This is a genomic window from Nocardioides caeni (assembly GCF_004912195.1).
Taxonomy (GTDB): domain Bacteria; phylum Actinomycetota; class Actinomycetes; order Propionibacteriales; family Nocardioidaceae; genus Nocardioides; species Nocardioides caeni.
The window spans coordinates 77837-126525 of record NZ_STGW01000004.1; the positions used below are offsets into that span (position 1 = coordinate 77837).

49 protein-coding genes, 1 tRNA gene and 1 pseudogene are annotated in these 48689 nt (G+C 71.6%); 19 read left to right on the forward strand and 32 right to left on the reverse strand.

What is annotated here, in order from left to right; translation table 11 throughout:
- Together E9934_RS07985 and E9934_RS07990 are read right to left on the reverse strand one after the other, a co-directional pair.
- Positions 1-962, reverse strand: a 962-nt coding sequence (locus E9934_RS07985; protein WP_238694861.1) for a bifunctional UDP-N-acetylglucosamine diphosphorylase/glucosamine-1-phosphate N-acetyltransferase GlmU, incomplete at its 3' end; no start/stop codon positions are given.
- 56 nt (positions 963-1018) lie between these two features.
- Entirely contained in the window at positions 1019-1624 is a 606-nt protein-coding gene (locus tag E9934_RS07990; protein ID WP_136562363.1) for a hypothetical protein, read from the reverse strand.
- Positions 1625-1654: 30 nt separating this feature from the next.
- Here E9934_RS07990 and E9934_RS07995 point away from each other — a divergent pair, with 30 nt between their 5' ends.
- On the forward strand, positions 1655-2680 hold the full coding sequence (locus E9934_RS07995; RefSeq protein ID WP_136562364.1) for a hypothetical protein: 1026 nt from the start codon (positions 1655-1657) through the stop codon (positions 2678-2680).
- Positions 2681-2687: 7 nt separating this feature from the next.
- On the opposite strand, the gene E9934_RS08000 is transcribed toward E9934_RS07995, so the two are convergent.
- Complete coding sequence (locus E9934_RS08000) at positions 2688-3914, reverse strand: oxygenase MpaB family protein (protein WP_202977237.1); 1227 nt, start codon at positions 3912-3914, stop codon at positions 2688-2690.
- A gap of 75 nt (positions 3915-3989) precedes the next feature.
- Positions 3990-5078 (reverse strand): saccharopine dehydrogenase family protein, encoded by a 1089-nt coding sequence (locus E9934_RS08005; RefSeq protein WP_136562365.1) that lies wholly within the window; start codon positions 5076-5078, stop codon positions 3990-3992.
- A gap of 51 nt (positions 5079-5129) precedes the next feature.
- Between E9934_RS08005 and E9934_RS08010 the strand changes: the two genes are divergently transcribed.
- A complete protein-coding gene (locus tag E9934_RS08010; protein WP_136562366.1) occupies positions 5130-6038 on the forward strand; it encodes an NAD(P)H-binding protein in 909 nt (302 codons plus the stop codon).
- Here the strand turns inward: E9934_RS08010 and E9934_RS08015 are convergent.
- Positions 6035-6730, reverse strand: a complete 696-nt coding sequence (locus E9934_RS08015; protein WP_202977238.1) for a CPBP family intramembrane glutamic endopeptidase — start codon at positions 6728-6730, stop codon at positions 6035-6037. The genes E9934_RS08010 and E9934_RS08015 overlap by 4 nt on opposite strands.
- 153 nt (positions 6731-6883) lie before the next feature.
- On the opposite strand from E9934_RS08015, the gene E9934_RS08020 reads away from it, so the two are divergent.
- The 4 genes and pseudogenes from E9934_RS08020 to E9934_RS20225 all read left to right on the forward strand — a co-directional run bounded on the left by E9934_RS08020 (position 6884) and on the right by E9934_RS20225 (position 8268).
- Positions 6884-7444, forward strand: a complete 561-nt coding sequence (locus E9934_RS08020) for an SRPBCC family protein (RefSeq protein ID WP_136562368.1) — start codon at positions 6884-6886, stop codon at positions 7442-7444.
- Between the two features lie 62 nt (positions 7445-7506).
- Positions 7507-7749, forward strand: a complete 243-nt coding sequence (locus E9934_RS20215) for a 1-acyl-sn-glycerol-3-phosphate acyltransferase (protein WP_238694837.1) — start codon at positions 7507-7509, stop codon at positions 7747-7749.
- A pseudogene (locus tag E9934_RS20220) lies at positions 7701-7892 on the forward strand (lysophospholipid acyltransferase family protein); the annotation flags it as partial. The gene E9934_RS20215 and the pseudogene E9934_RS20220, both read left to right, overlap by 49 nt.
- 100 nt (positions 7893-7992) lie before the next feature.
- Positions 7993-8268: a hypothetical protein gene (locus tag E9934_RS20225; protein WP_238694838.1), complete on the forward strand. Its 276-nt coding sequence runs from the start codon at positions 7993-7995 to the stop codon at positions 8266-8268.
- A gap of 35 nt (positions 8269-8303) precedes the next feature.
- On the opposite strand, the gene E9934_RS08030 is transcribed toward E9934_RS20225, so the two are convergent.
- Positions 8304-8381 (reverse strand) — tRNA-Gln (locus E9934_RS08030).
- A gap of 98 nt (positions 8382-8479) precedes the next feature.
- On the opposite strand from E9934_RS08030, the gene E9934_RS08035 reads away from it, so the two are divergent.
- Positions 8480-8689: a DUF5999 family protein gene (locus tag E9934_RS08035; protein ID WP_238694839.1), complete on the forward strand. Its 210-nt coding sequence runs from the start codon at positions 8480-8482 to the stop codon at positions 8687-8689.
- Positions 8690-8704: 15 nt separating this feature from the next.
- On the opposite strand, the gene E9934_RS08040 is transcribed toward E9934_RS08035, so the two are convergent.
- From E9934_RS08040 to E9934_RS08075, 8 genes are all read right to left on the reverse strand, one after another.
- Entirely contained in the window at positions 8705-9571 is an 867-nt protein-coding gene (locus E9934_RS08040) for an oxidoreductase (protein ID WP_136562369.1), read from the reverse strand.
- 24 nt (positions 9572-9595) lie between these two features.
- Positions 9596-10096, reverse strand: coding sequence for a hypothetical protein (locus tag E9934_RS08045; protein WP_136562370.1), 501 nt, complete (start codon positions 10094-10096; stop codon positions 9596-9598).
- A 34-nt stretch (positions 10097-10130) separates the two neighbouring features.
- A complete protein-coding gene (locus tag E9934_RS08050; RefSeq protein WP_136562371.1) occupies positions 10131-10688 on the reverse strand; it encodes a cysteine hydrolase family protein in 558 nt (185 codons plus the stop codon).
- A gap of 46 nt (positions 10689-10734) precedes the next feature.
- Positions 10735-12246, reverse strand: coding sequence for a metallophosphoesterase (locus E9934_RS08055; protein ID WP_136562372.1), 1512 nt, complete (start codon positions 12244-12246; stop codon positions 10735-10737).
- On the reverse strand, positions 12246-13223 hold the full coding sequence (rlmB, locus tag E9934_RS08060) for a 23S rRNA (guanosine(2251)-2'-O)-methyltransferase RlmB (protein ID WP_136562373.1): 978 nt from the start codon (positions 13221-13223) through the stop codon (positions 12246-12248). Before rlmB ends, E9934_RS08055 begins: the two co-directional genes overlap by 1 nt.
- 140 nt (positions 13224-13363) lie before the next feature.
- The gene (gene cysS, locus E9934_RS08065) at positions 13364-14767 is read right to left on the reverse strand and encodes a cysteine--tRNA ligase (RefSeq protein ID WP_136562374.1); all 1404 of its coding nucleotides are present in this window, start codon (positions 14765-14767) and stop codon (positions 13364-13366) included.
- 56 nt (positions 14768-14823) lie between these two features.
- A complete protein-coding gene (locus E9934_RS08070; protein WP_136562375.1) occupies positions 14824-15573 on the reverse strand; it encodes an SDR family NAD(P)-dependent oxidoreductase in 750 nt (249 codons plus the stop codon).
- 5 nt (positions 15574-15578) lie between these two features.
- The gene (locus E9934_RS08075; RefSeq protein ID WP_136562376.1) at positions 15579-17117 is read right to left on the reverse strand and encodes a molybdopterin-dependent oxidoreductase; all 1539 of its coding nucleotides are present in this window, start codon (positions 17115-17117) and stop codon (positions 15579-15581) included.
- A 94-nt stretch (positions 17118-17211) separates the two neighbouring features.
- On the opposite strand from E9934_RS08075, the gene ispF reads away from it, so the two are divergent.
- Positions 17212-17703 (forward strand): 2-C-methyl-D-erythritol 2,4-cyclodiphosphate synthase, encoded by a 492-nt coding sequence (gene ispF, locus E9934_RS08080; RefSeq protein ID WP_136562377.1) that lies wholly within the window; start codon positions 17212-17214, stop codon positions 17701-17703.
- A gap of 27 nt (positions 17704-17730) precedes the next feature.
- Here the strand turns inward: ispF and hrpA are convergent, their stop codons facing one another.
- From hrpA to E9934_RS08095, 3 genes are read right to left on the reverse strand one after another with little or no spacing between them, the layout of a single operon-like run.
- On the reverse strand, positions 17731-21576 hold the full coding sequence (hrpA, locus tag E9934_RS08085) for an ATP-dependent RNA helicase HrpA (protein ID WP_136562378.1): 3846 nt from the start codon (positions 21574-21576) through the stop codon (positions 17731-17733).
- 33 nt (positions 21577-21609) lie between these two features.
- Complete coding sequence (locus E9934_RS08090; protein WP_136562379.1) at positions 21610-22248, reverse strand: hypothetical protein; 639 nt, start codon at positions 22246-22248, stop codon at positions 21610-21612.
- Positions 22245-22757 (reverse strand): SigE family RNA polymerase sigma factor, encoded by a 513-nt coding sequence (locus E9934_RS08095; RefSeq protein WP_238694840.1) that lies wholly within the window; start codon positions 22755-22757, stop codon positions 22245-22247. Before E9934_RS08095 ends, E9934_RS08090 begins: the two co-directional genes overlap by 4 nt.
- Positions 22758-23052: 295 nt before the next feature.
- Here E9934_RS08095 and E9934_RS08100 point away from each other — a divergent pair, with 295 nt between their 5' ends.
- From E9934_RS08100 to hglS, 3 genes are read left to right on the forward strand one after another with little or no spacing between them, the layout of a single operon-like run.
- The gene (locus E9934_RS08100) at positions 23053-24171 is read left to right on the forward strand and encodes a saccharopine dehydrogenase C-terminal domain-containing protein (RefSeq protein ID WP_136562380.1); all 1119 of its coding nucleotides are present in this window, start codon (positions 23053-23055) and stop codon (positions 24169-24171) included.
- Positions 24171-25688: an L-piperidine-6-carboxylate dehydrogenase gene (gene amaB, locus E9934_RS08105; RefSeq protein WP_136562381.1), complete on the forward strand. Its 1518-nt coding sequence runs from the start codon at positions 24171-24173 to the stop codon at positions 25686-25688. The genes E9934_RS08100 and amaB overlap by 1 nt, the downstream gene beginning before the upstream one ends.
- Positions 25685-26896: a 2-oxoadipate dioxygenase/decarboxylase gene (gene hglS / locus E9934_RS08110; RefSeq protein WP_202977239.1), complete on the forward strand. Its 1212-nt coding sequence runs from the start codon at positions 25685-25687 to the stop codon at positions 26894-26896. Before amaB ends, hglS begins: the two co-directional genes overlap by 4 nt.
- Before the next feature lie 179 nt (positions 26897-27075).
- Here the strand turns inward: hglS and E9934_RS08115 are convergent, their stop codons facing one another.
- From E9934_RS08115 to E9934_RS08130, 4 genes are read right to left on the reverse strand one after another with little or no spacing between them, the layout of a single operon-like run.
- Positions 27076-27516, reverse strand: a complete 441-nt coding sequence (locus E9934_RS08115; RefSeq protein WP_136562382.1) for an SRPBCC family protein — start codon at positions 27514-27516, stop codon at positions 27076-27078.
- 57 nt (positions 27517-27573) lie between these two features.
- Entirely contained in the window at positions 27574-28671 is a 1098-nt protein-coding gene (locus E9934_RS08120) for an FUSC family protein (protein ID WP_136562383.1), read from the reverse strand.
- Positions 28672-28705: 34 nt separating this feature from the next.
- The gene (locus tag E9934_RS08125; RefSeq protein ID WP_136562384.1) at positions 28706-29542 is read right to left on the reverse strand and encodes an SDR family NAD(P)-dependent oxidoreductase; all 837 of its coding nucleotides are present in this window, start codon (positions 29540-29542) and stop codon (positions 28706-28708) included.
- Positions 29539-31068 carry a flavin-containing monooxygenase gene (locus tag E9934_RS08130; protein ID WP_136562385.1) on the reverse strand — a complete coding sequence of 510 codons (1530 nt, stop codon included), beginning with the start codon at positions 31066-31068 and terminating at the stop codon, positions 29539-29541. The genes E9934_RS08125 and E9934_RS08130 overlap by 4 nt, the downstream gene beginning before the upstream one ends.
- Positions 31069-31109: 41 nt before the next feature.
- Between E9934_RS08130 and E9934_RS08135 the strand changes: the two genes are divergently transcribed.
- A complete protein-coding gene (locus tag E9934_RS08135) occupies positions 31110-31718 on the forward strand; it encodes a TetR/AcrR family transcriptional regulator (protein WP_136562386.1) in 609 nt (202 codons plus the stop codon).
- Between the two features lie 87 nt (positions 31719-31805).
- Here E9934_RS08135 and E9934_RS08140 read toward each other — a convergent pair whose 3' ends face one another.
- On the reverse strand, positions 31806-32858 hold the full coding sequence (locus E9934_RS08140) for a hypothetical protein (RefSeq protein ID WP_136562387.1): 1053 nt from the start codon (positions 32856-32858) through the stop codon (positions 31806-31808).
- Positions 32859-33007: 149 nt separating this feature from the next.
- Here E9934_RS08140 and E9934_RS08145 point away from each other — a divergent pair, with 149 nt between their 5' ends.
- Positions 33008-34135 (forward strand): glutamate--cysteine ligase, encoded by a 1128-nt coding sequence (locus E9934_RS08145; protein WP_136562388.1) that lies wholly within the window; start codon positions 33008-33010, stop codon positions 34133-34135.
- Between the two features lie 16 nt (positions 34136-34151).
- On the opposite strand, the gene E9934_RS08150 is transcribed toward E9934_RS08145, so the two are convergent.
- Positions 34152-35729: a DUF2510 domain-containing protein gene (locus E9934_RS08150; protein WP_136562389.1), complete on the reverse strand. Its 1578-nt coding sequence runs from the start codon at positions 35727-35729 to the stop codon at positions 34152-34154.
- Between the two features lie 131 nt (positions 35730-35860).
- On the opposite strand from E9934_RS08150, the gene E9934_RS08155 reads away from it, so the two are divergent.
- Positions 35861-37303 carry a WS/DGAT/MGAT family O-acyltransferase gene (locus tag E9934_RS08155; RefSeq protein WP_136562390.1) on the forward strand — a complete coding sequence of 481 codons (1443 nt, stop codon included), beginning with the start codon at positions 35861-35863 and terminating at the stop codon, positions 37301-37303.
- Here E9934_RS08155 and E9934_RS08160 read toward each other — a convergent pair.
- Positions 37296-38492: a site-specific DNA-methyltransferase gene (locus E9934_RS08160; RefSeq protein WP_136562391.1), complete on the reverse strand. Its 1197-nt coding sequence runs from the start codon at positions 38490-38492 to the stop codon at positions 37296-37298. The two genes, E9934_RS08155 and E9934_RS08160, sit on opposite strands and share 8 nt — an antisense overlap.
- A 30-nt stretch (positions 38493-38522) precedes the next feature.
- Between E9934_RS08160 and E9934_RS08165 the strand changes: the two genes are divergently transcribed.
- The gene (locus tag E9934_RS08165; RefSeq protein ID WP_136562392.1) at positions 38523-39119 is read left to right on the forward strand and encodes a mismatch-specific DNA-glycosylase; all 597 of its coding nucleotides are present in this window, start codon (positions 38523-38525) and stop codon (positions 39117-39119) included.
- Between the two features lie 17 nt (positions 39120-39136).
- On the opposite strand, the gene E9934_RS08170 is transcribed toward E9934_RS08165, so the two are convergent.
- From E9934_RS08170 to E9934_RS08185, 4 genes are read right to left on the reverse strand one after another with little or no spacing between them, the layout of a single operon-like run.
- Positions 39137-39688 (reverse strand): hemerythrin domain-containing protein, encoded by a 552-nt coding sequence (locus tag E9934_RS08170; RefSeq protein WP_136562393.1) that lies wholly within the window; start codon positions 39686-39688, stop codon positions 39137-39139.
- Positions 39685-41391: an NAD(P)/FAD-dependent oxidoreductase gene (locus E9934_RS08175; RefSeq protein ID WP_193556883.1), complete on the reverse strand. Its 1707-nt coding sequence runs from the start codon at positions 41389-41391 to the stop codon at positions 39685-39687. The genes E9934_RS08170 and E9934_RS08175 overlap by 4 nt, the downstream gene beginning before the upstream one ends.
- 49 nt (positions 41392-41440) lie before the next feature.
- Complete coding sequence (locus tag E9934_RS08180) at positions 41441-42817, reverse strand: GntT/GntP/DsdX family permease (protein WP_136562395.1); 1377 nt, start codon at positions 42815-42817, stop codon at positions 41441-41443.
- A complete protein-coding gene (locus E9934_RS08185; RefSeq protein WP_202977240.1) occupies positions 42814-43335 on the reverse strand; it encodes a gluconokinase in 522 nt (173 codons plus the stop codon). The genes E9934_RS08180 and E9934_RS08185 overlap by 4 nt, the downstream gene beginning before the upstream one ends.
- A 130-nt stretch (positions 43336-43465) precedes the next feature.
- On the opposite strand from E9934_RS08185, the gene E9934_RS08190 reads away from it, so the two are divergent.
- From E9934_RS08190 to E9934_RS19565, 3 genes are read left to right on the forward strand one after another with little or no spacing between them, the layout of a single operon-like run.
- Positions 43466-44155 (forward strand): FadR/GntR family transcriptional regulator, encoded by a 690-nt coding sequence (locus tag E9934_RS08190; RefSeq protein WP_136562396.1) that lies wholly within the window; start codon positions 43466-43468, stop codon positions 44153-44155.
- An 11-nt stretch (positions 44156-44166) separates the two neighbouring features.
- Complete coding sequence (locus E9934_RS08195) at positions 44167-44829, forward strand: hypothetical protein (protein WP_136562397.1); 663 nt, start codon at positions 44167-44169, stop codon at positions 44827-44829.
- The gene (locus tag E9934_RS19565) at positions 44822-45961 is read left to right on the forward strand and encodes an ABC transporter permease (RefSeq protein WP_158294963.1); all 1140 of its coding nucleotides are present in this window, start codon (positions 44822-44824) and stop codon (positions 45959-45961) included. Before E9934_RS08195 ends, E9934_RS19565 begins: the two co-directional genes overlap by 8 nt.
- On the opposite strand, the gene E9934_RS08200 is transcribed toward E9934_RS19565, so the two are convergent.
- From E9934_RS08200 to E9934_RS08210, 3 genes are all read right to left on the reverse strand, one after another.
- A complete protein-coding gene (locus E9934_RS08200) occupies positions 45947-46387 on the reverse strand; it encodes a hypothetical protein (protein WP_136562398.1) in 441 nt (146 codons plus the stop codon). The two genes, E9934_RS19565 and E9934_RS08200, sit on opposite strands and share 15 nt — an antisense overlap.
- An 81-nt stretch (positions 46388-46468) precedes the next feature.
- Positions 46469-46792, reverse strand: coding sequence for a pyrimidine/purine nucleoside phosphorylase (gene ppnP, locus E9934_RS08205; protein ID WP_136562399.1), 324 nt, complete (start codon positions 46790-46792; stop codon positions 46469-46471).
- A gap of 21 nt (positions 46793-46813) precedes the next feature.
- Positions 46814-47386 carry a dihydrofolate reductase family protein gene (locus tag E9934_RS08210; protein ID WP_136562400.1) on the reverse strand — a complete coding sequence of 191 codons (573 nt, stop codon included), beginning with the start codon at positions 47384-47386 and terminating at the stop codon, positions 46814-46816.
- Between the two features lie 77 nt (positions 47387-47463).
- Here E9934_RS08210 and E9934_RS08215 point away from each other — a divergent pair, with 77 nt between their 5' ends.
- Positions 47464-48048 (forward strand): TetR/AcrR family transcriptional regulator, encoded by a 585-nt coding sequence (locus E9934_RS08215; protein WP_136562401.1) that lies wholly within the window; start codon positions 47464-47466, stop codon positions 48046-48048.
- A 10-nt stretch (positions 48049-48058) separates the two neighbouring features.
- Here E9934_RS08215 and E9934_RS08220 read toward each other — a convergent pair whose 3' ends face one another.
- On the reverse strand, positions 48059-48622 hold the full coding sequence (locus tag E9934_RS08220) for a DNA-3-methyladenine glycosylase (protein WP_136562606.1): 564 nt from the start codon (positions 48620-48622) through the stop codon (positions 48059-48061).
- Positions 48623-48689: the final 67 nt, after the last annotated feature.

Consider the following 48689-nt stretch of genomic DNA (forward strand, 5'->3'; position numbering starts at 1 on the left):
CCGTGGGTGCGGACCACCCGGGCGCCGCGGCCGATCTCGCAGTCCTCCAGGGTGGTGTCGGGTCCGACGACGGCGTCCTCGCGGATCACGGTCGCGCCCAGCAGCTGGGTGCCGGGGAGGATCGTCGCGTCCGCCTCGAGTACGACGCCCGCCTCGATCCACGTGGTGGCGGGGTCCATCACCGTGACCCCGGCGCGCATCCACCGCTCGACGATGCGACGGTTCATCTCGCGACCGAGCTCGGCCAGCTGGGCGCGGTCGTTGGCGCCCTCGGTCTGGAGGGCGTCGTCGACCGGGTGGGCGGCGACGGAGAGGCCGGCGGAGCGCGCGATGGCGATCGCGTCGGTCAGGTAGTACTCGCCGTTGGCGTTGTCGTTGCCGATCCGGTTGATCGCGTCGGCGAGGAAGGCGGCGTCGAAGGCGAGGATGCCGGAGTTGATCTCGCTGATCGTGCGCTGCTCGTCGGTGGCGTCCTTCTCCTCGACGATCGCCTCGACCACACCGTCGACGTTCCGCACGATCCGGCCGTAGCCGTGCGGGTCCTCGACGATCCCGCTGAGGATGGAGACGGCTGCACCGGCGGCCTGGTGGGCGTCGGTGAAGTCACGCAGGGTGGCTCCCTCGAGGAGGGGCGTGTCGCCGTAGGCGATGAGGACGGTGCCGTCCCCCAGCGGCTCGGTCAGGGCCTCGAGCGCGATCCGGACGGCGTGCCCGGTGCCCAGCTGCTCCTCCTGGACCGCGATCACCGCGTCGGCGCGGCACTCGCCGATGTGCGGGCCGACGAGTTCGCGCTGGTGACCGATGACGGCGACGACACGGCCGGGCTCGAGCTCGCCGACCGCGGCGAAGACGTGGCCGACCATGCTGCGGCCGCCGATGCGGTGGAGGACCTTGGGGGTCTTGGACTTCATCCGGGTGCCACCACCGGCGGCGAGGACGATGACGGTCAGCTGCTCGGTCACGACAGCCACCCTAGGAGGTTCCGCGAAGGCAACCGGATCTGGCGTCGGCGGGACCGTCAGTAGGGACTGTCGTGGATCGGCGCCGAGATCCGTCCGGAGAGCGACTTCTCGGCGTCGTCGTAATCCAACTCGACACAGATCGAGCTGTCGTCCACGGCCACGACGGTGAGCTCGCCGGTGGCGTCCGTCGCCGACTGGGCCGCCGTCCCGCCCGCGTAGAGGATCGTGGAGAAGGTGAGGACGTCGAGCTCGTCGGTGACCTCCACGGTCGTGCCCGGCGCGATCTCCTCGAGCGGACTCGTGGCGTTGAACGCGGTCAGGAACACCACGGCCAGCCGGGAGCCCTCCGGCGGCAGGACGGTGTCGACGCCGATGCCCTCGTCGGGGATCTCGTAGTCGCCGACATAGAAGGTGTAGGCCGTCCCGTCGCCCAGCTCGGCGGCCTGAGCAGTCGTGTCGAGCACGGCCTCGGTGCCGTCGGGGTAGGTCGCGGTCAACGACGTCGCGCACTCCCCCGCCTCGGCTCCCTTCGTGGTGTCGGTCGAGCCGCCGGACGCGGCGCTCGAGCTGTCCTCGTGGGGCTCCGCGTCGTCCCCCGAGCCGCAACCGGCGAGCAGCGACGTGGCGAGAAGCACGCCGGTGGCGAGGGCGATCGTGCGCATGAGCTGCAAACTAACCCCTAGCCTCGGCCCATGACTGCTGATCCCCGCGCCCAGCGCCTCCTCGACGCCCAGGTGGCGTGGCTGCTGTCGCAGCTCGACGGCGCGACCCTGGCCGCGAACGTCGACGCCGACCTCGACGCGCTGCTGGCGATCGGTGCCGAGATGTCGGTCGACGCGCTGGTCTCGCCCGCGCTCGCGAAGGAAGTGGTGCACCTGCTCCTGGAGCGCCTGCCGGCGAGCGCGACGGCGAGCACCCTGGCCGACCTGGTCGCGCGCACGGCGTACGACGGCCCGGCGGAGGCCTTCACCGTGGGCGACGTCGTGGACCGCGACCACCTGGAGGCCCTGCTCGACGAGGTGCTCCTGCGGGCCGACCTCGTGGGCGCGGTCCTCGACCGGGTCGCCGAGAGCCCGCTGGCAGCGGGACTCGCCTCCCGGCTGGTGGCCCGGCTGGTGGGCGACGTCATTGCCACCAACCGTGCCGTCGCGGACAAGATTCCCGGTCTCGGGTCACTGGTCTCGCTCGGCGGCAGCGTCGCCGGCGCCGCCGGCAGTCTGGCCGGCAAGCAGCTCGAGTCGCTGATGGGCGACACCGCCGGCAAGGGCACGACGCTCGCCATGCGACGGCTCAACCGGATGATCGTGGAGACCATGAAGGACCCGGCGGCGAAGGAGGCCGCGCTCCAGGTCTTCGACCTCTACGCCGCCGAGCCGGTCGGTCAGGTCCACCGGACGGGATCGCAGGACGACACCGTCCGCCTCGCCGGACTGGTCCAGGACATCGTGATCGGCGGCGGCACCGCCGCACCGGTGCTGGCGTTCGTCGACGCGCTGGTCGACGGCTTCTTCGCTGTCTACGGCGCCCACCCGGCCTCGACGCTCGTCACGGACCTGGGGCTCGAGCCGACCGACCTGGCCGACGTCGCGCGGCGCGCGCTGCCGCCGCTGCTGGCCGCCGCGGTGCAGACCGGCGAGGTCGAGCGCCTGCTGCGGGCCCGGCTGGAGCCGTTCTTCACCTCCCCCGAGGTCGCGGCGATCCTCGAGGGTTCCGACTGAGCGTGCCCTACGGCTGGTCCGTCCCGCCGACCGCGCCGGGCACGGCGTCGACGAGGTCGTGCCCCATCCCGTGCTCGGCCTTGAGACGCGCGAGCTCGCGGTCACGGGCGACGTAGCCGCTGCGGCTCACCCGGTCGCGGCCCAGGATGCCGAGGCGGGCCTGGTCGAGGGCGAGCAGCCCCGGGCGCAGGCCGCGCAGGACGTGCTTGGTGCGGCCGTCGGGGATATGGAGCGCGTCGGCCGCCGTGTCGCCGAGGAAGATGCGGGACATCCCGTACATCACCCGCACCGCGGTCGCCTCGCGGAAGGACGCGGGCCCGGGCAGCATGGTCGCGAGCTGTGGGGCGAGGTAGTCCTCGGTGAGTGCCTTGACGAAGTCCCGGCTGTAGTCGTCGGGCCCGGGACCGGTGAGGGAGTAGAGCTCCTCGATCCGCACGTGGTCGGCCTCGTCGACCGGGTTGAGCGCGTCGTCGACGCCGATCACGTGCCCGACGTAGCGCCACAGGTGGTAGATGTCCGCGAGCTCGTCGTCACGCAGCCGGACGCCGAGGTGCTCCATCGCGGCGAGCGAGATGTGACCGAACTCGGCGAGCGTGAAGGCCATGTAGGGCTGCGGGATCGGCACGCCCCACGCGGGGGTGTCCCACTCGTCGACGGTGCGGCCGATGAAGCTCCGCACGTGGGCGTGGATCATCCGCACCCGGACGGTGTGCTGGAAGCCGGGAGCGTCGATCGCCATCCCGCCGGGTCGCACGACACGCGAGAGCCACTCCCCCACCTCGATCGAGCGGACGGCGGGCTGGTGGCCGTAGCGACCGGTCAGCAGCAGCGGCTTGGCCGCGATCCAGTTCTCCGCACCCCGCAGCAGCGACGCTGCGCCGAGCACGAGCCCCCACTGGGCGCTGTAGCGCACGAGTACGTCGCTGGCCCGGTCGAGGCGGTCGCGATCGAGCCACGCGGGCTCCGCGGTCAGCTGGTCCAGCAGCGCCCGCACGGACGGCAACGGGTCGGAGACTGCGCCCAGTCCCTCGGTCATCAGGGTGCGCACGGCCTTGGCGGCGACGCGCCCGGCCGGGTCGGCGACGACGGCGTCGCCCAGCGGGTCGGCCTGCCACATCCCGGCGACCCAGGCCTCACCGAAGGAACCGTAGCGGCGCACGGCCTCGTCGATGTTCGGCAGCGCGGTCGGCGCGATCGGCGCGGAAGCGACGGGAGAGACGTCGTGGGCGGTCACCCCGGCATTGAAGCACCCGGGACACCGTGACAGGAAGACTGTGACAGTGAAACTGTCACAATTTCTGGTGAGGGCTCAGGCGCGGCGGAAGCCCGCCTCCGCGCAGCCGACGGTCAGCCGCTCGAGGCCGAAGGCACCGACCGGGCCGAGGCCACCGACGCCGTCCAGGCCGTCCTCCTGGGCCGTGCGGGCACCCCAGCTGAGGATGTCGGCCGTGAAGTCGTAGGGGTCGGCGCCGTCGAGGGTGACCGAGGACAGCTCCCTCCCGGCCGCGTCGCGCGCGATGCCGACGGCGAACGACCGGCCACGGGCCCGCTGCTCGGCGGACGGACCGCCGGTGGATCCCTTGACGACCAGGCCGACGGCTCCGCCGACGAGCGCCTTGGCGGGTCCGAACCTGCGCGCCGGCCAGGATGCGACACCCGCAACCGACATTGCTCGCGCGACCGCCGGCGGTGCGCCGAGGAAGACGCCCACGTCCTGCAGCTGCGGATAGGAGGCCGGCAGTGCGAGGTGCTCCGCGCCCGGGATGGACACGCCGGTCAGCGATCGCCCGTGCACGTCGAACTGCTCGATCCGGCGACCGGCCCGCTCCGCGCTGATCGTGCCGCCGGTGAGAGCGAAGGCGTCCTCGACCATCATCCCGCCGATGGACGCCCGGGTGCCGCCACTGGTGCCGACGTCCTTGACGAAGTAGGCGACGTCGACCGCGGTGGCCGCCGGACCGGCCTCCTCGAGGGCCAGCGCGCCGACGAGGCTGCCGGGCACGAAGTCGAAGCCGAAGGCCGACAGCAGCGCACCGCCGTTGGCGGCGGCGACCGGTCCCCAGCGCTCGAAGACCTCACGGATGAACGGCCCCTCCCCCGTCGAGTCGAAGTACGTCGCGCCGCACTCGGCAGCGACCCGGACCGCCGCCTCGCCGTACTTCAGGAAGGGACCGACCGTGCTGACGAGCACGTCGTTGCGACCGACGACGGCCGCGAGAGCGGAGGCGTCGCCGGCGTCCGCGACGGCGATGTCGAGGCCGCCGAGCTCCTCGGCGAGGGCGGCGACGCGGTCACGGCTGCGGGCGACGAGGAGCGGTGCGGCACCACTGCGGACGAGGCTGCGGGTGACCAGCTCACCGGTGTAGCCGGTGGCGCCGAAGACGATGATGCGGCTCATGGCGGACCAACCTACGGGTTCGGCTCACGACCAGCGGACTACGGTGGCGAGATGGACCAGCCGAACGTGCTCGTCACCGGAGCCACCGGATTCGTCGGGCGGAGGCTCGTGCCCGCGCTGGTCGAGCGGGGTCTGCGTCCGCGCGCGATGACCCGTCGTCCCGAGGCCTACGACGGCCCGGGCGACCCGGTGGGTGCGGACGTGGGCGATCCGGACACCCTGACGGCGGCCCTCGCGGGCATCGATGTCGCCGTCTATCTCGTGCACTCGCTGGACCAGGCCGACTTCGAGGAGCGCGACGCCGAGGCGGCACGCTCCTTCGGCAGGGCTGCCGCCGAGGCCGGGGTGCGCCAGATCGTCTATCTCGGTGGGCTCGGCACGGACGACGAGGAGCTCTCACCGCACCTGCGGTCGCGGCGCGAGGTCGAGCGCCTGCTGGGCGAGGCCGGCGTCCCCGTGACGGTGCTGCGGGCGGCGATCATCGTCGGTCACGGCGGCATCTCGTGGGAGCTCACCCGCCAGCTCGTGAAGAACCTGCCGGCGATGGTCGTGCCGAAGTGGACGACGACCCGCACCCAGCCGATCGCACTGGACGACGTCGTCCGCTACCTGTCCGGTGTGATCGGCGACGAGCGCACCCTGGGCGAGGTCTATGAGGTCGGTGGCCCCGAGACGATGACCTATCTCGACATGCTCCAGATCGCCGCCGACGTCGCGTCGGGGAGGTCGGTGCCGATCGTGCGGGTGCCGGTGCTCACACCGCGACTGTCGTCGTACTGGCTGGCGCTGGTGACCGACGTGGACGTCACCACGGGTCGCAACCTGATCGACTCGATGGGCACCGAGGTCGTCGTCACCGACCACCGCATCCGCGACCTGCTCCCCGGCGAGGTCCTCAGCTATCGCGAGGCCGTCCAGCGCGCCCTGGGCGAGCGGCTCGCCGAGGGCGACGACATCTAGCCGAACAGCAGCGGCAGCGCGAAGAGCATCGCCGTCGACCACGTGCAGTGCGTGAGGATCGGCGCGAGGATGCCGCCGGAGGCGCGCCGCTGGAGACCCACCACCGCGCCCAGCAAGATCGCGGCGAAGGCCAGCATCACGTTGCCCGTCGCCAGGGTCGCCACCACGTAGGCGAGAGTCGACCAGATCACGGGATGACGCGTGACCGCCGCATAGACGGCGCCCCGGAAGAACAGTTCCTCCGCGATCCCGTTGACCACGGTGATGAGGAGCAGCAACGGCACCGAACCCTGGTCGGCGAAGTCGAGCACCGAGCGCACCTGCCGGTCCAGCCACGGGATCTCGCGGACGACGAGTCCGCCGACGACGAACAGGGCCGCCAGCAGCAGGCCGAGCAGGACCGGAGCGACGACTGGCCGCACCAGGGTGGTGTCGTGGGCACCGGCAGCGATCCGGCCCAGGTGCAGCGGCCCCGACAGCAGGGCACCCACCGCCCACACCGCGGCCATCGCGAGTGCGGCGGGATAGAACCAGACGTTGCCGGGTTCGATCCGCAGCGAGATCGCCAGCATCACCGCACCCAGCAGCACGACGCCGACGGTGACCCACTGGCGGCGCCGCAGGACCTCGACGGTGTCGCGCTGGTCACGGGGCACGACGTCCCACAGTGACCTGCTGACCCAGCGACGCACGGCGCCCCCTTCCCTACGCGCGAGGCTACGGGGTGACCGAGCAGGGAGTCCGGACGCCATCTGTCAACGCTCGTAGACAGACCGCTATTCTCCCAGTCGCCCTTCACGTGGCACCCGACCTCCCGACACCCCGCTCAACCGCAAGGACCTGACATGCTGCGACGCCTCCTGTCCCTCCTGATCCTGCTCGGCATGCTCCTGCCGGCAGCGCCGGCCGGAGCAACGACGTCCGCCCCGGATGCCGACAGTGTGGAGTTGATCAGGATCGAGCGGAGCGTGGTCATCAACGTCCCGGCGCGCGAGGCGTTCGCCTACGCCGCCGACTTCCTCAACGACCCCCAGTGGCGTGCGGAGGTCACCACGATGACGGTCGACGGTCCGCGCCGCATCGGGGCGGTCTACACCGAGGACTCCCGGCTCGGCCTCCGCCCGCACTGGGTGACCCTCACCCGCCTGACGGTCTGGGAGCCCGACCGCCACGTGGTCGCGGAGACACTGCCGACCAGCCCCTACTACCTGCGCTCCGAGCGCACCTTCGAGGAGCTCGCCCCCGGCCGGACCCGGATGACCTACCTGCTCGAGTACGACGCCGCGATGGCCGACGCCGTGTTCGGGTTCCCGGTGCCGCCCATCCTGGTCGAGCTGGGTTACGCGACGATCATGCAGGCCTACCTCGGCAAGCTCCGCCTCCTGCTGGAGAGCGGCAGCGTGTGATCCCCCACCCGCCATGACCCTCGTGCTGGACCAGGTCCCTGCCTGCATGCTGGGGTGATCCCGTGGACCTCACCTATCCCGTCGTCGTCGCTGCCGCGAAGTCCTGGTTCCGGCTGTCCGCCATGGACATCCACATGACCGGGCTCGAGCACATCCCCGAGACCGGTGGCGCGCTGGTCGCCGTCAACCACGTCTCCTACGTCGACTACCTGATGGGTGGCCTGCCGGGCGTCGAGCGGGTCGCTACACCCGCTTCATGGCGAAGAAGGAGATCTTCGACCACCCGGTCGGCGGCCCGTTCATGAAGACCTTCGGGCACATCAGCGTCGACCGTGCCGCCGGCCTGGAGTCGATGGCTCGCGCGGAGGCCGCCCTGCGGGCCGGCGAGGTCGTCGGCATCTTCCCGGAGGCGACGATCTCCCAGAGCTTCCTGATCAAGGAGCTGAAGACCGGGGCGGTGCGGATCGCGGCGAAGGCCGACGTACCGCTCGTCCCGATCGTCGTGTGGGGCACCCCAACGGATCCTCGCCAAGGGCCGCAAGCTCGACATGTCGCGCCACCACCGCATCGACATCGAGGTCGGCGAGCCGATGCATCCCACCGGCGCCGACCCGACGGCGGAGACCGCCGAGCTGAAGGCGCGGATGGAGGCGATGCTGGAGCGTTGCATCCTCGCCAGCCCGCCCGACGAGCGCCCGGAGGGCGCCTGGTGGCTGCCGCAGCAGTACGGCGGCAGTGCCCCCACGACCGAGGAGGCGGCCGCCCAGTACGCCGAGGAGCGCCGGCGGCGGGCCGAGGCGAGAGCCGCGAAGCGGCGGCGCTGACCTCCTCGAGGTTTCATCTCGATGGTCGTCGAGGCTGGCTCCCCGGGTTGGAATCGAACCAACGAAAACTGGATTCAAAGTCCAGCCGCCCGTGCCAGCAGAGCAACCGGGGATCGCGCGACCCAGCCTAGTGCCGCCAGTCATCGCTCCCGGCATCGGTCCTTTTCCGCGAAGGCCGCCGTCGAACCTGCCGATGGGGGGAGCACTGAAAGTGACCCGACCGACCGAAGGGAGCACGACGATGTGCGACCACTCACCGCAGTGCCCGACCGCGGGCGATGACGCCTGCTGCTCCGCCCACGTCACCGCCGACCACAGCGAGCAGGGTTGGTGCCGGCTCTGCAACGGCGTCATCGTCTTCGACGACGGCTTCTACCTCACGCCGGACGGACACAGCGTGGTCCTGCCGCGCTCGGCGTGACGTCTCCGAGTCGGATCAGCCCAACGGCCAGGTGACCCCGGTCCGCTCCTCCGAGACGGTCCACAGCCGCCGGGCGGCGTCGGCGTCCTGGGCCTGCTGCGAGCGCTGGTTGGGGCCGGGCGCGCCGCGGAGTCCGCGGAAGCCGGAGGGTCCGATGTAGCTGTCGGGCGGCAGGTCGGCCGTGATGGCGTGGAAGGTCGGCCGAGCGCCGAACTCCGCACTGGTCGCGATGACCTTGTTGCCGACCCACATCAGCTTGTTCATCAGCGGGTTGGCGTGGTGACTCTGCAGGTTGGTGGCGGAGTAGCCGGGGTGACAGCCGTGGGCCACCACGGACGAGCCGGCGGCCGTCAGGCGCCGTTGCAGCTCGGTGGTGAAGAGCAGGTTGGCGAGCTTGGACTGCTGGTAGGCCCGGGTGGGACCGTAGTCCCCCACCAGGTCGAGGTTGTCGAAGTCGACCTGCCTGCCGCGGTGCAGGTCGGAGGAGACCGAGACGACCCGGTCCTCGATCTGCGGCAGCAGCAGGTTGGTGAGGGCGAAGTGACCGAGGTGGTTGGTGCCGAGCTGCAGCTCGAACCCGTCGGCCGTGCGGCCCTCGGCGACCATCATGATCCCGGCGTTGTTGACCAGCGTCGTGATCGGTGCGTCCCAGCCGGCAGCGAAGGCACGCACCGAGGCGAGGTCGCCGAGGTCGAGCTCACGGACCTCCCAGGTGCCCGGGCCGGGCAGGGCGGCCGCTGCGGCCTCCCCCTTCGCGACGTCGCGTACGGCGAGGACGACATGGCCGCCCGCGGCCGTCAGCTTCTTCGCGGTCTCCAGGCCCAGGCCCGAGTTGGCGCCCGTCACCACGTAGGTCGTGCCGGTGAGGTCAGGTGAGGTCATACCGGCAGTATGTCCCAGCCGTGGTCAGGCGGTGGGCTCCACCAGGCAGAGCAATGACCCCCTGGTCGCGTTGAGCCGCGGCAACCCGCCGTTGGCGCAGGACTCGCCGGCCTTGCCGACCCGATCGACGCGCTGGACTGCCGGATCGCCCACGTGCTCGGCGCAGTCGACCTTCATCGCCGGCTCGGTACGGTTGCCGGGCAGGAAGCAGTCGCCCTCGCTGGCGTTCCAGTCGAGGCACAGCCCGTCCTGCTCCACCTCCGCGCGATCGCATCCGTCGCTCGCCTCCGCCTCCACGCGGTACGACGCCGACAGCTTGTCGCAGGCGACGGCCGTCGCGTCGCCGGGGGCCGCTACGCAGCCACCGACCTCGGTCGGAGACGACGACGGGCCTGCCTGGTCGTCGCCTCCGCCCAGGAGCACCCACAGCACCACGACGAGGGCGACGATGCCCACCAATCCACTGACCAGCGCGACGCGGCGCCTGCTGTCGGGTCCGGTCAACCAGTCCACCGAGGGTCGCATGCGGTCCAGCGTAGGAGCAGTCGACGGATCGTCGTCACTGACCCGCGAAGTCGACCTCGGCCGCCGTGACGACGGCCGCGGTCCGCCCCGGTGCCCGCTGCCCCGCCCAGTAGAGGTTGGTGTGCGCGATCACCTGCTCCGGCGGCGGCGCGCCCCACTCGCTGAGGTCCTCGGTGGTGTGGGCGTCGCCGACCAGCGTGACGTCGTAGCCGCGGACGAGGGCACCGTGCAGGGTCGAGCGCACGCAGAAGTCGGTCTGTGCGCCGGCGACGACGAGGTGGCCGACGCGGGCCCCGGCGAGCACCTCCGCGAGCTCGGTGTCCTCGAAGGAGTCGCGATAGGTCTTGTGGACCAGCGGCTCGCTCTCCAGCCGGACGAGCTCGGGGACGTACTGCCAGCCGTCGCTGCCCTGCGCCAGCCCGGCGTCCGAATGCTGCACCCACACCACGGGCGTGGCTCCGGCGCGGGCGCGCTCGACCAGACCAGCGATGGCGCCGACGACCTCGTCACGGCGCGGGGCGCCGGCGACGACGTCGTTCTGCACGTCGATGACGAGCAGTGCGGTCCCGGGGCGGTCGGCGAAGGTGCTCATGCTCGCGACCCTAGTCGAGTGGGTTCGCGCCACCGACGACGAACGATCAGTAGGTCAGCTCGACCCACTCGTGCACGTCGAAGCGTCCGTTGGACTGCAGCTCGATCGACTGCAGGCCGACGGGCCGGCCCTCGCGGTAGGTCAGCAGCCCGATGCTCGCGGCGCGGCGCAGCTTGCTGCCGATCGCGATCGCGTAGGCCGCACCGCCGGTGGTGCCGAGCGTGTAGGTGTAGCCGGTCTCGCCGCCCTCGCCCTCGACCGGCGTCGGGCCGCTCTGCACGTGGACGTGGCCACCGAGCACCAGGTCGACGCACCCGCGCTCGAGGGCCGCATCGCCGAAGTCGGCGTCGTGGAGCAGGACGGTGGAGACCCGGTCGCCCTCCTCGTCGGCCCGGCAGACCTCCTCGGTGAGCGCCTCGGCGACCTCGGCGCTCGTCAGGCCGGTCTCGTCGCGCCAGTTGCCCAGACCGCTCGAGCGGGGGTCGTCGACGCCGATGATCCGCGAGTCGCCGGGGCCGTCGACGACCTCGCCGTCGAAGTACGTCCAGCCCAGGTCCTCCAGGTGGGAGCGGACGAAGCCGCCATGGTCGTGGTTGCCCGCGACGCCCCAGTGCCCGTCGTAGTCGTCGAAGGCAGCCGCCACCGAGTCCAGGGAGAAGGCCTCCCACCGCTCGCCGGTCGACGTGTCGTCGCCCAGGTCGAAGAGGGCACTCGCCTCGGCCCGGTCGCCGATCGCCCGCGCGACCTTGTCCATGCCGACGTTGAGGTGACGGTCGGACACGATGACGACGACCGTCTCGTCCTCCTCGGGGGTGCGCAGCTCGAGCTCGCCGGCCCGGTCCGCCGCGTCGGAGTAGAAGGTCAGGCTGCGCTGGTAGGTGCTGACGGCGCTCGTGATCAGCCGCTGGGTCTCCTCGGTCGTGACGTCGTCCATGATCTCGACGTCGCGTGCCTCGTCGGGCAGCGGCACGTCCTCGCCGACGAAGGCCTGCAGTGGCTCCCAGGTCTCCTCCGGGGACTCCGCCCTCCCCCAGGTCAGCGGTACGACGGCCAGGCCGACCACCAGCGCGATCGCGACGAGTCCCGCCACACCCCCGCGGGTGCGCAGCCGGGCGAGGAGCTCGCGGCGCCGGGTCGGACCCACCACCACCCAGAGCACGAGCGGAAGGGCTGCGAGCGCAGCACCCTGCAGGAGGGCGGCGATGGCCATCGATCGCACGGCCCGGCCCACGGCCGCGACCTGTCCCTCGGGCTGGGAGGCGATGGCGGCGTAGCGCGTCGTCAGCTCCTCCAGCGAGGTGGTGTCGCTCTTGCCGAGGCGGATCTCCAGGCCGAGCCGCGAGTCCGACGGCGCCCGGAGGTCCGGCAGCACCGGACCGGTGCGGAGCACGATCTGTCCGGAGTAGTCCGGACTGACGGTCGCGTCGTGGCTGGCGAGGTCGATCGACCGCTCGCTCCCGGCGAAGATGAAGCCGGCGAGCACGATCGACAGCACCAGCCACACGCCCGCTCCGAGCAGCAGCCGGAGCAGGACGCGGACGTCCACCGCGATCCGCATCAGGCGCGCGCCCGGGCCTCCGCCACCGCGTAGAGCGCGACCGACGCGGCGACACCGGCGTTGAGCGACTCCAGGACCCCGGCCATCGGGATCGACAGCAGCCGGTCGCAGGTCTCGGCGACCAGGCGCGAGAGACCGTCACCCTCGGACCCGACCACGAGGACCAGCGGGCCCCGGGCCAGGTCGTCGTCGGCGACGAGCTCGGGCAGCGACAGGTCGCCGTCGGCGGCGAGGCCGACCACGAAACACCCCTCGTCCTGGAAGGCCTTGAGCTGGCGGGTCAGGTTGACCGTCTGCGCCACCGGGCACCGGGCGGCCGCACCGGCGGACGTCTTCCACGCCGCGGCGGTCATCGACGCCGCACGGCGCTCGGGGATGACGACACCGTGCGCGCCGAACCCGGCGGCACTGCGGACGATCGCGCCGAGGTTGCGCGGATCGGTGATCGAGTCGAGGACCACGATCAACGGCGCCTCGTCGGCGTCGGCCGCCGCATCGATCAGGTCGTCGGGGTGGGCGTACTCGTAGGCCGGGATCTTCGCCGCCAGGCCTTGGTGCACCGCACCGTCGGTGAGGCGGTCGAGCTCGCCGCGGCTGACCTCGAGGAGCCCGACACCCTGCTCGGCAGCGATCCGGAAGACCTCGCGCAGCCGGCCGTCGCGCTCGGCGCCCTCGGCGACGTAGACGGACGTGACGGGCACCCGCTCGCGCAGCGCCTCGAGGACGGAGTTGCGTCCGGCGATCCACTCGTCGCCGCCGCTCCTGCGGCCGCGGCCACCCGGACCGCTGCGCCCGGCCCGTTTGTCGGCGCGCTTCTTGGCCTCGGCGATCTTGTGGGCCTTGTGGTACTCCCGGTCGGTCGCCTTGGGCGTCGGGCCGCGGCCCTCGAGCCCGCGGCGGACCTGACCGCCGGAGCCGCCGGCGTTCTTCTTGCTCTGCTTGCGGATCGCGCCCTTGCGCGAAGAGTTTCCAGCCATGTCAGTCGTCCTTCCGGTGGTCGAGGAGGTCGCGCAGCGACCGTCTCGAGACCTGGTGGGCCGGTGCCGGAACCCGGCACGGGCAGGTCCCGGCACCATGGCCAGGGGTTTCGAGGCTCGTCGCTGGCGCTCCTCGCACCTCAACCAACGACCGTCCAGGTGGGTCCGTCGGGGGTGTCGGTGACCTCGATGCCGGCCGCCTTGATCCGGTCGCGGATCGCATCGGCACGGGCCCAGTCCTTGTCGACGCGCGCCTGCGTGCGCTCGTCGAGCAGACCGGCCACCAGCGCGTCGACCGCGACTGTGAGCCGCTCCTCGTTGTCCGAGCTGCCGGCACAGGCCCAGGCCGGATCGGCCGGGTGCACGCCGAGCACGTCGAGCATGGCAGCGACGGCGGTCGCCGTGGCGGTGGCGTCCTCGCCGGCGGCCAGCTGGCGATTGCCCTCGCGCACGGTGTCATAGAGGACGGCGACCGCTGCCGGCGTACCGAGGTCGTCGTCCATCGCCGCGGCGAAGGCGTCGGGCAGGGCGTCGGGGTCAGCGGCGACGACTCCGGCGCGCTCGAGGAAGGCCTCGATCCGCCGGTAGCCGACCGCGGCCTCGTCGAGCGCGTCGAAGGAGAACTCGACGTGCGAGCGGTAGTGCGCGGCCACGACGTAGAAGCGCAGCTCGGCGCCGCGGTAGCGCTCGAGGATCGCCGGGATCGAGAGCGTGTTGCCGAGCGACTTGCTCATCTTCTCGCCAGCGGTGGTGATCCACGCGTTGTGCATCCAGTACGACGCGAAGGCGCCGCCCGCGGCGCGCGACTGGGCCTGCTCGTTCTCGTGGTGCGGGAAGCGCAGGTCGACGCCGCCGCCGTGGATGTCGAAAGCGTCGCCGAGGTACTTACCGGCCATCGCCGAGCACTCGATGTGCCAGCCGGGGCGGCCCGGTCCCCACGGGCTGGGCCAGGACGCGGTCTCGGGCTCGGAGTCCTTGCGACCCTTCCAGAGCGCGAAGTCGCGCGGATCGCGCTTGCCGCGGGGATCCGCGTCGGCCGCCGGCTCCATGTCGTCGACGCCCTGGTGGGTCAGCTCGCCGTAGGACGCCCAGGACCGCACGTCGAAGTAGACGTCGCCCGATCCGTCCGCCGCCGGGTAGGCGTGGCCGCGCTCGATGAGCCGCTCGATGAGCACGATCATCTCCGGGATGTGCCCGGTGGCTGCCGGCTCGTAGGTCGGCGGCGCGACGTTGAGCGCGGCGTAGGCCCGGTCGAGCTCGATCTTCATCGCGTAGGCGAGGTTGTACCAGGGGCGGCCCTGCTCGGCCGACTTGATGAGGATCTTGTCGTCGATGTCGGTGATGTTGCGGATGAACGTGACGTCGTAGCCGCGGTGGCGCAGCCAGCGCTGCAGCACGTCGAAGTTCACCGCCGACCGCACATGGCCCACGTGCGGCTCGCTCTGCACCGTCAGACCGCAGACATAGAGACTCGCCCTGCCCTGGACCAGGGGGACGAAGTCACGCACGTCGCGTGTCGCGGTGTCGTAGAGCCTGATGGTCACCCGGCCAGTCTAGGGATCGGGCGGGGGCACCCGCGCATCGTCGGCGGTGCCTGCGTTCAGACGCCGTAGCCCCCGTCGACGTCCAGCTTCTGGCCGGTGATGAACCCGGCGCGCGGCGAGGCGAGGAAGCAGACGGCCTCGGCGATGTCGACGGCGGAGCCGAAGCGGCGCAACGGGATGTTGCCGCGGGTGACGTCGAGGGCGCGCTCGTCGAGCTCGCCGCTGTCGATCAGGCGCTCGGCCATGCCGTCGGTGAGCATGCCGGGGCCGACCGCGTTGACCCGCACCCCGAAGCGTCCCTCCTCCGCCGCCAGGCCGCGCACCATCGCCTCGACCGCCGCCTTCGGGGCCGACGACAGACCGTCACGGACGGGGAAGCGGGCCGTCGCGGCCGTGGTGACGGCGGTCAACGAACCGTGCGCCTCGCGCAGGAACGGGAGCGCCGCGTGGGCGACGGCGAAGAAACCGGCCGCGTCGATCGCCAGCTGCTCGGCCATGTCCCCGGTGTCGATACGGGAGAGGTGGCGCATCGGGACGTGCGGACCGGCGGCGTGGACGACGGTGTGGAGGCCGTCGAGCTCCGCCGCCGCGTGGTCGACGACGCGTCGTACCTCCGCGCGGTCACCCAGGTCGAGGCCGTACGACGCCACGCCGATCTCGGCCGGACGGGACCGGTGCGTGACCGCGACCCGAGCACCCCGGTCGACGAGCAGGGCGGCGATCGCGCGCCCCAGACCGCCGGAACCTCCGACGACGAGGGCACCGCCCGGGAGCGCGGCGAAGTCAGCAGGGGCGGCAGGAGACATGCAGATCAGGCCTTCGCGGTGATGTCGACGGTGTGCCAGCCGGTCGCGCCATCGGGCAGGACGTCGGCGACGACGCCGGTCTGGGTCGAGCCGTCCTCGCCGACGGCGCGGACACGCAGCTGGTGGTCGCCCTCGTCGAGGTCGAGCATGACCTGCCACTGGACCCAGGTGTCGACGTTGGGGGTCGTGGCGATCTCCGCCTGCTGCCAGGGTCCGCCGTCGACCTGCACCTCGACGGCGCCGATGCCGGTGTGCTGGAACCAGGCGTAGCCGGCGCAGAGGACCTCGCCCGCGGGGACGTCGTCGCCGCTGCCGGGGACCTCGATCTTGGACGCGATCTTCACCGGACCGAGCTCCGACCAGCCCTTGTCGGTCCAGAACGCGGTGATCTCGTCGAAGCGGGTGACCTCGAGGTCGACGACCCACTTGGTGGCCGAGACATAGCCGTAGAGGCCGGGCACGATCGTGCGCACCGGGAAGCCGTGCTCGATCGGGAGCGGCTCGCCGTTCATCGCGACGGCGAGCATCGCGTTGCGGTCGTCCATCAGCGCGCCGAGCGGGGTGCCGCAGGTCCAGCCGTCCTGCGAGGTCTGCAGCACGGCGTCGGCATCCGGGTGCGGGCCGGCCTCGGCGAGGATCGCGGCGAGCCGGTAGCCGCTCCACCAGGCGTTGCCGATCAGGTCGCCGCCGACGTTGTTGGAGACGCAGTTGAGGGTGATCCAGTCCTCGGTGATCTCACGGGAGACGAGGTCGTTGTAGGACAGGCGGAGCTCCCGATCGACCATCCCGTGGATCCGCAGCTCCCAGTCGACGGGCTCGATGGTCGGCTTGATGTAGGCCGTGTCGATCAGGTAGAAGTCCGAGTTCGGCGTCTGCCACGGCCCGACGCCCTCGACGCCGAGCGCGGCACCGGGCGGCACCTCCGGGGCGGTGACGCCCTCGATGCGCAGCAGCCGCCGCGCGGCCTCGACGTTGCGGCGCGAGCTGCCGGCGACCCGGCCGATCAGGCCACCGAAGGCCGCGACCCCCGTGGTGATCCCGGCGACGATGAAGAAGTGGCGGCGGGTGTGCATCGGCTCGGCGGCGGGGTCCTCACTCTCCGCGACCAGCTCCCAGCGACGGAGCCACTCGGCGAGCACCGCCATGGCGACCACCCAGCCGAGCAGGCCCACGACCACCGGTGCGAACTCGATGATGCCCGGGTTGGGCTTGCTCGCGACCGCGACACCGGCGACACCGGCAAGCGCGGCGTAGCCCAGCATCGCCGCCCACCAACGGCGGCGGGCGAGCTGGCCGAGGACGGCGAAGAGGACGAACAGGATGAGCAGCATCCCGATGACGAGGACCTTCTTGTCGTCGCGATCGAACGTCTCGATGGCCCACTTCACGACGGATCCGGGGGTGAGCCCGGTGACACCCTCGGCGACGGCGACGACCGGCGACTCGCGGACGTTGAGCAGCGAGGCGACGGCGTAGCTGACGGCGAGACCGGCCAGGCCCGCCAGTACGCCGGCCAGTGCCCACCAGCCTCGGGAGTTCCTCACGGGGGTGATTGTCCCTCAGCCCGGACCCGCCGGTCCACGGCGGGGCGCGCGGCGCGCCGTCACCGGCGGCTCCGGGCTCGGGCATGATCGCCTCGTGAACCCACCGCGCCTGCGCACCGGAATCGGCACCGACGTCCACCGCCTGGTCCCCCGCACCGACGGTGACCGTCCGCTGGCACTCGGCGGCCTGCTGTGGCCGGACGAGGACGTGCGCCTCGAGGGTCACTCGGACGCCGACGTCGCCGCGCACGCCGCCTGCGACGCACTCCTGTCCGCGGCCGGGCTGGGTGACCTGGGCAGCAACTTCGGCACCGCGGAGCCGGAGTGGTCGGGCGCCAGCGGCGCCGCCCTGCTCGGCGAGACGCGGCGCCGGGTCGAGGCAGCCGGCTGGTCGATCGTCAACGTCGCCGTGCAGGTGATCGGCAACCGGCCCCGCCTCGGACCGCGCCGCGCCGAGGCGGAGGCCGCGCTCTCGGAGGTCGTCGGCGCACCGGTCTCGATCTCGGCCACGACCACCGACGGCCTGGGACTCACCGGCCGCGGTGAGGGCGTGGCCGCGATCGCCACCGCACTGCTCGCCGGCTGACGCTCCGGCCAACGCCGACGGCCGGCGTCAGAGCGCGTCGATGGCCTTGCGGATCCGGACGTCGGAGACCGGGCCGTCGGTGCCGAGCTGCTGCGCCCACTGCGAGACCCGGTACTCCTCCAGCATCCAGCGCACTGCTCGCAGACCGGCCCCCGGCGGGCGACCCTCGGGCAGCGCCGCGAACCGCGCGAGCACGGCGTCCTGCAGCGGCTGCACCACGTCCATCCGCTGCCGGTCCCTGCCGAGCGCCGCCGGCCCACCCTCGGCGAGCGCCACCCGGCGCTCCCTCATCGCCTGCAACCACACCCGCAGGCGGCGCAGCCGCGCGACGCCGAGCTCACCGATGAAGCCGTCGTGCACCAGGCGGCCCAGCTGACCCTGCAGGTCGGTGAGCGCCGGCAGCAGCGGCAGGTCGGCGCGGCCGCTCAGCAGCCGCTCCACCTCGCGCCACACCTCGAGCACCCGCAGCAGCTCGGCCAGCACCGTCCGGACGTCGGCCGCAGCAGTGCTGCGCAGCCGGGCCAGCAGGTCGTCGTACTCCTGGACGGTGCGGACCGCTGGGCGCGCGTCGACCGCGTCGACGACGACGGCGCGCAGGCAGTCGGCCAGCAGGGTCTGGATCGAGCGGTAGGGCGTACCCGACAGGCCCAGCTTCTCGGCGTTCGAGAGCCCGTCGACGACGCCCGCGACCGGCTTGTCGCCCAGTGCGAGCAGCAGCAGCCGCGTGACGCCATCGCGATGACGGGCGTCGCGCTCGTCCTCCGAGCCGAACACCTGGAGGCCGACGGTGCTGCCCTCGTCGACCAGCCCCGGATGGGCCTCGACCTCGTGACCCGCCCGGGTCCACGTCGCCGAGGCGGGGATCTCGTCGAAGACCCACGTCGTCTCACCGGTCCGGGCGACCCCGGAGTCGCTGGCGACCGCCTGCATCGCGCGGGCGAATTGCGGCTGCAGCGGCTCCTTCAGCTCGGTCAGCGATTTGCCCCTGCCCTGGACCTTTCCGCGCTCGTCCACCACCCGGTACGACGGACGCAGGTGCGTCGGCAGCGACGACACCGCCCACACGTCGGCCGGCACGTGCACGCCGGTCGTCGATCGCAGGTAGCGGCCGAGGGCCGTCAGCAGTGGCTCCTCCCCGGCCGGCACGGAGGCGAGGAACGCCTTGGCAGTGTTGGGCGCGGGGACGAAGTTGACCCGCAGCTGCTTGGGCAGGCCACGGATCAGCTCGGTGACCAGCTCCTCACGCAACCCCGGGACGAGCCAGGAGAAGTCGTCGTCGTCGACCCGGTTGAGCGTGGCGACGGGGACGTCGATGGTGAGCCCGTCGTCCTTCGCGCCCGGCTCGAAGTGATAGCTGATCGGGAAGGTCAGCCCACCGGTGAGCGACCATTCCTCGGGGTAGTCGGCGTCGCTCACCTCGTCGGCCGCGTCGTGGGTGAGCATCGCCGGGTCGAAGGTCAGCAGGCGCGGCTGCTTGCGGCGCTCGTCGCGCCACCACCGGTCGAAGTGCGCACCGCTCACGACGGTGTCGGGCACGCGGGCGTCGTAGAAGTCGTAGAGGGTGTGCTCGTCGACGACCAGGTCGCGGCGCCGGGCCCGGTGCTCGAGCTCCTCGGCCTCCTCCATCAGGCGCTTGTTGTCGCGCAGGAAGTGGTGCCGGGTGTCCCACTCCCCATGGACGAGGGCATGCCGGATGAACAGCTCGCGCGACAGCTCGGGATCGATCCGGCCGTAGTTGACGGGACGGTCGGCGGCGAGTGGCACGCCATAGAGCGTGACCCGCTCACGGGCGACAACCGACTGACGCTTCCTGGACCAGTGCGGCTCCGCATAGGTCCGCTTGACCAGGTGCTCGCCGAGTCGCTCGGCCCACTCTGGCTTGATCTCGGCGTTCTGCCGGGCCCAGAGCCGACCGGTCTCGACGAGCTCGCCGGCCATCAGGAACTGCGGGTTCTTCCGGGCCAGGCCACTGCCGGGAAAGATCGCGAACTTCGTGCCGCGGGCGCCGAGGTACTCCCGCGGCCCCGGCCGGCGACTGTCCTGGCGAGCACCCTGCCTGGGCTTCTCCCGCTCCTCGAGCAGGCCGATGTGCGAGAGCAGGCCGGACAGCAGGGCCTGGTGGATGCCGTCGGCGTCCGGCCTGTCCGTAGGGGCCTCCAACCGGACGCCCATCTCCTTGGTGACCTGACGCAGCTGGGCGACGAACTCCTGCCACTCGCGCACCCGCAGGTAGTTGAGGAACTCCCGCTTGCACATCCGGCGGAACGCACTGCCGGACAGCTCCCGCTGCTGCTCGCGCAGGTGGTTCCAGAGGTTGAGCAGGGTGAGGAAGTCCGAGCCCTCGGCCTTGAAGCGGGCATGCAGCTGGTCGGCCTGCGCCTGCTCCTTGGGGTGGTCGGCGCCGGGACGCTCGCGCGGGTCCTGCAGCGACAGCGCCGCGACGATGACGAGGACGTCGCGCACGCAGCCGAGCCGCTCGGCCTCGAGCAGCATCCGCCCGAGGCGGGGGTCGATCGGGAGCCGGGCGAGGCGTCGTCCGACCTTGGTGAGCTCGCCCGGCCTCCCACTGGTCGAGCCCGTCGACACCGCACCGAGCTCCTCGAGGAGCTGGACACCGGCCTGCACGTTGCGCCGGTCGGGCGGCTCCACGAACGGGAAGCGCCCGATGTCACCGAGCCCGAGCGAGGTCATCTGCAAGATGACCGAGGCGAGGTTGGTGCGCAGGATCTCCGGGTCGGTGAACTCCGGCCGGGCCTCGAAGTCCTCCTCGGCGTACAGGCGGATGGCGATGCCCGCAGCGACGCGGCCGCAGCGCCCCGAACGCTGGTTGGCCGAGGCCTGGCTGATCGGCTCGATGGGCAGCCGCTGGACCTTGGTCCGCGCGGAGTAGCGGGAGATCCGCGCGACGCCGGTGTCGATGACGTAGCGGATGCCCGGCACCGTCAGCGAGGTCTCGGCGACGTTCGTGGCCAGGACGACGCGGCGGCGCGAGTCCTTCGCGGGGGCGAAGACCCGGTGCTGCTCGGCCGCGGAGAGGCGGGAGTAGAGGGGCAGTACGTCGACGGCGCGGGCTGGACCACGTTGATCGAGCCTGTCGAGATCCGCCAGGGCCTCGGCCGTGTCGCGGATCTCCCGCTCCCCGGGTAGGAAGACGAGGATGTCGCCGGGCCCTTCGGCGGAGAGCTCCTTCACCGCGTCCACGATCGCCTCGGTGGGGTCCCGGGTGACCAGCTCGGCCTCGGTGTCCTCGTCCGGCAGCTCCATCAGCGGGCGGTAGCGGATCTCGACCGGGTAGGTCCGGCCCGAGACCTCGACGACCGGGGCGTCGAAGTGCTTCGCGAACCGATCGACGTCGATCGTCGCGGAGGTGATGATGAGCTTGAGGTCCGGCCGTTTCGGCAGCAGCTGACGCAGGTAGCCGAGCAGGAAGTCGATGTTGAGGCTGCGCTCGTGCGCCTCGTCGATGATGATCGTGTCGTAGCGCCGCAGCATCCGGTCACGCTGCAGCTCCGCGAGCAGGATGCCGTCGGTCATCAGCTTGATGCGGCTCTGCTTCGACGTCTTGTCGGTGAACCGGACCTGGTAGCCGACCACGTCGCCCAGCTCGGTGCCGAGCTCCTCGGCGATCCGCTCGGCCACGGAGCGCGCCGCGATCCGGCGCGGCTGGGTGTGGCCGATCATCCGCGGTCGGCCGTCGGGGTTGTCCGGACCCGGCAGTCCGCGGCCGAGCTCGAGGCAGATCTTCGGCAGCTGGGTGGTCTTCCCCGAGCCTGTCTCGCCGGCGACGATGACGACCTGGTGGTCGCGGATCGCGGCGGCGATGTCGTCGCGGCGGGCGCTGACCGGGAGGTCGGGCGGGTAGGAGATCTTCACAACGCGGACATTCTCCCACCCGCGCGCCAGTGGTCAGGAGCGGTCGTCCCAGGCCACGGCCGACGGGCGCTGGTCCTCGCTGTCGAGCGTGAAGACGTGGACGTTGCCGTCCACCTCCACCGCGAGCTGGTGCACGGTGCCGGCCTCGGCCCACCGCGCCCGGTCGGCGCCGCGGACCCTGGCGTCCTCGCAGGCCCACCCCTGGGGACAGGTGTCGGCGCCGCTCGCACGCCAGCCGTCGGAGACGCTGACCGAGAGCCAGCCCACCGGCCCCTGGACCCGGCTCATCAGCACGTCGGCGATGTCCTGCAGCTGGCGCACCGTGATCGCCGGCAGCTGCTCCTCCCGGGTCCGGGGCCGCACGGCGAGGTCCTGGATCCGCGCGTCGAGGTCGGCAGGGACATCAGCGGGCAGGTCGGCGGGCAGGTCGGCAGGCGCCGCCGGAGCCCGGTCCTGACTGGTCACCGGCGGGGTGCCCGTGCCGTCGCCGACGACCGCGGTCCAGGCCGCTCCGCCGGCCACCGCCAGGGCGAGAGCACCGCCCGCGAGCGTCGTACGACGGCGGCGCAGCCGCGCCCGCCCCCTGGCCAGGTCGCCGGCCACTCCCCACGGAGGGGCAGGGAGCTCCTCGGCGAGCTGGTGGATCCGCTCGGTCAGCTGGGTCTCGGTCATCGGTTCTCTCCTGTCACATCGGCGGGGACGAGTGCCCCGCGCAGTCGGGTGAGAGCGGCGGCGGTCTGACTCTTGACCGTTCCCGTGCTGATCCCGAGGTCGGCTGCCGTCTCCTCGACCGACAGGCCCCAGTAGTGGCGCAGGACGACCACCCGGCGCTGACCGGGCGGCAGCTCGCGCAGGGCGTCCCACAGCGCGTCGGCGTCCTCGTGGCTCAGCCGGTCGGGCTGCGCGCGATCCTCGATCTCGGCGGCCACCTCGCGGCGCGAGCTGCGGGCGCCGTCGTCGAGGAAGGCGTTGAGCACGCTGCGGCGGGCGTACGCGTCGACGGACTCGGCGCGTCGTACCCGCGGCCAGGAGACATACAGCTTCGCCAGCGCCTGCTGGACGATGTCCTCCGCCCGGTGCGGGTCGCCACACATCAGGTACGCCGTGCGGTGGAGCCGCACCCGTCGCGACACCACGAACTCCGTGAACTCAGCATCTCGCCGTCGAGTGCCCACTGCCACCTCCGTCGTCTCTCACCCTGAAGGACCGGAGCCGGCGCGGATCGGTTGGCTCGCCGGGACGGCTTTCTCGACATGCCGGCGGTGGCGACACCTCGGGCCCCGCGGCGCCGGTTCTGCCCCAGGGGTCTCGCGCCGGCGTTGTGGCGTGGGTTACAGTGAAGGAAGATTGTCGGACAAAATGCGTTCTTGCCACAGATTTTCCTGTCGTGCCCGTGTCGACCTTGCGATCAGCCCGATGTGAGCGATGGGCAGACCACCCGCACGCGGGACCTGACCGCCTCGAGGAGGCCCTGCGATGACCACCACCGACGCACGCAAGCGCACCATCAACCAGGTCGGCGTGATCGGGCTCGGCAAGGTCGGCGAGCTCGTCGCCGGCCTGCTCACCGACGCCGGCTTCAAGGTCAGCGGCTACGACGCCGCGGCCCGTCCGGGTCTGCGGTTCGAGACCGCCGAGCTCGACGTCGCCGACGCCGACGCCTTGCGCGAGGCCCTGCGCGGGGTCGACGCGGTCGTCTCCTGCCTGCCCTACGACCGCAACATCGACGTGGCCGAGGCGGCCGCCGCCGTCGGCTGCCACTACTTCGACCTCACCGAGGACGTGCCGACCACGCAGCGGGTCATCGAGCTCGCCTCCTCGACGCCGGACGTGGCGTTCGTGCCGCAGTGCGGCCTGGCCCCCGGCCTCATCGGCATCGTCGGCGCCTCGCTGGCCCAGGGCTTCGACACGATCCGCTCCATCGAGCTGAAGGTCGGCGCGCTGCCGCAGAACCCGACCGGCCTGCTGGGCTATGCGTTCAACTGGTCGGCCGAAGGCGTCGTCAACGAGTACCTCAACGACTGCGAGGTGCTGCGCTCGGGCCGGCGCCAGATGGTGCCGGCCATGGAGGAGAAGGAGCGCGTCGTCATCGGCGGCATCGAGCTGGAGGCGGCGCTGACCTCCGGCGGCCTGGGCACGATGTGCCAGACCTACGAGGGCCGGGTGCAGCGCCTCGACTACAAGACACTGCGCTACCCCGGCCACTTCGACCAGATGCACTTCCTCTTCGACGAGCTGGGCCTGCGCGACTGTCGTGACGAGGTCGGCCGGATCCTGGTCAAGGCCAAGCCTCCCGTCAACGACGACATCGTCTACCTCCACGCCGCCGTCGAGGGCGTCAAGGACGGTCAGCCCTTCCGCGAGAACCACGTGCGGGGCTACCTCCCGATCACGCTCCCCGACGGCGAGGGCACCGACCGCAGATGGCGCGCCATCTCGTGGACCACCGCCTCCTCCGCGGTCGCCGTGGTCGAGCTGGTCGCCGACGGCCGCCTCCCGCAGGAGGGCTTCGTCCGCCAGGAGGACATCGCCCTCGAGGACCTCTGTGCGACCCACGCCGGTCGCCGTTTCGCCGACTACGGAAAGATCGCCTGATGACCGACCTGAGCACCCGCGCCCGCCAGATCCTCGCCGAGCTCGGCGCCGGCGACCCGTTCGCAGAGGACGGAGGGCTGGTCGCCACCTCCCCCGTCGACGGGTCGGAGCTGGGCCGCCTGGTCGCGCACACCCCCGCCGCGGTCGACGCCACCATCGGCGGCGCCCACGCCGCGTTCGAGGAGTGGCGATCGGTCCCCGCGCCGGTCCGTGGCCACCTGGTCCGCGAGCTCGGCGAGCTGCTGCGCGAGCACAAGGAGGTCCTCGGCGAGCTGGTCTCGATCGAGGCCGGCAAGATCCGCTCCGAGGGCCTCGGCGAGGTCCAGGAGATGATCGACATCTGCGAGTTCGCGGTCGGCCTCTCCCGCCAGCTGCACGGCCTGACCATCGCCTCCGAGCGCCCGGGGCACCGGATGATGGAGCAGTGGCACCCCCTGGGGGTCGTCGGCGTCATCTCCGCCTTCAACTTCCCCGTCGCCGTCTGGTCGTGGAACGCCGCCCTCGCCCTCGTCGCCGGTGACGCGGTGGTGTGGAAGCCGTCGGAGAAGACGCTGCTCACCGCCCTCGCCTGCCAGGCCCTCGCCGCGGAGGCATGTCGCCGCGTCGGCGCTCCGCAGGCGCTGTCCCAGGTCGTGCTGGGCGACCGGGAGGTCGGCGAGGTCCTCGTCGACGACCCGCGGGTGCCGCTGGTCTCGGCCACCGGCTCGACCCGGATGGGCAAGCAGGTCGCGCCGCGCGTGGCCGCCCGGCTGGGTCGCTGCCTGCTCGAGCTCGGCGGCAACAACGCCGCGGTGGTCGCTCCCTCGGCCGACCTCGACCTCGCCGTGCGCGGCATCGTCTTCTCCGCCGTCGGCACCGCCGGCCAGCGCTGCACCTCGTTGCGCCGGGTGATCGTCCACGAGTCGATCCACGACGAGCTCGTCGCGCGACTCTCGAAGGCCTACGGCACCCTGTCGATCGGCTCGCCGCTCGAGCCGTCGACGCTGGTGGGGCCGCTGGTCGACACCCCCGCCACCGAGGCCTTCCTCGGCGCGGTGGAGCAGGCGCAGGCCGACGGTGGCCGGCTCGTCACCGGCGGCACGCGAGCCGATCAGATGTCCGGGGCCGTGACCGGCGGGCAGTACGTCGTACCCGCCATCGTGGACATGCCGGCCCAGACCGACGTCGTGAAGCGGGAGACCTTCGCTCCCCTGCTCTACGTCCTGACGTACGCCGAGCTCGACGAGGCGATCGCGCTCCACAACGAGGTCGCCCAGGGCCTGTCGTCGGCGATCTTCACCCTCGACGTCCGCGAAGCCGAGACCTTCCTGTCCGCGGCCGGCTCCGACTGCGGCATCGCCAACGTCAACATCGGCACCTCCGGGGCCGAGATCGGCGGCGCGTTCGGCGGCGAGAAGGAGACCGGCGGCGGGCGCGAGTCCGGATCGGACGCGTGGAAGGCCTACATGCGGCGCACCACCAACACGATCAACTACTCCACCGAGCTGCCGCTGGCCCAGGGAGTCGAATTCCAGTGAGCGTGGTCGAGCCGACCGAGCTGCGCGCCCGCTTCGCCCGATCGCTCTCGGCGCTCTACGGCACGGAGGTGCCGGCGTACACGACGCTCGTGGAGGTCTGCGAGCAGATCAACGCCGAGGTGCTCGACCGCCTGGGCGCCGAGGCGGAGCGGCACGGCAGCATCGCCCGGGTCACCGCCGAGCGGCACGGCGCGATCCGGGTCGGGACGGCGGACGAGCTCGCCCAGGTCGCCCGCATCCTCGGCGCCTGCGGCATGCATCCCGTCGGCTTCTACGACCTGCGGGAGGCGAGTCCCCCCGTCCCGGTCGTGTCGACGGCCTTCCGGCCGACCGACAGTGACGAGCTGGCTGCCAACCCGTTCCGGGTGTTCACCTCGCTGCTGGTCGTCGACGACCGGCGTTTCTTCGACGCGGCCACACAGAGCCAGCTGGAGGAGTTCCTGGGTGCCCGCCGGCTCTTCCCCGACGAGCTGCTGGAGCTCGCCGACCGCGCGGAGACCTGCAACGGCCTGGAGATCGGCGACGCCGAGCGCTTCCTCGAGCTCGCCACGGCTTCGTTCGCCCTCTCGGCAGAGCCGGTCGACCACGCCTGGTACGACCATCTCGAGGCGATCTCGTCGGTCGCCGCCGACATCGGCGGCGTCACCTCGACCCACATCAACCACCTCACGCCGCGGGTGCTCGACATCGACGAGCTCTATCGCCGGATGGAGGCGCGCGGGATCACGATGATCGACCGGATCCAGGGCCCGCCGCTGACCACGAAGCCGGCCGTCCTGCTGCGCCAGACGTCGTTCCGCGCCCTCGCCGAGCCCCGCACCTTCCGCGAGCCCGACGGCTCCCTGGCGCCCGGCGAGCTGCGGGTGCGCTTCGGAGAGGTCGAGGCGCGGGGGGTCGCGCTGACGCCCGCCGGGCGGGCCCTCTACGACGACCGCGGCATCGACGCCTTCCCCGACACCGCGCAGGAGCTGCACGCCGCCGGCCTGGCCTACTACCGCCGTGATCCCGATGCGCCGGGCGGCCTCAGCCCGATCGTCTACGAGGACTTCCTCCCGAAGTCGGCAGCCGGCATCTTCGCCTCCAACCTCACCTCCGACGGCTCCGTGGACGCCGCCCAGCGCGCCTCCGCCCGCGACGCCGCCTGGCTCCAGGATGCGCTCGGCCGGCCCCTGCACGACCCGTACGAGCTCTACGCCGCCCAGGTCTGACGAAGGGCATCTCGACGTCAGGCCCGGATCCGCAGGTAAGCGGCGTGGCGAGCGACACCAAACGGGTGTGATGGGTGTGCCGGCCCCGCGACGGCATCCTGGTTGGCTGTTGAGCGGGTCCGGTGCGCCCAGCGCGCCCGTTTCGTGGCGCTCGGTCGTCGCTTACCTGCGGATCCGGGTCAGAGAGCCTCGACGTTCTTGACCAGCGTCTCGCTGGTGTGGCGGATGGCGATCCCGATGACCGGCTTGACCGCCTTCTCGATGGCGCGGCCGGCGGGGCCGCCGGGGAGGACGTACTCGATCCACGCGTCGACGCGGGTGCGGCCCTCACCGAGGTCGGTGAAGGTCCAGCGCTGGGTGTTCTGGATGCCCTTGACCGACGTGATCTCGATCAGCCGGTCCTGCTCCCAGGCCGTGCACTTGATGCGCGACTTGAGCGGGACGCCGACCTTCATCACGCCGTCGTACTCGGCGCCGACTCCGCGCAGCTGCTCGCCGACAGGGTCGATCTTGCTGAGGCCGTACATCCAGTCCTTGGTCTTGGTGAAGTCGTCGACATAGGCGAAAACCACCTCGATCGGCTTGTTGATCTCGACGAACTGCTCCACCACGTTGGCCATGGGCCGGGATTCTGTCACAAGCCGTTGACAGATCGTGGGCCTGCTCTCAGCTTGGATTCAGCGCGGCGGCGGCAGCGCGTCGGTCGCCTCCAGCTGCCCCATCCCGGTGACCATGAGCAGGTCGCTGACGATCGCCCGGAGCTGGGCCAGGATTGCCGCGGCGGTCAGGACGTCGCTGTGCTCGACCTGCCCGGTCGCGGCGCCCACGGCGAGCAGCACGTCCCGGGCCTCGGTCGCCATCCGGTCGGCGGCGAGCTCCTCCGCCATCGCGTCCGCAGCCGCGGCCAGGTCGGCCGTCAACAAGGCGTACGACGGCGGGATCTCGCGCCGCCGATAGGCCGCCACCGACGTCTGGCGCACCAGCACGCGCGTGCTCCGCAGCGCGCGGTCGAGCGGGTCGACGAGCTCGATCATCCGGCGCAGCGGCTCGCGATGACGGACCCGGAAGGGCGAGGAGCTCACCACCGACATGCCCTCGTCCGCCGCCGACTGGAGCTCGCGGATCAAGCGGTCGGTGGACCTGGCGTCGGCGAGCAGCTCGAGCGCGGGCGTGACCTCGCCGTCGACCATCAGGTCGGAGGCCGCGCGCAGCAACTCGGCCATCTTGCGGGCGACCGCGGCTGCCTGCTCCCGTGGGCGGCGCAGGGGTGCGGCCGGCACGACCATCGCCGCCACCAGCGCCACCGCTCCGCCAATCAGCGCGTCCGTCCATCGCAGGAACGCGCCCTGGGCACCGGGGACGAGCGCCGCGACCACGATCGACTGCACCGCCGCCTGGGTGACGAAGATGGTGCCGGCGTCGAGCAGCAGCGCGGTCGACATCGCCAGCAGCACGATGAGCGACAGCTGCCACGGGCCGGAGCCGATCCCGGCGAGCAGCAGGTCGGCGACCAGGACGCCGATCGCGACGCCGAGGGTCACCTCGACCACCCGCCGCAGGCGCTGGCCGTACGACGTACCGAGGGACACCACGGCCGCGATCGGCGCGAAGAAGGGCGACTCGTGACCGATCAGGTCGGCGGCGATCCACCAGGCGATGCCCGCGGCGACGGCGCACTGGCAGACCACCCAGGCCTTGCCGCGCCAACGCTCGATGCGGCCGCGCAGCGACAGGCGGCTGCGCGACCACATCCGATCGAGCGAGGGTGCCTCCACAGAGGGGAGGCTAGTGCGTGACCCGGAGAGTGGCTCAGACGACCTTGGTCGGGAGCACCCGCTTCGAGACCACCGCGATGATGTCCTCGTAGCGCGAACCGGTGAACTTCTGGAAGTTGTGCAGCGCGTGGGCGTCGAGGCCGACCAGGACGCGCGCCTGGTTCTTAGTGATGCCCTTCACGATGATCTCGGCGGCCCGCTCGGGGGTCATCTTGGCGAGCTTCTCGTCGAACAGCTTGGCCGTCGCGGCCTTGTCCTCCTTGTCGGAGACCCGGGCGCTGCGGGCGATGGCGGTCTTGATGCCACCGGGGTGCACGGAGGTCACGCCGACCTTGTGACCGGCGATCAGCATCTCCTCGCGCACCGCCTCGGTGAAGCCGCGCACGGCGAACTTCGTCGCGTTGTAGGCGCTCTGGCCCGGCATCGCGAGCAGGCCGAAGAGGGAGGACAGGTTGACGACGTGGCCGTCGCCGGAGGCGATCAGGTGCGGCAGGAACTCCTTGGTGCCATAGACGACACCCCAGAAGTTGATGCCGACGATCCACTCCATGTCCTCGTAGGTCAGGTCGACCGCGTCGCCGGCCAGCGCCACTCCGGCGTTGTTGATGACGACGTTGACCTGGCCGAAGTGCTCGGCCACCTCGGTGGCGTACGACGAGAAGGCGGCCTTGTCCGCGACGTCGAGCCGCGCCGTGTGCACGTCCGGCGACCCGGCCTTCACCGCGAGCTCGACGGTCTCGCTGAGGCCCGCCTCGTTGACGTCGGAGAGCGCCAGGCGGGCGCCCTTGCCGGCGAGGTTGACCGCCAGCGCACGGCCGATGCCGGAGCCGGCACCGGTGATGACGACGACCTTGTCCTTGAGGTTCTTCATGCGGATTCCTTGATCTTCGTGGGAGCCGGGCTGGTGCGGAGGGCCTCGACGGCGTACTTCTCGACGTCGAACTGTGACAGGTGGCCGCGGAAGGTGAAGGTCTGCCCCGGCCAGAGCGTGGTGTTGTTGCCGAACTTGTCGAGGTACCAGCTCGCGCAGCCGCCGGTCTGCCACACGGTGGGCTTCATCTTGCGGCGGATGTCGGCGACCCAGTCGTCCTGGGCGGCGCGGGTCGGCTCGACTGCGCCGAGCCCCCGCCTGCGGAGGGTGCGGACGGCATCGACGACGTACTTCACCTGGGACTCGATGATGAAGATGATGCTCGAGTGGCCCAGCGCGGTGTTGGGGCCGACGAGGAAGAACAGGTTGGGGAAGCCGTTGACCGTCGTCCCCTTGTAGGCCGCCATGCCCTCGGTGTCCCAGACGTCGGCGAGCGTGCGGCCCTCCCGGCCGGTCACGTGGGCCGCGATCGGCGGGTCGGTGACGTAGAAGCCGGTGGCGATCACCAGCACGTCGATCGGGCGCTCGACGCCGTCGCTGGTGACGATGCCGCTCTCGGTGATCGAGGCGATCGGGTCGGTGACCAGGTCGACGTTGTCGGCGTCGAGGGCGGGATACCACTTGTTGGAGATGAGGATCCGCTTGCAGCCGGCGCGGTAGTCGGGCGTGACCTTCGCGCGCAGCTCCGGGTCCTCGATCCCCTTGGCGATGTTCTTCTTGCCCTGCATCTCGACGGCGCGCATCAGCTGCGGGAAGCGCGCGAACGCCGGCACGCGGGCCTCGAGGGTGCCGTAGACGGCGCTGCGGACCAGCCGCTGGGCGCCGGGGACGTGGCGGAACACGGCCTTCTCGAGGGCGGTGAACGCGCGCTCGTTGCGCGGGATGATCCAGTTGGGGGTGCGCTGGTAGACGTCGAGGTGGCCGACCACCTTCTGCAGCTCGGGGACGATCTGGACGGCCGAGGCGCCGGTGCCGATGACAGCCACCCGCTTGCCCTTCAGGTCCACGTCGTGGTTCCAGCGGGCCGAGTGGAAGACCTCGCCGGCGAACGACTCGATGCCGGCGATCTCGGGCAGCTTCGGCTCGGACAGGCCGCCGGCGGCGGAGGTGACCGTGCGGGCGGCGTACTCCCGGAGGCCCTGGGGGCCCTCGACCGTGACGTTCCAGCGCTGCGCGCCGGCGTCCCAGACGGCGTCGCGGACGGCGGTGTCGAAGACGAAGCGGTCGAGCGTGCCCGACTCCTCGGCGACGCGGCGGGTGTATTCCCAGATCTCCTGCTGCGGCGAGTAGACCTTGGTCCAGTCGGGGTTGAGCGCGAACGAGTAGGAGTAGAGCTGGCTCGGGACGTCGCACTCGGCACCCGGGTAGGTGTTGATGTGCCACGTGCCGCCGACGTCGCTGTCCTTCTCGATGACGACGAAGTCCGTCTCGCCTGCCTCGTCGAGCTTGATGGCGGTGGCGAGCCCACCGAAGCCGGCGCCGATGACGAGGTGGTCGACGAGCGTCGGGGTCTGCGTTGCGGTCATGGGAAGGACGCTATTGCCACTATTGAATATCTGTCAATAGGATGGGCGGCGTGACGACCACCACCTCCTCACGCACCCGGCTCAGCCCGGACGAGCGCCGCACCCAGCTGCTCGACCTCGGCGTCCGGCTGCTCGCGACCACCTCACTCGAGGAGCTGTCGATCGACGTGCTCGCCGAGGAGGCCGGCATCTCGCGCGGGCTGCTCTATCACTACTTCGGCACCAAGCTGGGCTTCTTCGAGGCCGTGGTGCAGCACGCCGCCGACGACCTCTACCGCCAGACCGCTCCCCCGGCCGAGGGCGAGCCGCTCGAGCGACTGATGGGCTCCATCACCGGCTACGTCGACTACGTCGTGGCCAACCAGCCCGGCTACCGCTCCCTGGTCCGCGCGGCCTCGGGCGGCAACGACACCCTGCGCCGCATCTACGACGACACCTTCCGCGCCCTCGCCGACCGCTTCTTCGCCGTCGACACCGGCACGATCGACCTCCCCGACACCCCTGCCGTCCGCCTCGTCCTCCATGCCTGGCAGGCCATGACCGAGGCACTGGTCCTGCGCTGGTGCGACGACCCCGCCGGCCTCACCCGCGACGACCTCCTCCGCGTCATCGTCGACTCCCTCCTCCCCCTCCTCGCCGCCCTCCCCTGACCCACGAGGTGGGAGGACTCGCGGCGCGAAGAGGGAGGAAAGGCGGCGCGAGGTGGGAGGACTGGCGACGCGGGGTGGCACGACTGGTCATCTCCGGCGCCGGGGCCCACGCGGCACGTAGAGGTCAGGGCCGCGTGCAAAGATGCGCTTGCTGTGAGCGGCGGGCTTGCGCAGGTCGATCTCCTGGTCGAGCTGGCTCAGCCAGGTCGTGCGCGCCGACGCCGACAGATCGGCCTTGCGTACGACGATGACGACCCACCCGATCGCAGCCAGGGCCTCCCGCCGAAGTCGGTCGCGCTCACGGTCGTCCTCCGATGTGTGGAACTCCTCGCCGTCGTACTCCACGGCGATGCGCAGGTGCTCATAGGCGTTCTCCATACGCACCCACCCCCATCCCGGGACCTGCACCCACACCTGGTCCGCGGGGATCGGCAGGCCGACGTCGTGGATCATCAGCCGCACCCACGACTCGGGTTGGGAGTCGACTCCGTCCTTGGACAGCGCCACCATCTGCCGCAGCTGGATCACGCCGCGCCGACCGCGAAAGCGCGCGACGTACGCCGCCAGCTCGGCCTGGCTGATCGCGAACTCGCGGCGGAAGGCATCGAGAGCGGCCAGCGCCCGGTAGCGCTCCCTGAGGCACGCGATGTCACACGCCGTGCGGATGGGGGTTGTCACACAGATGCCGCGGACCTGGGTGATCTCGTCCGGCGCCAGGCACCGCTTGCCACCGAACACGTCCTGGCGATGCGAGCCGTCCTTGCCGCCGAACGACACCACGTCCAGACGCGGAGGGAGATCGAGCTCGGCGAAGTCGAGCAAGTCGATGCCCCACAGCCACGCGGCACTGCGGTCGCACACGACCGCATGGGGCGGCATCACGAGCGAGGCTGCACGAGCACGCAGACCGAGGTCGTCGGGCACCGCCGCCGCCACATAGACGTCGCGCAGCACCGGCCTCACCTGCCCGGTGTCGACGAGCGACCGCGCCGCACTGCGTCTCACGCCGCCGTCGACAGCACCGGCGATCGTGAACAGTCGCCCATCGAGAAGGTCCGAGATCTCCATGCGCTCGAGGATCGTGCTGCCGCCGTACTGCGCACAGCGGGTCGTCCCCGGCCTGTGGACGACACCGCTCATCCACAGGCTGAGGTCGGCTTCAAGGTCAGCTCGACCTCTTCGACGACCGCGATCTCCCACCTCGCGCCGCCTGAACTCCCACCTCGCGCCGCCTGAACTCCCACCTCGCGGGGCGAGAGCTCCCACTTCGTGGGCCTAGGCTGAGCACCGTGCGCATCGACTTCCACGGATCGGAGAAGCCGACTCTCGGGGTGGAGTGGGAGTTCGCGCTGGTGGACCGGCGGACGCGGGACCTGCGCAACGAGGCCGCGCACCTGTTCGCGCGGGCCAAGCCGCGGATGCCGGAGCCGGAGAAGCTGCACAAGGAGCTCCTCAAGAACACCGTCGAGGTCGTCACGGGCGTCTGCGACACGGTCGGCGAGGCGATGGCGGACCTGCGCCGCACACTCCAGCCGGTGGTCGCGGCGGCCGACGAGCTCGACCTCGACCTCTACGGCGCCGGCACGCACCCCTTCGCGTCGTGGACCGCGCAGCAGCTGACCGAGGGCAACCGCTACGAGGAGCTGATCAACCGCACCCAGTGGTGGGGACGCCAGATGCTCATCTGGGGTGTCCACGTCCACGTCGGCCTGCCGGAGCAGAGCCGGGTGATGCCGGTGCTGTCGGCGCTGCTGACCTACTACCCGCACCTGCAGGCGCTCTCGGCGTCCTCGCCGATCTGGGCCGGCGTCGACACCGGCTATGCCTCCAACCGGGCGCTGATGTTCCAGCAGCTGCCGACGGCCGGGCTGCCCTTCCAGTTCCAGCAGTGGTCGGAGTTCGAGTCCTTCGCGCACGACCAGATCACCACCGGCGTGATCGACGACCTCAGCGAGATCCGCTGGGACCTGCGGCCCGCCGTCAAGCACGGAACGCTCGAGAACCGCGTCTGCGACGGCGTCTCCACGCTGAGCGACATGTCCGCACTGGTGGCGCTCATGCACTGCCTGGTCATCTGGCTCGACGACCGGGCCGCCGCCGGCGAGACCCTGCCGACGATGCCGCCGTGGCACGTCCAGGAGAACAAGTGGCGCGCCGCCCGCTACGGCGTCGACGCCATCGTCATCCTCGACGCCGCCTCCCACGAACGCCTCGTCACCGACGACCTCACCGACCTGGTGGCTCAGCTGCTGCCGACGGCCGAGCGGCTCGGCTGCGCCGAGGAGCTCACGTCCGTGCTCGACATCCCGGTCCGCGGGCCGTCGTACGTCCGCCAGCGGAGGGTGGCCGCAGCGACCGGCAACGACCTCGTCGCCGTCGTCGACTCGGTCGTCACCGAGCTCCGCGAGCAGCTGTGACGCCGGGCCCCACCGGTCAGTTGTAGTAGCGCAGGTCCCCGACGAACTCGATCCCGCAACGGTCGTCGTCGCAGACGGGCGTCTCGGCCCACATCGTGGCGGCGTCGAAGACGGCGCCGGTCGACTTCATCACCTGGATGCCGGTGAACTCGCGGTCCTCGTAGCCCTTGACCGCGAAGGCGATGTCGGCCTTGCCGTCGCCGTCCACGTCGGTCAGCGCGGCACTCTCGAGCTGGCGGTCGCCGATGTCGGCGGTGCCGGTGAACCCGGCGATCTCCTCGAGCGTCCCCTTCGAGACGTCGAACACCGTCACGGTGAGCTCCTCCTCGTAGCCGTTGGCGTCGACGCCGACGATCGAGGTCGTGCCGTCACCGGTGACGTCACCGACGAGGAAGGTCTCCTGATAGACGTCGGTCTCGGTGATCTGGCCGTAGTCGAACGCGTCGCCGGTCGACTTCAGCAACGCGTAGCCGCGGTCACCGCTGTAGTAGCTGGTGTAGTCCTCGTTGGTCAGACGGTCCGCCGGCAGCTGTGCCCAGATGTCGGCGGTGCCATCGCCGTCGAAGTCCCCGCCCCAGATCTGGGTGACGTCCATGATCGCGTTGGGGACCGACAGCCACAGGGCCGGCTCCGAGAAGGTGCCGTCGCCCTCGTTGAGGAGGACCGAGATGTCGACGTTCTTGTCGTTCTGGCCGGCCACGGCCAGGTCGAGGTCGCCGTCGCCGTCATAGTCGCCGGGGACGACGTCGAGCTCCAGGTTGCCGTATTCGGACAGCGTCGACAGGGTCAACGTGAAGCGCTGGTCGCCGGGGAACGCGTCGTCGGACGAGCTGAGCGTGAGCTGCTTGCCCGAGGAGACGAAGTCCCAGGCGAGCTGGTCGGTCACACCGTCGCCGTCCCAGTCGAAGAACAGCAGATCGGGCTGACTCGAGGCCTCGATCGCGACCTCGGTGAGCTCGAAGGCGGACCCGTCGCTGATCGCCGTGACCTCGGTGATGTCGCTGTAGTCGCGCGCGAAGTAGTAGATCGCGTCGCCCAGCCCGTCGCCGTCGACGTCGCCCTGGACGGCCGTGCTCTCGGGCTCGGCGGTCTTGTCGCCGTCCTTGCCCTTGTCGTCGCCGTCGCTCTTCCACGGGGCGAGCACGGCGAGGGTGACACCGGCGCCGATCAGCAGGACCAGCGCGAGTCCGAGTCCGATCCACAGACCGGTCCGCCGGCGCCGGGGCGCGCCCGACGGCGGGGCGCCGAACGGCGGCGGCGCGATGCCGGGGCCGCCGGGCACACCACTCGGCACGTGTCCGTACGACGAGGGCGGCGCCACCGGCGGCGTGGCAGCAGGCGGGCTGAACGCCGGCGGGGTGAAGGCCGGCGGCGCGCCGACCGGCGGCGGGGCCGTGGGCGGGCTCGCGGGCGGGCTCGACGGCGGGCTCGACGGCGGGCTCGACGGCGGCGGACCGGTCGGGGCGACCGCGGGACGCACCTGCGTCGGCTCCGCCATCCGGCGTCGCTCCTCCGACCAGCCACTGCCGTCCCAGCGGCGCTCCCATCCGTCGCCGTCGGGATACCAGCCGGGAGGGGTCGAGAAGTCACTCACGGACCGCATCGTGCCCCGCGCCGACCGCCGCCGAAACGTCGGGGTTGCCCCGGCGATGACCACGGTGGGTTCCTTGTGACCGGAGCCACAACACGCAAGGATCGCCAGACCAGCGACGAAAGGTGCTCCTCGTGCCAAGTTTCCGCCCGATCGACCCCACCTCGGCGGCGTTCCTCCTGACGGAGAGCCGCAACACACCGATGCACGTCGGCGGGCTGCAGCTGTTCGAGAACCCGCCGGACGCCGGCCCCGAGTTCAACCAGCAGATGTACCAGTCGATGCTGGACACCCCCGACGTCGCGCCGCTCTTCCGCAAGCACCCGCATCGCTCGGTCAAGACCGGCGGCACGCTCACCTGGCGCGACGACGACCACATCGACCTCGAATACCACGTGCGCCACAGCGCGCTGCCCAAGCCGGGCCGGATCCGCGAGCTGCTGGAGCTGGTCGGCCGGCTGCACTCGACCCGGATGGCGTGGGAGCGACCGCTGTGGGAGATGCACATCATCGAGGGCCTGGCGGACGGCCGCGTCGCGGCGTACGCGAAGGTCCACCACTCACTGGTCGACGGGGTCTCCGCGATGCGCCTGCTCGCCAGCACTCTGTCGACGGATCCGCACCGCACGGGGATGCCAGCCCTCTTCGCGGAGGGTGCGTCCCGCAAGGCGAGGCCGGCGGAGAAGTCCGAGGGCACCGTCGAGAGCCCGGAGCTGACCGCGGCCCGCACCCTGGCCGAGCTGCCGGGCGACGCCCTGCGCACCGCGCTCGGCCTGAGCGCGGAGGCAGCTGGCATGCCTCTCGCGCTGGTCAAGACACTGCGCAAGGGCATCCGCAACGAGACCTCGGCGGTGTCCCTCGCCGCGCCGCGCACGATCTTCAACCAGTCGATCACCGGCGCTCGGCGGTTCGCCGCCCAGGACTGGCCGACCGAGCGCATTCGCGGCGTGGGCAAGGCGACCGGCACGACCATCAACGACGTGGTCCTCGCGATGTGCAGCGGCGCCATGCGGCGCTACCTGACCGAGCTCGACGCCCTGCCCGAGCAGTCGATGGTCTCGATGGTCCCGGTCGGGCTGAAGGCGCAGCAGGCCGGCATCGCCTCCGCCGAGGGCGGCAACGCGATCGGGTCGGTGATGGTGCGTCTGGCGACGGACCTCGAGGATCCCGCCGACCGCCTCAAGGCCATCAGCCGGTCGATGAAGGACGGCAAGGAGGCGCTCAGCTCGATGACCCAGGCCCAGATCGTCGCGATGAGCGCGATCGGCATGGCGCCGTCCCTGGTCATCCCCGCCCTGAAGATGCAGGGGCTGGTCCGGCCGCCGTTCAACCTGATCATCAGCAACGTGCCCGGCCCGCGGGTGCCCCACTACTGGAACGGCGCGCAGCTGGTCGGCAACTACCCCGTCTCCATCCCGATGAACGGCATGGCGCTCAACATCACCTGCGCGTCGTACGCCGGCAACATGGGCTTCGGACTGACCGGCTGCCGGCGCACCGTCCCCCACCTGCAGCGGCTGCTGACCCACCTCGAGGACGAGCTGACGGCGCTGGAGGTGGCCGCCGGGGTCAGCTGAGCTCGGCGAAGCCGCCCCCGAGCCGCTCGGCCACGGCGCGCAGACGGGCCCGGGTGATCGCGGCGACGGTGTCGTAGCCGGCGAGGGCGGCGTTGGAGCCGGGACGGGTGGCCTCGGGCAGGTTGACCGACAGGCACGTACGGCGACCGCCGTCGGCCGCGTTGGCGAGCGCGACCGCGTGCCCGGTGGTGCCGCTGCCGGCGAAGTAGTCGAGCACGCGCGCGTCGTCGGGCATCGTGTCGAGGATCCGCAGCAGGAGACCGGTCGGCTTGGGCGACTCGAAGACGGGCCCGAGGAGGTCCTTGAGCTCCGCGACCGCGGTGTCGGTGCTGCCGATCTCCTCGGCGAGCCAGATGGTCCGCAGCTTCTTGCGCCGCCCGCCCACGGGGTGACGCCAGTCGCGCTGGAAGACGTCGACCCGCTCCCCCGCGCCGCCACGGACCACGCGGCACTCGAGGTCGTCGGGCCGCTCCTCGATCCGCGGTCGCGACCACCGCCACACCGCGGGCGTCAGGTCACCGAAGATCGGGGTGATCTCGTGGGCGCCGGCGAAGGGCTCCGTCGCGACCCGTCCGCTCGCGGGGTCGCCCCAGACCGGGAAGTGCAGGGTCGGCGCGGTGACCGGGTTGAACTTCTTGTTGGTGTTGCGCAGCGGCAGTCGCCGGTAGCGGCGTCCGTCCGGCGCCGTCAGCGGGAAGTCCGCCTCGACGACCGTGTGGCTCGACGAGGCGTCGAGGACACAGGCAGCGGCGTCGCGGGCATAGACGAGGACGTATTCGTGGCAGGTCGCGAAGCCGCCCCCGAGCTGCCGGCCCTTGGCGTTGAGGTTCACGACGACCTGGGCGATGAAATGCGCCTCGCCGAAGACGTCGTCCATCAACAGGCGCAGGTGGGCGACCTCGTGGTCGTCGATGCTGACGAAGATCGCCCCGGTCGTGGCCAGCACGCGGCGCCCGGCCTCCAGGCGGGGGCGCAGATAGGTGGTCCACGCCTCGTGACGCCCGGCCGCGCCACTGCCTCGCTCGCCGCGGAAGTCGTCGCGATAGGCGAAGTCGTTGCCCGTGTTGTAGGGCGGGTCCAGGTAGATCAGGTCGAAGGACTCGGCAGGCAGGCCGGTGAGTACGTCGAGGTTGTCGCCCTCGACGAAGGTGTTCCACGGTGCTCCCGGCTCGGCCCCCACGGGGTCCATCGTGGCAGGCTGCCCGCCTAGATTGGGGCCATGGCCCGCCGTACCTTCACCCGAGCCGAGCTCGAGTCCTTCCGGGATGCCGAGGTCCCCGACCTGCTGCCCGGTCCGGGCCAGCAGCTCCGGCTGCTGTTCGTCGGCATCAACCCCGGCCTGTGGACCGCGGCGACGCGGACCCACTTCGCCCACCCCGGCAACCGCTTCTATCCGGCGCTGCTCCGCGCCGGCGTGATCACCGAGCCGATCGATCCGGCCGACGGGATGGACGACGCCCAGCGCGACGTGCTCCGAGAGCGCGGGATCGGGATCAGCAACGTGGTCCGCCGCGCCACCGCGAAGGCCTCGGAGCTGAGCGACGCGGAGCTCAAGGCCGGCGGGGTCCGGCTCACCGAGCTGGTCGCGCGGGAGCGCCCGCGGGTGGTGGCGATCGCCGGCATCACGGCCTATCGCGCGGCCTTCGGGCTGCCGAAGGCGAAGCCGGGCCAGCAGCCGGAGACGATCGACGACCTGTGGTCGGGCGCCGAGCTGTGGGTGGTCCCGAACCCGAGCGGGCTCAACGCCCACGAGACGGTCGAGTCGCTGGCCGCGGCCTACCGCGAGGTGGGCGTGGCCGCCGGGATCGTCACCTGACGCATCACTCGTCCCCGTCACTCATCGTCGTCGAGCAGGCCCTGCTTCTCCGCCTCCGCGACGATCCGGCGGACGTTGTCGACCGCGCCGCAGTCCTGGTCGATCAGCGCGTTGCGGCGCGCGGCCCACTTCTCGCCGAGCTCGAGACGCACCCGGTCGGAGACCTCGGTGCGGGCGGGCTGGAGGATGCTCAGCTCCTCCTCCGCGATGTGGTGCGCGACGAGATTGCTGAGCTCCTCGGCCGCGTCGGTGAACGCCTGCGTGTCCGTGCCCTTGAGCTCGAGCAGGGCCAGCAGCGCCTCGTTGCCCTCGGCGTGCTCCTCCTCGCCGTGCTCGATGTCGTGGGCGTCGACGTCACTCGCCTTGCGGCGCAGCACGGGATAGACCAACTCCTCCTCGGCCTCGCCGTGCGCGATGAGGACGTTGGCGAACGCGCGGCGCACCTCGTCCCGGTCGGCGGTGGCGAGCCGCAGCTGTGACAGCAGCTGCTCGAAGCGTCGGTGGTCGTCGGTGATCAGGTCGATGACATCGCCCGAGGTGGGCCGGCCCAGGTCGATTCCGCTCGTCATGTCGCGGACGTTACCCGCATTCCTTCGAGATAGCCGTGGACCAGCGAGACCGCCGAGGCACCCTCGCCGCTGGCCGCGGCGACGCGCTTCATCGAGCCCGACCGGATGTCGCCGGCGGCGAAGACGCCGGGCACGCACGTCGTGAGGCTCTCGGGCGGCAGCCCGTCGATCCAGCACTCGGTGGGGACGTCGCGACCGGTCAGCACGAAGCCGTGCTCGTCGCGCCGCACCTCGTCGCCGAGCCAGTCGCAGTGAGGGGCGGCACCGATCAGCAGGAAGAGCCCGCCGGCCGGGACGCGCTCCTCCTCACGCGTGCGGACGTCGCAGAGCTGCAGCCAGCCGAGCTGGCCGCTCTCGTCGGGGCCGCCGTCGATGATCTCGGTGCAGGCCCGGACCTGGATCCGCGGGTTCCACTCCAGCTCGTCGATGAGGTACGTCGACATGGTGGCCGCCAGGTCCTCGCGACGGATCAGGATCGTGACCGAGCGGGCGAACCGGGCCAGGTGCACGGCCGCCTGCCCGGCGGAGTTGCCGCCGCCGACGACGTAGACGTCGCGGTCCTCCATCTCGCGGGCGGCCGTCATCGCGGCGCCGTAGTTGACGCCCGCGCCCACCAGGTCCTCCAGCGGCTCCACGCCGAGCCGCCGGTAGGCGACGCCGGACGCGACGATGACCGCGCGGGCGTGCACCTTGCCGCCCTCGGTGATCAGCGTGTGCGGGGCGCCGTCGACACCGGGGCGCAGCTCCACGACGGGCCAGCCGGTGAAGAAGCGGGCGCCGAACCGGATCGCCTGGGTGCGCGCACGCTGCCCCAGCCGCATGCCGGAGATGCCGCGCGGGAAGCCGAGGTAGTTGCGGATCATCGAGCTGGTGCCGGCCTGACCGCCGATCACCTCCTGCTCGAGCACGACCGTGTTCAAGCCCTCGGAGGCGCCGTAGACGGCGGCCGCCAGCCCGGCCGGCCCGGCGCCGACGACGGCGAGGTCGACGACGGCGGCGCAGTCGATGTCCGAGGGCCGGCCATACATCAGCGCCGACAGCTCACGCACCGAGCGCGGGGCGATGACCGGTCGGTCGGCGAAGGGCCGGGAGGACAGGTGCACCAGCGGGTACGACAGCTCGGAGTCGTGCTCGCGCGCATACAGCTGGCGGGCCTGCTCGCCCTGAGGCGAGTCGGGCGGATAGGTCCGGTGCGGGAAGCCGATCCGGTCGAGGAAGTCGCGCACGGCGAGCGCCAGCGGGGTCGCCGCAGGACTGATGATCCGGACGCTGTCGATCTCGGATGCGGCCACGGTCGCCCCCCAGTCGCTGAGCAGCTCGACCACCGCGTAGTGGAACTCCTCGTCGCGACGACCCTGCGGCAGCACGAGGTAGGTGTCGAACTTGCCCTTGGCGAGATAGGGCCGCAGCGCCTCGGTGTCCTCGGCGAAGCGGCTGATCGGGATCGCCACGATCCGGCGCGCGGTCGGCACCAGGCTGCGCCAGTCGTGCAGCGCCTGGAGCACGTTCTCGTCCGGCAGCTGGGAGTCGGTGACGAGGAGGGCGACGGGCTGCCCGGCCGACCGCGCCCGTTGCAGGATCGCGGTGGCCTCGGCGGCGCTGGCGGCCGGGCGCACGTCGTAGTCGTCGCGGTAGCGCCGGAACTGCTGCTCGAGGACGGGGAGCTCGCTCGCCGAGACGAGGACGATGACGGGATCAGCCACGTGTTCCAGCGTGTCAGATCGCCCGTCGGATCGCCCGTCAGATCGCCCGTCAGATCACGAGGTTGAGGACCAGGACGAACACCAGGCCTGAGACCGAGAGCAGGGTCTCCATCGCCGACCAGGTCTTGAGGGTCTGGCCGACCGTCATCCCGAAGTACTCCTTCACCAACCAGAAGCCGGCGTCGTTGACGTGGGAGAAGAAGACCGAGCCGGCGCCGATCGCCAGCACCATCAACGACACCTCGCCGCTCGAGAGCTGCTCGGTGAGCGGTGCCAGCAGGCCGGAGGCCGTGACCGTGGCGACCGTGGCGGAGCCGGTCGCGAGGCGGATCAGCACGGCGACGAACCAGGCCAGCACGAGGATCGAGATGTTGGAGTCGGCGACCCGCTCGGCCACGATCGTGCCGATGCCGGTGTCGACGAGGGCCTGCTTGAACCCGCCACCGGCGGCGACGATGAGCAGGATGCCGGCCACGCCGGGCAGCGACGACTCGATCGACGTGGCCAGGCCCTCGCGACCCATGCCCGAGCCCAGTCCCAGGGTGAACATGGCCACCACGACGGCGATCAGCAGCGCGATGAGCGGAGTGCCGAGCACGTCGAGCGTACGGCGCAGCGGGTCGGTCGCGTCGTCGATGAAGATGTCGGCCAGGGCCTTGCCCATCATCAGAACCACGGGCAGCAGCACGGAGGCGATGGTGATCGCGAACGACGGCCGGTCGGCCGGGTCCTCGTCGCCGGCGCCGTCGAACCGCTCCGGCACCGCCACGTCGACGTACCGCCCGACGAGGCCGAAGACGGGGCCGGCGATGATCACGGTCGGGATCGCGACCGCGACGCCGAGCGCGAGGGTGGTGCCGAGGTCGGCGCCGAGGTAGTCGATCGCCGTGAGGGGGCCGGGGTGCGGCGGCACGAGACCGTGCATGGCGGAGAGACCGGCCAGGGCGGGGATGCCGATCGTGACGAGCGACTGACCCGAGCGCCGTGCGACCAGGTAGATCACCGGCATCAGCAGGACCAGGCCGATCTCGAAGAACATCGGCAGACCGATGATCGCGCCGACCAGCGCCATCGCCCACGGCAGGGCGCGGGGCGAGGCGTGGCCGATGATCGTGTCGACGATCTGATCGGCGCCTCCGCTGTCGGCGAGGAGCTTGCCGAACATGGCGCCGAGGGCGATGAGGATGCCGACGCCGGCGGCAGTCGAGCCGAACCCTGCGGTGAAGCTGGCGATGGACGTCTCGACGCCGACGCCGGCGATGACGCCGACGGTGAGCGCGCCGGCGGTGAGCGCCAGGAACGGGTGCACCTTGGCGGCGATGATCAGCGCGACGATGACGCCGATGCCGACCAGTGCGGCGAGGACGAGGCGTCCCTCGGAGGCGACGGGCTCGATCAGCGGGGTGGTGGTGGCGAGAGCGGTCATCGGACGGTTCCTTCGGTGGTGCCGGAGTGCTGGGTGAACTGACGGACGAACGCCTCGACGATGTCGTCGACGGGCTGGTCGACGTCGACGGTGAGCCCGGACTCGTCGGCCTCGAGCGGCTCGAGGGTGTCGAACTGGGAGGCCAGGAGCGAGGGCGGCATGAAGTGGCCGGGGCGGCTGGCCTGGCGCCGCGCGATGACCTCGTGGGATCCGTCGAGGTGGAGCAGGGTGGCGCTCGGGGCGTGGCTGCGCAGCTTGTCGCGGTACCAGCGCTTGAGGGCCGAGCAGCTGACGACGCCGCCGGTGCCGCGGCGTGCCTCGAGCCAGGCACCGATGGCGTCGAGCCAGGGCTCGCGGTCGGTGTCGTCGAGCGCGACGCCGGCGGTCATCTTGGCGATGTTGGCCGCCGGGTGGAAGTCGTCGGCGTCGCCGAAGGGCACCCCCAGCCGCTGGGCGAGGGCCGCGCCGACGGTCGACTTGCCCGACCCCGACACACCCATGACGATGACGAGATTCATGAGGTCTCCTGACTCTCCTGCGGCTGATGCCCGGCGTGTTGCCCGAATGTGCGTGCCGTCACAGTCTGCAAGCATTAATCTGATTTTTACAAGACCCTGGTCGCAATAAATCTGTTTTTTGGAGGTGGGCATGGCAGCGCTCCACGACGACGTGCTGGATCGGGTCGGGCAACGGATCGTGAGCGGCGAGCTCCCCGCCGGCACGGTGCTGACGCTCGACGGTCTCGACCGGGACTACGGCGTGAGCAGGTCGGTCTCCCGCGAGGCCGTGCGTGTGCTCGCCGCGCTCGGCCTGCTCGCGACGAAGCGGCGGGTCGGGCTGACGGTGCAGGACCGCAGCGGCTGGCAGGTGTTCGACCCGCGCGTGATCCGTTGGCGTCTCGACGTCGGCGACCGCACCGACCAGCTCCGCTCCCTGGGCGAGCTGCGCAGCGGCTTCGAACCGGTCGCCGCGTCGCTGGCCGCACTGCGGGCCACACCGGAGCAGTGCGGCGCGCTCAGCAGCGCAGCGGAGGACATGGTGATCCACGGTCGGGCCGGCGATCTCGCGGCCTACCTCGACGCCGACGTCCGCTTCCACTCGACGCTGCTCGAGGCATCCGGCAACGAGATGCTGGCCGCCCTCGGCGGCGTGGTGACCGAGGTGCTGACCGGTCGCACCCATCACCACCTGATGCCGTCGGCCCCCCTCGAGGAGGCCATCGACCTGCACGGCCGGGTGGCCCGCGCCGTCCGCGCCGGCGAGCCCGATGTGGCGCGCGTCGCCATGGAGGCGATCATCACCGAAGCGACTGCGGCCATGACGGAGGACATGGCCTAGTCTCGGTGCTGATGGACGAGACTGCGCACACCCCGGACGACACCGGCGATCACGCCACGGACCTGGCCGAGGTGATCGACTTCCTGCAGGCCGAGCAGTACGACGTCAGCGAGCCGCTGCCCGGCGTGCTCCACGTGACGGGGCGCTTCTCCAATCCCGAGCGCATCGCGCTGCACGCCGCCGCCGAGGCCGGCGACCAGGCGGTCGCGGTGTGGGCGACGAGTCACCATGACGACTGGGCGTTGGTCTGCTGGGACCGCCCGGAGCTGGTGACGATCACCCAGAAGGGCGCCGCCCCGCAGCGCTGGCGGCACCGCACGCTCCCGGTGACCCTGCGTCCGGACGCGCAGACGTTCCTCGAGGGGGCGTCCTCGCCGTTCGACATCGTGACGCGGCCCAAGCACCAGCCCACCGACGCGGCCCGGGCGATCATGGCGCGGCACGGCATCGACGACGCGCCCCCGCCGGGCTGGGTGGCACCCGTCGTCCCCGAGCCGGTCGTGGTCCGCGAGACCACGCTGCCGTCAGTGAAGGAGAAGGCGCCTCGCGCGCCGCGCGCCCCGCGGGCACCGAAGGCGCCCGCCAAGCCGGTCAAGGCCGAGCCGGTGGTCGCGGTCTGCCCCACCTGTTTCATGGCGATCCCCGCGACCGGGGTGTGCGACAACTGTGGCTGACCCCACAGTCGACGACCCGCCGGCCCCGCTCGGCTTCCGCACCCTGTCGCGTCTCGGGCTGCTCATCGCCGTCGCCGGAGCGCTCATCCAGCTGCTGCTCGGCGTCTACTACCTCGCCATGGCCCACTCGCCCTCGCCGCACGAGCTGCCGGTCGGCATCGTCGGCACGGCCGAGCAGCAGGCGCAGCTGCGCGACCGGCTCGAGGCGAATGACGACTTCGTCGTCGAGGAGTACGACGACGCGGCCGCGCTGACGCAGGCGATCGAGCGCCGGGAGGCCTATGGGGGCGTGGTCTTCGACGGCGACTCCCCCACGCTCCACATCGCCTCGGCCGCCTCCCCCGCGGTCGCGAACCTCTTCCGCAACCAGTTCACCGCTGCCTACCAGGACCAGGTCGACCAGCAGGTCGCCGCGCTCCGCGACGCGGGTCAGCCGGTGCCGGCCGAGCAGGTCGCGGCGCTGACGGCCGCGCCGCCGGTCGTGGACGTCGTACCGCTGCCGGAGGAGGACAGCGCCGGCAGCTCGCTCGGGTTCGTGATCCAGGCGCTCTGCCTGGGCGGGTCGATCGCGTCGCTGGCGTTGGGGCGGCTGCGGAGCCGGACGGAGCGCTCGACGCTGCGCGGTGTCGGCCACGCGGGGCTGCTCGTGGTCTATGCGCTGGCCTCGGCCGGGGTGGCGCTCCTCGCGATGCGGCTCTTCGGGGTCGGCGACGGGGCCGACCACCTCACCCTCTTCGGCGGCCTGGCGCTCATCTCGCTCGCGATCACGGCCTCCACGGCGGCGTCCGTCGCCGTGTTCGGTGCGCTGGGCTCGCTGATCGGCGCGCTCTATTTCACCCTCGGGCTGATCATCTCAGGCTCCTCGATCGCCCCCGAGATGCTGCCGCCGCTGGGCCGGACCATCGGTCAGCTGCTGCCGCCGGGCGCGGGGGCGACCGTCGCCCGGGACGCGCTCTACTTCCCCGACGCCTCGACGAGCGGGCCGTTCGTGGTCCTCGGCGCCTTCGCCGCGATTGGGCTCCTCGTCGTCCTGGTCGTCAATGCATCGGCCAACCGGACCCGTTTCCCCCGACTCCTGGGGCGTGGCGAGGCGGACGCGGAGCCGTCGGCCACAGCCTCACGCGGCGCCTGAGCTGCGCCCGAGCAGGTCGTCGGGGGCGACGACCCGCAGCTCGGCGTCGTTGGCCAGGTGCACCGGCCAACGGTCGCTGATCGCGGCCAGCAGGTGCGCCCAGGCCAGGTCGTCCGTCGTACGCGTGCGACCGCCGGGGCGGGCATAGAGGAATGCGCAGCTTCGCCGCTCGTCGAGCAACGGCTCGACCATGCGGGCCAGGTTGGCGCCGTCGGTGGGGTCGGGTCGCTCCGGCAGCTCCTCCACCTTCATCAGCTGGCGGGCACGGTCGCCGTCGACGAACATCAGCCAGAGCTGCGGCGCGGAGAAGCCAAGCTCGCCCATGAGGGCGCGCCACGCGCCCTCCAGGCTCGCCTGGTCAGTGAGGGGCGGCAGTTCGTCCGGGCTCGGAGGGTGGCGGTCGGGCTGATCGGAGTGGCGGGTCATGGCGTCACCCTGCGCCATTTCCGCGCACGGCATCGGCCGTCATCCACAGGCCCGTCCGGGACCCACCCGAGAGCCGGTGTGTCAGCCGTAGTGGCAGACGTAGCCGAGCGTCTCGGTGACCTCGATGTCGAACGACGAGTCGCCCGGGACGCTGAACGACTCGCCGGCGCCGTAGGTCGCCCAGTCGTCGCTGCCCGCGAGGCGGATCCGGCAGGACCCGGCGTTGAGCTCCATCACCTCGGGAGCGGCGGTGCCGAAGGTCAGCGAGGCCGGGAAGATCACGCCGGCCGACTTCTTCGTGCCGTCGGCGAGGAAGAACGTGTGGCTCACGCAGGCGCCGTCGAAGTAGATGTTGGCCTGCGGGTCGAGGGTGACGTTCGCGTACGTCGTGGGCTCAGTGGTCACGGCCGCGAAGCCTACTGCTGCCTACGGGCGGACGTAGTCCAGCACGGCACAGCCGTTGTCGAAGGTGCGCACGTCCTCGAGCCGGAAGGTCTCGGGGGCGAACGGCCGGTCGAGCATCGGCACGCCGCGCCCCGCGACGATCGGGTACTTCTTGACGACGAGCCGGTCGATCTCGCTGCTGACCGCGCCGGCCAGGCAGCCGCCACCGGCGAGGTAGACGTCGTAGGGCGAGTCCGTCGCCTTCAGCCGACGGACCACGTCGAGCGGGGACTCGGCGACGATCTCGACCGGGCCCGACGCGGCGGGCAGCGATCCGCTGATCACCACGGTCCGCAGGTGGGCGTAGGGGTTCGCTATCCCTGCCTCGAGCGCGGGCTCGAAGGTACGGCGGCCCATCACCACGGTGTCGTGGCTGCGCAGCGGCGCCTCCGCCACCCCGAGGGCGGCACGCACGTGCGAGGGCTGGAGGTCGGCGTGCTCCTCGGCGAGGAAGGCGACGAAGTCCTCGGACAGGCCGAAGAAGTCGACCTCGTCCGCGGGCCCGGCGATGAAGCCGTCGAGGGTGACGCCGATGTAGTAGGTCAGCAGTGGCATGCCGGCGATGCAACCACTACAGATGCTGTAAGTCAACTGTAGTTGTCGCAACCGGCGGAACCCGGCAGGATGCAGCCATGGCCCGCAACCCCGCCCGTCGCGCCGAGCTCCTCGACGCCGCCACCGAGCTGCTCGCCGCCGTGGGCGCGCGCGGCCTGACCTTCCGGGCGGTCGACGAACGCGCCGGCGCGCCGACCGGAACGGCTTCCAACTACTTCCGTACGCGCGAGAACCTACTGCGGGAGCTGTGCGACCACGTCTTCACGCGCGTGACGCCCGACCCGGACCAGGTGGCTGCCCGGCTCGACGCGCCGCGCACCCGCGCTCTGGAGGCGACACTCATGCACGACCTCCTCTCACGCGTCGAGGCCGACCGGGCCGGCCACCTCGCCCTCTTCGAGCTGCGCATGGAGGCGTCCCGGCACCAGGGCCTGCGGGAGACCTTCACCGAGCGGTTCCGGTCGAACCTCGAGGCGATCACGGCCGACCACGTGGACGGCGGCTTCCCGGGCGGCCCCGAGACGGCACGAGCGCTCTACCTCGCGATGACGGGCCTGATCTTCGAGCACCTCACGCTGCCCGGGCTCCACGCCGAGGACCCCGGCGCCCTGACCGAACTGGTCGACGCGCTGGTCACCCGCATCGTGCCGGCGGACAGCTGAGCAGCCGCCGTCAGGGCCCCGCCTCCGGGGCGGGCGCCCGCGGGCTGCGCCGGTACGCCGAGACGGTGGGGTCACCCTCGACCCAGAACCGCCAGGGCACGTCGGCCGCCTTCGAGACGCCGACCCGCGGGCCGGCCCCGATCCTGGGCCGGCGGGCGGGCTCGGGGCCGAGGCGGACCGCGGTGCCGCTCTCCGCCACGGGCTCAGCAAGCAGGTCGGCGCCGAGGTCGTCGAGGGTGATCCCGAGCGCCTGCGCGAGGTTGCCCGGCCCCCGGGCGAGCTGCACCTCCCGGGCCGGGTGGTTGCGACGGAGCCGGGCCAGGTCGATTCCGTCGACGACCTCGCCGGAGCGCAGCAGCACGGCCGCCCCGATCTCGGTCGGACCGGTGACGACGTTCGCGCAGTGATGGATCCCGTAGGAGCGATAGACATAGAGGCGGTAGGACGGGCCATACATGATCTCCGAGCGCGGGGTGCGCGTGAAGGCATGGGACGCGGGATCCTCGCTGCCGCCATAGGCCTCGACCTCGGTGATCCGCACGGTCACGCCGTGGCCGGTGATCGTGCGCCCCAGGAGCGCCCGCGCGCGTCGTACGACGTCGGGCTGGCCGGGCTGGCCGGGCTGGCCGGGCTGGCCGGGC

Excerpts from the sequence above, each read along its gene's own strand:
- E9934_RS08045 (WP_136562370.1), bottom strand. The coding sequence starts at position 10,096 with ATGCGACCCTCGGTGGACTGGTTGACCGGACCCGACAGCAGGCGCCGC.
- E9934_RS07990 (WP_136562363.1), bottom strand. The coding sequence starts at position 1,624 with ATGCGCACGATCGCCCTCGCCACCGGCGTGCTTCTCGCCACGTCGCTG.
- E9934_RS08070 (WP_136562375.1), bottom strand. The coding sequence starts at position 15,573 with ATGTCTCCTGCCGCCCCTGCTGACTTCGCCGCGCTCCCGGGCGGTGCC.
- amaB (WP_136562381.1), top strand. The coding sequence starts at position 24,171 with ATGACCGACCTGAGCACCCGCGCCCGCCAGATCCTCGCCGAGCTCGGC.
- E9934_RS08180 (WP_136562395.1), bottom strand. The coding sequence starts at position 42,817 with ATGACCGCTCTCGCCACCACCACCCCGCTGATCGAGCCCGTCGCCTCC.
- E9934_RS08185 (WP_202977240.1), bottom strand. The coding sequence starts at position 43,335 with ATGAATCTCGTCATCGTCATGGGTGTGTCGGGGTCGGGCAAGTCGACC.
- E9934_RS08040 (WP_136562369.1), bottom strand. The coding sequence starts at position 9,571 with ATGACCTCACCTGACCTCACCGGCACGACCTACGTGGTGACGGGCGCC.
- E9934_RS08090 (WP_136562379.1), bottom strand. The coding sequence starts at position 22,248 with ATGACCGAGACCCAGCTGACCGAGCGGATCCACCAGCTCGCCGAGGAG.
- E9934_RS20225 (WP_238694838.1), top strand. The coding sequence starts at position 7,993 with ATGTCGCGCCACCACCGCATCGACATCGAGGTCGGCGAGCCGATGCAT.
- E9934_RS08140 (WP_136562387.1), bottom strand. The coding sequence starts at position 32,858 with ATGAGCGGTGTCGTCCACAGGCCGGGGACGACCCGCTGTGCGCAGTAC.
- E9934_RS08190 (WP_136562396.1), top strand. The coding sequence starts at position 43,466 with ATGGCAGCGCTCCACGACGACGTGCTGGATCGGGTCGGGCAACGGATC.
- E9934_RS07995 (WP_136562364.1), top strand. The coding sequence starts at position 1,655 with ATGACTGCTGATCCCCGCGCCCAGCGCCTCCTCGACGCCCAGGTGGCG.
- E9934_RS08170 (WP_136562393.1), bottom strand. The coding sequence starts at position 39,688 with ATGACGAGCGGAATCGACCTGGGCCGGCCCACCTCGGGCGATGTCATC.
- E9934_RS08020 (WP_136562368.1), top strand. The coding sequence starts at position 6,884 with ATGCTGCGACGCCTCCTGTCCCTCCTGATCCTGCTCGGCATGCTCCTG.
- E9934_RS08210 (WP_136562400.1), bottom strand. The coding sequence starts at position 47,386 with ATGCCACTGCTGACCTACTACATCGGCGTCACCCTCGACGGCTTCATC.
- E9934_RS08125 (WP_136562384.1), bottom strand. The coding sequence starts at position 29,542 with ATGAAGAACCTCAAGGACAAGGTCGTCGTCATCACCGGTGCCGGCTCC.
- E9934_RS08130 (WP_136562385.1), bottom strand. The coding sequence starts at position 31,068 with ATGACCGCAACGCAGACCCCGACGCTCGTCGACCACCTCGTCATCGGC.
- E9934_RS08195 (WP_136562397.1), top strand. The coding sequence starts at position 44,167 with ATGGACGAGACTGCGCACACCCCGGACGACACCGGCGATCACGCCACG.
- E9934_RS08055 (WP_136562372.1), bottom strand. The coding sequence starts at position 12,246 with ATGCGGATCGCGGTGGACGTCCGCGTCCTGCTCCGGCTGCTGCTCGGA.
- E9934_RS08115 (WP_136562382.1), bottom strand. The coding sequence starts at position 27,516 with ATGGCCAACGTGGTGGAGCAGTTCGTCGAGATCAACAAGCCGATCGAG.
- E9934_RS08215 (WP_136562401.1), top strand. The coding sequence starts at position 47,464 with ATGGCCCGCAACCCCGCCCGTCGCGCCGAGCTCCTCGACGCCGCCACC.
- E9934_RS08100 (WP_136562380.1), top strand. The coding sequence starts at position 23,053 with ATGACCACCACCGACGCACGCAAGCGCACCATCAACCAGGTCGGCGTG.
- E9934_RS08200 (WP_136562398.1), bottom strand. The coding sequence starts at position 46,387 with ATGACCCGCCACTCCGATCAGCCCGACCGCCACCCTCCGAGCCCGGAC.
- E9934_RS08010 (WP_136562366.1), top strand. The coding sequence starts at position 5,130 with ATGGACCAGCCGAACGTGCTCGTCACCGGAGCCACCGGATTCGTCGGG.
- E9934_RS08005 (WP_136562365.1), bottom strand. The coding sequence starts at position 5,078 with ATGAGCCGCATCATCGTCTTCGGCGCCACCGGCTACACCGGTGAGCTG.
- E9934_RS08135 (WP_136562386.1), top strand. The coding sequence starts at position 31,110 with ATGGGCGGCGTGACGACCACCACCTCCTCACGCACCCGGCTCAGCCCG.
- E9934_RS08050 (WP_136562371.1), bottom strand. The coding sequence starts at position 10,688 with ATGAGCACCTTCGCCGACCGCCCCGGGACCGCACTGCTCGTCATCGAC.
- rlmB (WP_136562373.1), bottom strand. The coding sequence starts at position 13,223 with ATGGCTGGAAACTCTTCGCGCAAGGGCGCGATCCGCAAGCAGAGCAAG.
- E9934_RS08165 (WP_136562392.1), top strand. The coding sequence starts at position 38,523 with ATGGCCCGCCGTACCTTCACCCGAGCCGAGCTCGAGTCCTTCCGGGAT.
- E9934_RS08160 (WP_136562391.1), bottom strand. The coding sequence starts at position 38,492 with ATGGACCCCGTGGGGGCCGAGCCGGGAGCACCGTGGAACACCTTCGTC.